Genomic DNA, 54837 nt, shown 5'->3' on the forward strand with positions numbered 1-54837 from the left:
TCCGGCAAAACCACGCTGCTGCGCCTGATCGCCGGGTTTGAACATCCGGACACCGGGAGCATCTCGCTGAACGGGACCCTTGTCGCTGGTGATGGCGCGTGGCTTCCGGCGCACAAGCGGGAGATCGGGTACGTGGCCCAGGACGGTGCCCTGTTCCCGCATCTGACGGTGGGCCAGAACATTGCCTTCGGCCTGAATGCGGCCAAGCTCGACGGCGGCCGCCGCGCCGTCAACGCCCGCGTGGCGGAGTTGCTGGAAATGGTGTCGCTGGATGCGTCCATGGCCAAGCGCCGCCCGCACCAGCTCTCCGGCGGCCAGCAGCAGCGGGTCGCCCTGGCCCGGGCGCTGGCGCGCGAACCGGAGCTGATGCTGCTGGACGAGCCTTTCTCTGCCCTGGACGCGGGCCTGCGCGTGGCCACCCGCCGGGCCGTGGCCAAGGTCCTGGCCGAGGCAGGGGTCACCACCATCCTGGTCACGCACGACCAGGCCGAGGCCCTGTCCTTCGCGGACCAGGTGGCCGTGATGCGCGGCGGCAAGCTGGCCCAGATCGGTAACCCCTTCGTGGTGTACACCCGCCCCGCGGACCGGGCCACCGCCGAATTCCTGGGTGATGCCGTCATCCTGGACGCCTGGCTGGAGGGCTCCCTGGCCACCTGCTCCCTGGGCGGCATCCCGGTCCGCCGGCCGCCGGCGCAGGGCCGGGTACAGCTGATGCTGCGGCCGGAACAGATCCGCATCGCCGAGGACGGACCCATCCGCGGCGTGGTGGTGGACACGGACTACTTCGGCCCCGAAACCACCGTGCGGCTGAAGCTGAACGTGCCGCAGGAAGTGGCCGAGCACGCTGACCACCGGTACCCCGGCGGCGGCGAGGTGATCACCATTCGGCACTGGAACGCCTCGATCGCCCGGCCCGGCATGGAACTGTGCCTGCGGGTGGTGGGCGAAGCCGTGGCGTTCCCGGTGGAGGACTGAGCACCAGCCGTCTCTCCTGACACAGAAAAATCATCCTGTGGAAACACTCCGGCAATGTCTCCCCGCCAAGCTGTCCTTACGGGGATACAACAGCAGGAGGCAGCCCATTATGGAGGCACAAGGAGTACGTACGGCCCAGCTTCGGATCGGGGATCAGATCGAGGCTTGGCACAGGGGCAGGCTCTTCCACAAAGGGCGCGTGACCGACGTCGTCCCGGCCCTTGAACTCTTCTGGATCCTGGACGCCCGGACCGGCACGCGCAAGCTGCTGGACCCCGAAGCCCTGGAGATCCGCCACGTGGAGGCCGGGGCGCCGGTGAAACCGGACGTCACCGCCAAGCCCCAGCCCCCGGCCAAGCCGCTCGCCACCGCCTGAAGCCCGGTGAGGGCTCAGGCGCGGTCCTGGTAGACGTCCGGGACGCCGTCGTGGTCCGAATCCACGTTCTCCAGCTCTTCGGCCAGGCGGTACTGCCGGTTGCGGGTGCGCAGCACGGCGGTTGCCAGCAGCGCGGCAATCAGCGACGCGGCCAGGATGCCAACCTTGGCATGGTCGTCATGCAGGCTGCCGTTGCCGAAGCTGAGTTCCGCCACCAGCAGGGACACGGTGAAGCCGATCCCCGCCAACAGCGCAACGCCAAACACGTCGATCCATTTGAAGGAGCTGTCCAGGGTGGCCCTGGTGGCTTTGGTCAGGATCCACGTGGTGGCCAGGATGCCGATCGGCTTGCCCAGGACCAGGCCCAGGATGATGCCCAGCGCCACGGGGTCCGTGAGGGCTGAGCCCAATCCAGCCCAGCCACCCACGGCCACGCCGGCCGAAAAGAACGCGAACACAGGCACTGCCACGCCCGCGGAGATGGGCCGGAACCGGTGCTCGAAGATCTCCGCCAGCCCGGGTCCGGCTTCGGGTCCGCCCGACGCCTGGGAGCGGATCACCGGAATGGCGAAGCCCAGCAGTACGCCCGCCACGGTGGCATGGATACCGGAAGCGTGCACCAGCGCCCACGTCACGGCGCCCAGGGGCAGCAGGACCAGCCAGGCAGCGGCGGCATGCAGGCCAAAGAACCGCCGGAACTTATGCGCCAGGAAGGCATAAACGGCCAGCGGAACCAGCGCCAGAAGCAGAGGCGCCACCTGGATGTCGCTGGAGTAGAAGAACGCGATGATGCTGATGGCAATCAGGTCATCCACCACTGCCAGAGTAAGCAGGAAGATCCGCAGGGCGCTGGGCAGGTGGGACCCTATGATCGCCAGGACGGCAACGGCAAAAGCAATATCCGTTGCGGTGGGAATGGCCCACCCCCGGAGCGTTTCCGGGCTGGCGAGATTGACGACGGCGTAGATCACCGCGGGGACCGCCACGCCTCCCACGGCTGCCGCTACCGGCACGATCGACTTGCTGATCTGGCGCAGGTCACCGGCCACGAATTCGCGTTTGAGTTCCAGGCCCACCAGGAAGAAGAAGATGGCCAGCAGCCCATCCGCCGCCCACGCCCCCAGGCTCAGTTCAAGGTGCCATGGTTCGTAGCCAACCTTGAAGTCGCGGAGGGCAAAGTAGCTGTCCGACGCCGGGGAGTTTGCCCATACCAGCGCGATGACGGCAGCGACCACCAGGAGGGCACCGCCGACGGTTTCCTTGCGGAGGATCTCGCCGATCCGCAGCGCCTCGGCGTAGCTGCCACGGGAAAAAACGGTGGAACCGAAGAATTTGTTCTGGCGTGGGGTGGGCGGTGTGGCGCTCATGCAGGCGTCCTTAAATCCGGGTTCGACAAATACATGCCGACCAGACTTCCCGGCGCACCTTCGGTCCATTCTACGGCGCCCCGCTGCCGCCCCCCCCCCAAACACTCTTCTCCGACGGATTTCGGGGTTTTGTGGGCCAGTTCACAAAAACACCCATCCGGCGCTTCGATGGCATCGAATCAGTAATGTCCCTCATCTGGGACAAAACGTCACTTGCATGAGGAGAATGCTTTCCGATGAACAAGACACTTCGTTTCCTCGCAGTTCCCACCCTCGCCCTGGGCGCCCTGGCCCTTTCGGGCGGTCCCGCCTCCGCAGCGGACCACACATACCAGTCCACTCTCACCCAAATCAATGGCAGCTCTGCCTCGGGCACCGTCACCGTGGACGTCACCGGCAATCAGGCACACGCCGTCCTGAAGGTCTCCGGCCTGGCCTCCACCTTCAACAACGCGCCCTACCCCCACGTCCAGCACATCCACGGCGGCGCCCAAGGCGTCTGCCCCGCACCGTCGGCAGACAAGGACGGCGACGGCGTTGTTTCCACCACCGAGGGTGCACCCAGCTACGGCGGAATTGTGACGACCCTGTCCACCAGCGGCGATACCAGCCCTGCGGCCGGGCTCGACCTCAAGGTTGCGGGCCAGGGTGCCAGCTACACCGTGGACCGAACTTTCGAACTCAACGCCGAGACCAAATCCGCCCTGGAGTCCGGCACCGCCGTCGTCGTTGTCCACGGGCTCGATCCGGCCACCCTCAGCCCGGCCGGGCAGGCCGCCAAATCGGACCTCGTTCCGAGCCTCCCACTCGCTGCCACCTCCCCCGCCCTTTGCGGGACGCTTAAAGCGGGGCAGATGAAGATGCCCGCCGGCGGCGTTGACACGGGCGTTGCGCAGCAGGCCGGTGGCACCGACAGCGGCGCCCTCGCCCTGGGCGGCGGCTTGGTCCTGGCAGCGGCAGCAGGTGGCGCCTACCTGGTCCGCCGCCGCGGTTCAGGTTCGGAAGCCTAAGTCCGGCTGGCTGGACCACGCCATGTCCTTCCTGAACTCCGGCAGCCGTGGAAGCCTTCGGGCCCCCGCGGCTGCCGGGCTTCTGCTCCTGCTCGCCCTCACCGGCTGCGGCTCCGCACCAGGAACGTCCGCCACCGGCCCATCGCCTTCGCTCTCCCCCGTACCGTCGGCATCCCCCGCACCTTCCGCGTCCATGCCTTCGCCCGCCGCGCCAATCTCCACCGCCCCCGTTCCTGCCGGCCCGCCCGCACCCACCGCACCTCCCGTCGTCGAACCCCCAGTCCTGCCCCGGTCCGAACCGGCGGCGCTTGATATCCCCTCGATTGGCCTGCGCACGGAACTGCTGAGCCTGGGCCTGCGGCCCAACGGCTCGCTGCAGGTCCCGGAAGACAAGGGCAACGGAGCCCCGGCTGGTTGGTACAACGGCTCGCCGACGCCCGGCGAGCGCGGCCCGGCCGTGGTGCTGGGGCATGTCAACGCGCTCGGCGGCCACAAAGGTGTCTTCGCCGACCTCCGTAAACTCGCGCCCGGAGCCGAGGTCAGTGTGGCGCGGACGGACGGCAGCACGGCCCTTTTCGTCGTCGAACGCGCTGCCGTCTACGGCAAAGACAATTTCCCCACCCTTGAGGTTTACGGCAACACTCCGGAGTCCGAACTGAGGCTGATCACCTGCGACGGTTATGACGCCGCCACCGGCCTCTTCGATGACAACTACGTCGTTTTCGCCAAGCTCAAAGCCTGATCGGACAGACAACAACGGCCGCCCCACTCGCGGCGGCCAGGACGGATCGTCATGAAGAACCGTGCTCCCCTGCTGGCAACCCTGGCGCTGTCGCTGCTGCTCACCGGCTGTGCTGCGGCGGGATCAGCCGGGCAGGCCCTTCCAGCGGCGCCCCCCGGCCCCGCCGGCTCAACGGCGGCGGCCCATGCCGGCCACCATGGCACCGATACAGCTGTTCCCGAAACCAGCCCCGGAGGCCCCAGCGCGGCCGCCAGGATGGTATGCGGGGACCAGCCGATGGAACGGCTGACCAGCATCCTGTCGCTCGACCGGAAACCGCACACGGTAAGCAGCTGGGCCAACGGCACCTTCACCTGCACCTACCATCTAACCGAAGGTGCACTGGTGATTACCGTGCAGGAGGCGCCCGACCAAGCGAGGGCGCGGGCTTATTTCGACGCCATGCAAGCCCTTGCCACAGACGCCTCCCCCATTGAGGGGCTGGCCAACCTGGGCTTTCCCGCCTATGAAACTGCAGCCGGTTCCGCCGTTTTCCAAAAGGACAACTTTGTGCTGCAGGTGAACGCATCGGCGCTTCCACCTGCGGTTGGACCGGATGCCATCACCCGCGGCGCCTTGGCATACCAGCTCTCCACAACCATCCTTGCCTGCTGGGTGGAGCACCACTAGCCCGCGCGGCGGTCCCCCGCGTGGTTCGCCCGGCCGTGCAGTTGGATGGCCCGCACGGCACGGTCCAGGTAGGTCCGTGCCTCCGCGGAGTTGGCCAACTGCACCAGTTCCGCCGCCACTACCACCAGCTTGACGTTCCGGTGGCTGCTGGTGCTCACCAGCATCTGGAACGCGTCATCGGAGCCAAGTCTCAGCTGGCCCATGAGGATGCCCCGGGCCTGGTCGATCACGGTCCGGGTTGCCGTTGCTCGCGCGACGGCGTCCCGGGCCGTTTGTTCGGTTTCGCGCTGCAGGGTGCGGCTGAGGTCTACCGTTACGCCTTCGAGCGCCAGCACTGCTCCGTCGGCGCTCAAGACCGCCTCGCCGGAGGTCACCACACGCCGCGTCTTCCCCCGGGCGTCCACAATCCGGTGATACATGCAGAAGAAGCCGCCTGTGGCGGAAACCTGCTGCACAATCTCCTCGCACCGCTCGCGGTCATCAGGATGCTTGTGGGCAAAGATCAGTTCCAGCGTGGGGACAACCTCGCCGCGCTGGTATCCGTGCAGCCGGAACATCCCGTCCGACCACTGGAAGGTTGGACCGGAGGGCTCAATGTCCACGCGGAAGGTACCGGCATCGCTTTCGCTGTCTCCGAGGGCACTCGAATACGTGTACAAATCGCTCAGCTCCGTCACAGGTCCACCTCCCGTGCAATGGCCAGCCCCCAGCGGTCCGGCTCTGTCCCCGCTCCTTCCAGTATGGTCGCGTTGCGCAACAGAAGGTAGTGCGGGAGGTCCCATGGAAGTCGCGCGTGAAATGCGCTAGAGTCCTTGACCTTTATACCCCCAGGGGGTATATTGGCGGTGTTGTCAGTGAAGTGGTATGTCCCGGCCGGCGCACCAGCACCAGCCTTTCACAGCCGTTCAACCCCAGCGCCCCTTGATTCCCTCAACGGATTGGAACTGACATGAACAGCGGGAACCGTCCCCAGCTCCCCCTCGCATCCTCCGGCTGCAGCTGCTGCGCCCCAACCCACTCGGTGGAGCCGGCCAGCATCCTCCCCGCGACCGCCCCGCAGGAGCCTCCGGCCGCCGTCGTAAATGCCGACGCGGACGCTTCCGCGCAGCGCAGCTTTGCAGTGGAAGGCATGACCTGCGGGCACTGCGTCCGGTCTGTCGAAACGGCTGTCTTCGCCGTTCCGGGCGTAACCTCCGCCTCGGTTGACCTGGTGCCGGGCGGCCGCTCCCGGCTTGCCGTGACCGGCCGGGCGTCCGAAGCCGACGTCCGCCAGGCCGTGGCTGCCGCCGGTTACGCCCTGGCCTGATACGGGCCGCGCCCCTGCGCTCCCAACATTTTTCCGCAGCCCCGGGTAAAGCCGGGCAGCGATTGCCTCCAAGGAGGAACCATGCAGGATCACCACGATATGCAGGACCAGCACGGCACGCAGGACCACCCCGCCGTGCACCACCAGGGAGGCGGGCATGACCACCCCCAGCCGCCCGGGGGGACGCTCACGGAGCCCCCTGCACACAGCGCCGGGCACACCGGACACCCGCAGCACGCCGGACACGGCCAGCACGACGACGACCACACCATCCACACGCACGGCCAGCACGCGGGGCACAGCACGGCCATGTTCAAGAACAGATTCTGGCTGACGCTGGCCCTGTCCATTCCCGTGGTCTACTTCAGCCCCATGATGGCCCACCTGCTGGGCTACATGCCGCCGGAGTTCCCCGGCTCCGCCTGGATCCCCCCGGTCCTGGGCACCGCGATTTTCCTCTACGGCGGCCAGCCGTTCCTCAAGGGCGGCCTGCAGGAGCTCAAAGACCGCACCCCCGGAATGATGCTGCTGATTGCCATGGCCATCACGGTGGCCTTCGCCGCCTCCTGGGTCACCAGCCTGGGCATCGGCGGCTTCGACCTGGACTTCTGGTGGGAGCTGGCCCTGCTGGTGGCCATCATGCTGCTGGGGCACTGGATCGAAATGCGTGCCCTCGGATCCGCGCAGGGCGCCCTTGATGCCCTCGCCGCGCTGCTGCCGGACGAAGCCGAGCGCATCACCGACAGCGGCACCGAGACCGTTCCCGTGTCCGAACTCAACGCCGGGGACCTGGTCCTGGTGCGTCCCGGAGCCCGCATGCCCGCTGACGGAAACGTGGTGGACGGCCAGGCCGAGTTCGACGAGTCCATGATCACCGGTGAATCCAAGACCGTGGCGCGTGGCGCAGGCGATCCCGTGGTGGCCGGAACCGTTGCCACGGACAGCAGCGTCCGCGTCCGGGTCACGGCCGTTGGCGACCAGACCGCCCTGGCCGGGATCCAGCGGCTGGTGGAGGAAGCACAGGCCTCATCATCACGCGCACAGGCCCTGGCGGACCGTGCCGCAGCCTTCCTCTTCTACTTTGCCGCCGGCGCCGGGGTCCTCACCTTCATCGCCTGGACGCTGATGGGAAGTGTCCCGGACGCCGTGACCCGGACCGTCACCGTACTGGTCATTGCCTGCCCGCACGCCCTTGGCCTGGCCATCCCTCTGGTGATCGCCATTTCCACCGAGCAGGCGGCGCGGGCCGGCGTCCTGATCAAGAACCGGATGGCGCTGGAACGGATGCGGACCATCGATGTGGTCCTGTTCGACAAGACCGGCACCCTGACCACCGGCGAGCCGGAGCTGAAGGACGTTGCCGTAGCTGAAGGAGCAGATCCGGACGCGGTGCTTGCCCTCGCCGCCGCCGTGGAGTCCGACAGTGAACACCCCGTGGCACGGGCCATCGTCCGCGCTGCGAAGGCACGGAACCTGGCGCTGGCTCCGGCCACCGGCTTCACCTCGCTGACGGGCCGCGGCGTCCGCGCCAACGTGGAAGGCCGTACGGTGCATGTGGGCGGGCCGGCGCTCCTGCGCGAGCTCGGCGTCGTGGAACCGGCCTCCCTGGCGGGGAGCACCAAAGCCTGGATGGACCGCGGGGCAGCGGTCCTGCACGTTGTCGACGACGGCAACGTCCTGGGCGCCGTCAGCATGGAGGATGCGGTGCGGCCGGAGTCCCGGCAGGCTGTTGCTGCCCTGCAGCGGCGCGGGGTCAAGGTGGCCATGGTTACCGGTGACGCGCACCAGGTGGCCAAGGCCGTGGCCGCGGATCTGGACATCGACGAGGTGTTCGCCGAGGTCCTGCCCGCGGACAAGGACAAGAAAGTGGCCGAGCTACAGGGCCGCGGCCTGAGGGTGGCCATGGTGGGCGACGGCGTCAACGACTCACCCGCGCTGGCCCGTGCCGAGGTGGGCATCGCCATCGGCGCCGGAACCGACGTGGCAGTGGAATCCGCCGGCGTGGTGCTGGCCGGAAACGATCCGCGGGCCGTGCTGTCCATGGTTGACCTATCCCGTGCCAGCTACCGGAAGATGTGGCAGAACCTGGTGTGGGCCACCGGCTACAACGTCCTGTCCGTGCCATTGGCTGCCGGTGTCCTGGCATTCGCCGGGGTGGTGCTGTCGCCCGCAGCAGGGGCGGTGCTGATGTCCGCGTCCACCGTGGTGGTGGCACTGAACGCCCAGCTCCTCCGGCGCCTGAAACTGAACCCGTCCGAGGTACGTTGAACATTCCAGGCACATTGAAAGGAGGGACGGCCATGACCACCCGCGCCGTGGCGTCCCTCCTTCGCTGTGCCTGGCTGCTGGCCGCTGCCCTGGCCGTCATCGCAGGGCTGCTGGGCATGCACGTGCTCACCTCCGGGCATGGCTCGCACGGGTCCGGCCTGCAGGTCATGATTTCCCACAGTCCGGCTTCTCCTGTGGCGTCCGCCCACCCATCGCACAGCGCCGGGCACTCCCCCAGCCACACCGCCGTCGCGCATTCCGCTGCTGCCGGCGGCCATGCCGGCGAGCGCCCCGGCTCCTCCACTCCGGACGCGCCAGCCCTTGCCTCGCCCGCCTGCGGCGATTCCTGCCCGGGCGCCCAGGAATCGGGCGCGCCCTGTGTCCCCTCTGCGCCCGGCAGCCCGGTCACCCTTTCCCCACCCCAGGCATCCCCCGCCGCGATTCCTGCACCTCGCGCCCCCGGTAGCACCGCGGGCGCCGGCTACGGCTACCTGCCGCCCAGCCCCACACCCTGCGACCTGTCGATCAGCCGGACGTAATCCGGACTGCGCCACATCCATCGCGGCCCAGTTCACCCACTCCCCTGAAAGACAACCATGAACACCACCATCAAGACCCTGTCCATTGCTGCTGCCCTGGCGGCCTCGCTCGGCCTGGCAGGCTGCGCCGGCAACGCCGGATCGGGCAACAGCATGCCCATGGACCACGGGAACTCCGGCCCCATGTCGAGCACGATGCCCAGCTCCGGGGCCATGTCCAGCGGGGGCACGACGCCCACCGCGGATGCCGACCACAACCAGGCCGACATCATGTTTGCCCAGATGATGATCCCGCACCACGCCCAGGCGGTGGAGATGAGCGGCATCATCCTGGACAAGCAGGGCGTCCCGGCGGAAGTGACTGCGCTTGCCAGCAAGATCAAGGCGGCGCAGGCCCCCGAGATCGAGCAGATGACCGGCTGGCTCCAGGGGTGGAACGCACCCACCATGATGAACGACCACACCGGCCATGGCATGACCGGCATGGTGGACGACGCAGGGATCGACAAGCTCAAGTCGGCCACCGGCACCGACGCTGCGCGGCTTTTCCTGGAGCAGATGATCGGCCATCACGAGGGCGCCATCGACATGGCCCAGCAGGAGATCAGCGCCGGCAAATCCCCTGAAGCCGTGAAGCTGGGCCACGAGATCGTGGACGCGCAGCAGACGGAGATCATGCAGATGAAGCAGCTGCTGGCCACGCTCTAGCGTGGGACAGCCCGCCGACCTGGCGGGAATGTGAACGACGCGGTGGCGGCACCCGGTGTGGGAGCCGCCGCCGCGGCGTCGCATGTTAAGTTGAAGGGCACGGGCCCCACCGGACCGCCGCCAGCTGGGAAAAGAGAAAATCTCCTTGGACACTTCCGCACCAGTACGAATCCTGACCGTCTGCACCGGCAACATCTGCCGGTCGCCCGTGGCCGAACGGCTGCTGCAGGCGGGGCTTGACCAAGTAGTGCCCGGCGGTTTCGAAGTCTCCAGCGCCGGGACCCGCGCCCTGGTGGGCCAGCCCATGCAGCCCATCTCGGCGGACATCGTGCGGACCTTCGGCGGGAATCCCGAAGGCTTCGCTGCCCGGCAGCTCACCCCCACAATCCTGCGCGGCGTGGACCTGGTGCTCACCATGACGTCCGGGCACCGCGGCGAGGTCCTGCAGCTGGACGCGTCCCTGCTCAAACGGACCTTCACCATCCGCGAGTTCGCCCGGATGCTGAATGTCCTGGACCAGCGGGCCGCCGAAAATGACACCCAGCCCGCCGGCCCCCAGGAAGCAGCGTCCGACGACGAGTCCCGGCTGGCTGCCAACGCCGCCTTTTGGCGCGGGCTGCCAGCCCGCGCCGCCGGGGTGCGGCACCTCTCGCTTCCCGCCGACCCCGCCGAAAATGACATCGTGGACCCCTACCGCCGCTCGCCCGAGGTCTACCGGGAGATGGAGGACCAGCTGGCTCCGGCGATCGTCTCCATCCTGCGCCACGCCCGCCTGAACGCGCCCGTGAGCCCGGACGCCGCCCAACTGTAGGTCCTGCCGCAGAGGCTCCACCCATCCGGCGTCTGGTCTCGGGCCTGCCGGCTGGTGTGGAACAGAGTGCGGTTTTTCTGTGGATTTCCCCGATGTAAGGCATTTTTTCCGGTGCTAATTTTCCGAAATGAGCACCCAGGCGAAGCTTCGCAGTACCGGCGCCGTCCGCGTTGTTGAGCGGTCCAAACGCCGTCGGCACCCGTTGCGGACCGCGCTGCTGGTGCTGCTCGCCGCAGCGATCCTGATAGCCGCCGCAGCCGGTACGTACCTTTTCAGCCTCGGCCGTGCGTACGATTCACAGGCGAAGGTCATTGACAATCCATTCCCGTCCGAGTCCAACCGCCCTCAGCCGCGTTCCGCTGCGCCGTCCGGCGTAACACCGGCCGAAGGCACCGGCACTGGTGCGGCGGCCGGGCCCGCAGCAGGGCCCGCAGCAGCCGCCCCTGCCCAGGCACCCGGCGGGCAGGCGCTGAACATCCTGGTGATGGGCAGCGACAGCCGCGGGGCAACGGTTGGCAAGGCTGAATCCGGCAGCAGCTCGGATCAGCGCGCTGACACCCTCATGCTGGTGCACATTCCCGCGGACCGATCCAAAATCTTCGCCATCTCCCTGATGCGCGACCTGTGGGTGGACATTCCGGGTCACGGGAGGGCAAAGATCAATTCAGCCCTCGCCTACGGGGGCGTCCCCCTCATGGTGCAGACGGTGGAGACCATGTTCAACGAGCGCGTGGACCACGTGGCCATGGTCGACTTTGAGGGCTTTGTTGGCCTCACGGATGCCCTCGGCGGGGTTGAGGTGGACATCCCCCGGTCCTTCGTTTCCGCGCACGACAAATTCTCCTACCAGCAGGGGCGTACCCTGCTGGACGGCAAGCACGCCCTGGAGTTCGTCCGCGAGCGCTACTCCTTCACCGATGGCGATTACCAGCGGGTGCGCAACCAGCAGGCTTTCGTGCGGGCGCTTTTCGCCAAGAACCTCAGCCCGGAAACCCTTCTGAACCCGGTGAAGGTGCATAACGTAGTCACTGCCATGTCGCCGTTCATCAGCGTGGACAGCGGACTTAACGCAGCGGCCCTGGCAAACCTGGCCTTGGAACTGCGCAACGTGCGTGCGGACGACATGGAAATGTTTACCCTTCCCACCCTGGGGATCGGAACCTCCGCGGACGGCCAGTCCATCGTCCTTCCGAACCAAACGGCAATCAAAGACATCGGCGATGCGCTGGCAGGTGACAGTTTGGACAACTATGTAGCCAATAACGGCTTGCCGGACGGACACTGATGCCACCAGTCACAATGAGGTGGAGGCGTCATGAGCATCCCAGGCGGTCCTGATCCGTCCGGTCCCGTCGGCCCCGGCAATTCCGGTCCGCCCACAGGCCCATCCGCGCCCCGGCCCGGATGGCTGGTTGCCCTGGGACGCCGCCGCTGGATCGTGGCACTGGTGGTGCTGGCCCTTGTGGCGGCAGCCGGCATCGCGGTCTTCAGCCTGAACCGCGCCGGCCAGGAGGCACAACCGGCAGCCACCCAAACCCAGCCGCCCAGCGAAACGCCCAGCCCAACGCCTACGCCCACTCCTTCCGAAACGCCGCCGCCGGCTCCCGCTCCCCCGCCCCCGCCTCCCCCGATCCCGGAACTGCCCGCAGTTCCGATGAACATCCTGGTGATCGGCAGCGACATCCGCGGCGGCACGCCGGCGCGGGACGCCGCCGCCCATACGGCAGCCACCGGCGAAGCCCAGGACCAGCGGGCGGACTCCCTGATGGTGGTTCACGTCCCGGCCGACCGCCGGAACCTTTACCTCATCTCCATCAACCGCGACAACTGGGTGGACATCCCCGGCTACGGGGCCGCCAAGATCAATGCAGCCCTGCAGTATGGCGGCATCGACATGGAAACTGCCACCGTGCAGCAACTGCTGGGAATCACCATCGACCACACGCTGATGCTGGACTTCGGCGGGTTCAAAATCCTGGTGGACGGCCTGGGCGGAATCGACGTCAATGTGCCCATCCCTTTCCAGTCCAGCGTTGAAACCCAACACGTCTTCCCCGCAGGCATGAACCACCTGGACGGGCAGGCGGCGCTGGAGTTTTCCCGCGAGCGCTACGCCTTCGCCGACGGCGACTTCCAGCGGGTCCGCGACCAGCAGATCATGCTCCGCGCAATCCTGGCGCGCCTCACGGCTGGAGGTGCCCTCAACGATGTGAATACGGTTCGGTCCCTGGTCGACTTCGCTTCCTGCTGCCTCACCGTGGATAAGGCCTTCGACCCCGTGCAGGCCGCCATTCTGGCTTACAGCCTGCGGAACCTGGACGTGAACGCCATCGGCACCATGACGCTTCCGACGGCGGGTTCAGGTTTCGTGGCCGGACAATCCGTACTGTTTCCAGACTATGGCGGCATCGCGGCCGTGGGCGCAGCACTCCGGGAGGGCCGGATCGGCGACTTCGCGAAGCCATAGGGCGCAACCCCCGCTGTTCAGCCGCGGCTCGCCGCCCGTTCACCGTGACGCCAGAGTCCGTGTACCGGCCGGGGCAACCCTGAGGACATGACCGAGTCTTCCCCGGCAGGGGTTTCCCGCCGCACCATCGTCAAGAGTTCTGTCCTCGCCGCCGCGCTGGCCTCCGTGCCCGCCGCCAACGCCACGGCCGCCACCCAGTCTCCCGCCGGCGTCGCCCTGGTGCGCAACCGGCTCACACTGCCCAGCGGCATCGCCACCGGCGATGTCACCTCCGATTCGGCCGTGCTGTGGTCGCGCGCCTCGGGAGCCGGCCGGATGACGGCGGTCCTGCGGGCAGTGGACGACGGCGGCCAGGTGCTGCGCGGGCGCGGCGCCTTTGAGCGGGTCCTCCGCGGGCCCCGCGCCACCCAGGCATCCGACTTCACTGCCAAAATCCACGCCGGCAACCTGCCGTCCAACACGCGTTTTGCGCTGGAGATCAGCTTCGACGACGACGCCGGCGCGGCCAGTGAGACGGTTCGCGGCAGCTTCCGCACGGCCCCCGACACCGGGACGGTCAACGGCAAGGGCCGCACCGGCGACACCACAAACGGCGGCGACGTCCCGGCGTCGTCCGCGCAAAGCTTTGTGTGGACCGGCGACACCGCGGGCCAGGGCTGGGGCATCAACGAGGAAATCGGGGGGATGCGTGGCTACCGGGCCATGCACCAGACCCGCCCGGACTTCTTCATCCACTCCGGCGACACCATCTACGCCGACGGCCCCATCGCCGAAACCGTTGTGGAAAAGGACGGGCAGGTGTGGCGGAACCTGGTCACGGAAGAGGTGTCCAAGGTTGCCGAAACGCTGACCGAATTCCGCGGCCGCCACCGCTACAACTCCATGGACGCCAACATGCGGGCCATGTTTGCCGACGTTCCGGTGATCGCCCAGTGGGATGACCACGAGACCCACAACAACTGGTATCCGGGCCAGATCATCGACGACTCCCGCTACACGGTGCGGGACGTCAACACCCTTGCCGCCCGCGGCCGGCAGGCCTGGCAGGAAAACATGCCCATCGCCGACAGCTCGGCCATCTGGCGCCCCGGAACGTTCGATGATGCCGGGCAGTACCAGCCGGCCCGGATCTACCGGAAGATCTCCCGGGGCCCGCAGCTGGACATCTTCTGCCTGGACATGCGCACCTACAAGTCCCCCAACACGGACGGCAAGGAACCCTACGCCACCAACATCCTTGGCCAGGAGCAGGTGGACTGGCTCATCCGCGAGGTGTCCAGGTCCAAGGCGACATGGAAGGTGATTGCCAACGACCTGCCGCTGGGCATTGTGGTGCCGGACGGCCCGGTCAACCAGGAGAGCCTGTCCAACCGGGACAACGGCGCTCCCCTGGGCCGTGAACTCGAAATCGCAGGAGTGCTCAGCGCCTTCAAGCGCAACGGCGTCAAGAACACCGTGTGGCTCACCGCCGATGTGCACTACTGCGCCGCCCACCACTACTCCCCCGAGCGTGCTGCCTTCACCGACTTCGAACCCTTCTGGGAGTTCGTGGCCGGGCCCATCGCCGCCGGCTCCTTCGGCCCCAACAGCATGGACGGCACCTTCGGCCCCGAGGTGGTGTTCGCAAAGACCGGACGCTTCGCCGGAGAATCGCCGCGCGACGGCGAAAACCAGTTCTTCGGCCACGTCCAGCTGGGCGAGGACAACAGCTTCACCGCCAGCCTCCGGAACGCCAACGGTGCCACGGTGTTCTCCAAGGTCCTGACGCCCGAACGGTAAGCCCTGCCCTCGACGCGCAGAACCACTGGCGACGCGCATATTCCCTGACGCGCCGATATTCGGGGCGCGTCGATGATTTTGCGCGTCGCTGAGGAAAATGGGCGTCGAGCCGTATGGTCCGCTGCCGCCGCCGTCGTTATTTGCGCCTGCCCCTGGGTACGCCGTTGGTAGTGTTCCTGCATTCGACACAGCATTTGGCAGGGTGAGGACGGGGTGATTTCTTGAAGGACACTTCAGCAAACGACGACGGCCTGACGGAGGCCGTCCAGCAGGCCGGGGCGGTGGAACTGCTGCTGATCCGCCATGGCGAGAGCGAAGGCAACGTTGCGGCCACGGAGGCCCGCGAGGCCGGCGTGGAGGTCATCAAGGTTCCCGCCCGGGATGCGGACGTGGACCTGTCCGGCACCGGCAGGGACCAGGCCAAGGCGCTGGGCATGGCACTGGGACGGATTGCGGAGGAGTTCCGCCCTGACACGGTGGTGTCCTCCCCGTATGCGCGTGCCCGCCAGACGGCTGAGATCGCGGTGGAAACCGCAGGCTGGCCAGTGCAGGTGCGCATAGACGAACGGCTCCGCGACCGCGAACTGGGCATCCTGGACCGGCTCACGCGGCTGGGCGTGGAAAACCGCTACCCCGAGGAATCCGAACGCCGTGACTGGCTGGGCAAACTCTACTACCGGCCACCGGGAGGGGAATCCTGGGCGGACGTTGCGCTGCGGCTGCGGTCCGTCCTGGCCGAGCTGAACAACCTTGGCCTTGGCCAGCGGGTCATGCTGGTGTGCCACGACGCGGTAATCATGCTGTTCCGGTATGTCCTGGAAGGGCTCAGCGAAAAGGAACTGCTGGACCTGGCAGCCAGGGAGGCCATCCTCAACGCGTCACTGACCAAGTTTGTCCGCCCCTCCGGGGTGGGGCCGTGGACGCTGGAGAGCTTCAACGTGGCCGACCATCTGGCCGAGCAGGGCGTCGAGGTCACCCAGCACGCGGGAGACACCAGTGTCCGCCCACGATAACGCACCCGGGCCCACGCTGGTGACGGCGACGCTCCTGCGGGGGTGGCCACTGCCGGCGCCGGGCGAAGATAAGTATTCACGCGGCTCCGTGTTGGTAGTGGGCGGGGCCAGGGCCACCCCGGGGGCAGCCCTTCTGGCCGGCACCGCAGCCTTGCGTGCCGGGGCCGGGAAAGTCACGCTGGCAGTGGCCGAGTCAGTGTCAGTGCAGCTGGGGGTGGCACTGCCTGAGTGCGGGTCCATCGGCCTTCCGGAGACTCCCGGCGGCTCCGTCAAACCGGAACTGGACCGCATTTCCTCCTACCTGGACCGGGCCGACGTCATCCTGGTAGGGCCCGGCCTGGACCATCCCGACCTCGCCCGCGAACTGCTGGAAGCGCTGCTCGGGCAGAATAAGGAATCCAACAGCGGCGCCCAAGGTGACGCCGGCCGGGGCTCCCAAGGCGACGCCGGCGCAAAGGAAGGTCCCGCCGTCGTCCTTGATGCCTACGCGTTGGGTGCCTTGGTGCCCCTGGAGGACCAACTCGGCCCCTGGCGCGGCCGGCTGATCCTCACCCCCAACCCGAAGGAAGCGGAGGTCCTGCTGGGGCGGGAGGTGAATGACCTCGAAAAGGACCTGGCCGAGATCTCCGCCAGGTTCGGCGCCGTGGTCAGCTGCCAGGGGCTGATCACCCAGCCGCCCGGCCTGAACCCGGACGAGCCGGAGCTGTGGAAAATCACCACGGGGTACGGCGGGCTGGGTACGTCCGGCAGCGGCGACGTCCTGGCGGGAGCCATTGCCGGGTTCCGTGCCCGCGGAACCACCGGCGCCCAAGCGGCCTGCTGGGGCACCCACCTGCACGCAGCCGCGGGGGACCGTTTGGCCGTCAGGCTGGGACCGCTCGGGTTCCTGGCCCGCGAACTGGCCGACGAACTGCCTGCCCTGATGCTGGAATTCAGCGTCTAACGCCCGGCGGCAGGACACCCGGGCACGCGGATGGCCCCCGGCTAAACCCGGGGGCCACCGTGTCGGGAGGTTGAGGCCTAAGCTGCCGATGCGCTGTCTGGCGCTGTGGCGTTGCACAGATGGCGATTCGCCCCAAAAAGGCAGTCAACAGATCTGGCCGCCTCCCGATCCTTTTCCGAACCTCTTCGGGTCCCTGCGCTTGGCGGGATCCCTGCGCCGGCTATGCGGAGATCTCCTGCTTTGCCCCCTTCGTTTGAATCTCAATCTTGCGCGGCTTGGCCTTTTCGGCCACCGGGATCCGCAACGTCAGGACGCCGGCGTCGTAGCTGGCCTTGACGTTGTCCGTGTCCAGCGTGTCGCCGAGGATCAGCTGCCGGCTGAAAACGCCGCGCGGCCGTTCACTGGCGATCAGTTCGGTGTCCTTGCCCACGGGATCGGGCCGTTCCGCCCGCACCGTCAGGACGTTCCGTTCCACGTCCAGGTCCACCGAATCCACAGCGACGCCGGGCAGATCGAAGGCCACGACGAATTCCTGGTCCTCACGCCATGCATCCATCGGCATCGCCGCCGGGCGTGCAGAGGTACCCAGGACCTGCTGGGCCAGCCTGTCCAGTTCGCGGAACGGATCGGTGCGCATCAACATGGCTTCCCTCCTCGTAAGAGATGGTCCAACATCGTTTCCACATCAGCCGATCTGTATTGGCTGATATAGATTTTTTAGCACCGCAGCAGCAGGTCTTCAAGGGGTTCCTGCATGGTTTTTGGGTGATTTTTCTGCCCGTCGGGGCCTGACTCCGCAGTCGACGGCACCAGGGAAAAGGGCCTTCCACCCAGCTGCTGCTGCGCGGAAGGCCCTTCATCGAGTCACTGTTTTAAGGTTTTCGGTCAGTCCCTGGTGGGGTCGGGACGAAGCGGCGCCGGACCTGGATCCGGGACCGGCAGCGGGCCGGGCGCCGGCGGTGCCGGGAACGGGTTGGGGGACGGCGGACCGGGCGGCCGCGGCTGGGTGGGATCCGGCGATGTGGGCTCGGGACCGGGTTCGGGCGGAAATGGCTCAGGTTCGTGCACTGGCGGGATGGTCATGGAAATTCCCCTCTCACGCTGATCGGATCAAACACTGGGCGAATCACACACCGGGCGATGTGCCTTGAACTGACCAGACTACGCCCGCAACCCCTTCTCAACTACCCCCGTTGCTCTATCAGATGTGGTCCCCAAAGGGCCCTTTTAGGAGCCATAACTGATAGAGCATCACGACGGCGGGAGGGCGCCTTAGTCCCGCACGGCACCGACCAGCCGCAGCCAGTCGCGGAGCTGGACCGGGTCCGCCTCGCCGCAGCGGAAGCCCACGTAGCCGTCGGGCCTGATGCCGGCCACTCCCGTGCCGGGGTGGCTGGTGAGGCGGTGGACATGCAGCAGCCGGGGCTGGCTGTCCATCGACGCAACGGCGGGGATGGCGTCCAACGCGACTGGGCCGGCGTCGCGCTCCAGCAAAAGGTGGAGTCCCGGCACCGCGGTCAGCTCATGCAGGCGGACGGAGCGTCCATCCACCGCAGCCGGAGCATCGGGCAGCCGTTTGCCGGGCCGCGGCCACCCGCGGGCCTTGGGCGTGCCCTCACGCGAGATGGCGCTGTTCCGGTAGTTCACGAACGGCTGGGCCAGCAGCCTGACTCCCCTGGCGATGAGCCACCGCCGGCGGAGGAGCAGCGGCATGACCGGAGCGAACGCCGGCAGGATGCTGCGGGCCAGGCGTGCCGCCGGATGCGGCGAGGCTTCGCCGAAGAAGATCAGGTGCGTCAGCGCCAGCACCCGCCGGGCCGCGGGCAGCCGCTCCTGCCCGTAGGTCTGCAGCAGTTCCGGAAGCGGCCTGCCGGCGGTCGAGGCGAACCCGAGTTTCCAGCCGAGGTTGAGGGCGTCCAGGATGCCGTTGTTCATGCCCTGGCCGCCCGCCGGGGAGTGGGCATGCGCCGCGTCGCCGGCCAGGAAGACCGGGCTGCTCCCGAAGGTGCTGGCAATCCGGTGCTGCAGCGGGACCCGGGCGGACCAGCCCACCTCCCGCACGCTGGCCTCCAGGCCCGAGTCCTTCACCAGCTGCGCCACCTCCTCCGGCGGTATGGGCGGACCCAGCTGGCCGAAGCGGGCGCCGGAATCCGGGACCGCCGGACGCGTGGCCAGCATCCGCCACGTAGCCCCCTCGCCCAGGGCAAAGAGGAAGGCCAGCCCGGCCTGCCCCACCGCAACGTGCAGCAGCCCGGGGTCCAGGCCACCATCGAGTTCGAGGTCGGCCAGGACCGCCTCCACGGGGTACGGGCCTCCGCGCCACTGCGCGCCGGTGATGCCGCGGACGGTGCTGGACTGCCCATCGCAGCCGGCCAAAAAGCGGGAGACGTGATGCCCCGGCCCGTGGGCTCCCTGGAGCTCGGCGCGGACCAGTCCGCTTGATAGCGCTTGCAACCCGCCGTTGTCCTGGTGCAGGCCACGGAACTCCACACCCCAGTCCACCATCACGCCTCTGTCCTGCAGCGCCTGCCACAGGACCTCCTCGACGTCGGCCTGCCGGACCAGCGTCAGGTGCGGGAAGGCGGTGTCCGGAAGATCTGCGTGCCCCAGCCGTGCTTCAACCACCCGCCGCCCCAGGTGGATCCGTGCCTCAGGCGCAGTGTCCGCCCGCTCCAGCAGGCCAGCGGTTACACCGAGCGGGCGGAGTCCCTCCAGTGCCCGGGCATGCAGCATGAGCGCCCGTGAGGGGCGGACCCGGTGATCCCGCCGGTCCACCACCCGCACGGTGGCGCCGTGGGCAAGGGCCTGGAGTGCGGTGGTGAGCCCGGCGGGACCTGCGCCGACCACTAGAACGTCCGTGTCCGCCGTCGTCCCTTGCTTGCCTGGCATGCCCACGGGCCGTCACTTTTTCACGCGGAGCCGCCACCAGGCGTGGTCGGTTCCGGCGGCCGCAATCCTGGCCGGGTCCGCCAGCACCTCCTCGCGGCGCAGCCCGGGAAGCACCTTGTAGCTGATCGATCCGGAGACGCTGACCAGTTCCAGGACCCGCCAAAGGGCCGACGCATAGTTCCTGGCGCGCTCGGCGCCGTCCCACTCGTACAGCCCGCGATAGGCGCCGAAGGTGTCGTGGGCGCACCAGAGTTTGGAGATAAAGCCCGGGAACCCTACGAAGAGCGGGGTGTTCAGGATGCTTTCCGCTTCGAAGAGGCGGTGCGCCCGGCCCCGCACCAGCCGCAGCGTGAACGCCACCACCAGCACGCAGGGCTCGGCGGGCAGGCGGTCGACGGCGGTCTCCCGGTAGACCCGCGAGGTGCTTCCGTCGGCGAAGCGCAGGACCCGGCCCACGTTGTCCTTGGGAAGGTGCACCTGCCGGCGCGCCAGCATGACGCAGGACGTTCTGACGCTGTGGGCCACCGCCAGCCAGGCCTTGGACCGGGGAGCCGGACCGGATTCGGGGGTCATGGCGTTCTCCTTTACCTGCGCTTTCCTGCCGCGCCCCTCCAGCCTGCCGGGATGTGGACGCAAAGCTCCAGAGTCTTTCGCCCCTTTAGGGCTGCGGCGTCTCCCCCGTCAGCGAACGGCCTGCCGACTTCTTGGGGGCGGTCTATATATTGAATCCATGACCTCCACTTCCCTGCAGGATTCCACCGGCACTGCGATCCCGGCGCCCCCGGTGGCCAAGAAGATCCCCACCGAACGCATCCACCACGGGGAGACGTTCGTGGACAACTACGAATGGCTGCGGGACAAGGAGTCGCCGGAGGTCGTGGAGCACCTGCGGGCCGAGAACGCCTACCAGGAAGCCGTCACTGCGCACCAGGAACCGCTCCGCGAAGCCATCTTCCAGGAGATCAAGGGCCGTACCCAGGAAACCGACCTCTCCGTCCCACACCGGAAGGACGGCTGGTGGTACTTCAGCCGCTCGGCCGAAGGCAAGGAGTACGGCATCCACTGCCGGGTGAAGGCACAGGACACCGGGGACAAGGTGGCCGACTGGACCCCGCCGGCCGTGGAACCCGGCATGGAGATCCCCGGCGAAGAGATCCTGCTGGACGGCAACGTGGAGGCCGAAGGCAAGCCGTTCTTCTCCGTAGGCGGAACCGCCGTCACCGTTGACGGCACCCTTTACGCCTATGCCGTGGACAACTCCGGTGATGAACGTTTCACGCTGCGGATCAAGGACCTGCGCACCGGTGAGCTCCTGCCGGACGTCATCGAAAACATCTTTTACGGTGTTGCCTTCTCCCCGGACGGCACCCGCCTGTTCTACACGGTGGTGGACGAGTCCTGGCGCCCCTATCAGGTGAAGTCCCACGTCCTGGGCACCCCTGTGGCCCAGGACGCGGTGGTGTACCAGGAGGACGACCCCGCCATGTGGCTGGGCTTCGAGCTTTCCGCTGACCGGCGCCACCTGGTGCTGGGCATCGGGTGCTCTGAGTACAGCGAAACCAGGCTGCTCCGGTTTGACGACCCCGCCGGAACAGTCAGCACCGTGATTTCCCGGGACGAGCGGATCCTGTACGAAGCCGAGCCCTTCCTGCTCGACGGCGAAGAAAAAATCCTGCTCACGCACAACCGCGGCGCCATCAACTCCATGGTCTCCCTGGCGGACCCGGCCGAGCTGGAAAGGCCGCTGGCTGACCAGACCTGGCAGACCGTCGTCGAACATTCCAACGACGTGCGCGTCAACGGCGCGGGCGTCACTTCCACGCACCTGATCGTTTCCATCCGCAAGGACACCATCGAGCGGGTCCAGGTGCTGGGGCTGGCCGGGCTTGGCACGCCCGCGCAGCAGGAGCCCGTGGAGCCGGCATTCGATGAGGAGCTCTACACCGCCGGCGTGGGCGGCTCCGACTATGAGGCACCTGTGATTCGGCTGGGCTACACCTCCTACTTCACGCCGTCCCGGATCTACGACTTCGTCCTGCCCACCCCGGAGCGACCCTCCGGCGAACTGCTGTTGCGCAAGGAAAGCCCCGTGCTGGGCGGCTACGACGGCAGCGACTACGTTAACACCCGTGAGTGGGCGACGGCGGCCGACGGCACGCGGATCCCGCTGTCGGTCCTGCGGCACAAGGCCGTCAAGCAGGATTCGACGGCGGCGGGCCTGGTGTACGGGTACGGCTCCTATGAGATGAGCATGGACCCGGGCTTCGGCATTGCCCGGCTGTCGCTGCTGGACCGCGGCGTGGTGTTCGTCATTGCGCACATCCGCGGCGGCGGCGAGCTGGGGCGGCACTGGTACGAGGACGGCAAGAAGCTCACCAAGAAGAACACCTTCACGGACTTCGTGGACGCCACGGACTGGTTGGCCGGCTCGGGCTGGGTGGATCCCTCCCGCATCGCCGCCCTGGGTGGTTCGGCTGGCGGACTCCTCATGGGGGCCGTGGCCAACATGGCGCCGGAAAAGTACGCGGCCATCGTGGCCCAGGTGCCGTTCGTGGATCCGCTCACCAGCATCCTTGACCCGGACCTGCCGCTGTCCGCCCTGGAGTGGGAGGAATGGGGCAACCCGATCACCGATCCCCAGGCCTACGCCTACATGAAGTCCTACTCCCCCTACGAGAACGTGCGGGAGGTGGCCTACCCCAAAATCGCCGCGGTGACGTCCTTCAACGATACCCGCGTCCTCTACGTGGAACCGGCCAAGTGGGTGCAGGAACTGCGGAACAGGACCACAGGGTCCGAGCCCATTGTCATGAAGATCGAGATGGACGGCGGCCACGGCGGCGCATCCGGCCGCTACGTGCAGTGGCGTGAACGGGCCTGGGACTACGCGTTCATCGCCGACGCCCTGGGCGCCACCGAACTGCTGCCAGGCGCCGGCCTGAAGTAGCCCATCGATTGCTCCGTTGTTGTCCTTTTGGGCCCGCTAAACGGCAGGTACGGAGCAATCGATGTTCACCCGCGCACCTGGCAAAGCTAACCATGCTTACTATTGGGGGGCACGTGTTTTCCGGCGGGATACCAGAGGAGCAGGCATGTCATTGAGCAAGGGAACGCACGTGGAGTGGAACACTTCACAGGGCAAGACGCACGGCAGGATCGTGGAGAAGAAAACCAGCGACTTCGAACTCGACGGCAACACCCACCGGGCCAGCGAGGACGAACCACAGTACGTGGTGGAATCGGACAAGACCGGCGCCCGTGCAGCGCACAAGGCGTCCGCGCTGACCGAGAAGAAGTAGCGCCGTGGCTGCCCAGCACGAGGTGGTGATCATCGGCGGCGGCAATGCCGGGATCTCCCTGGCGGCCCGGCTGCAGCGCTACGGCGTCAAGGACGTGGCGGTGGTCGAGCCCCGGGACCACCACCTCTTCCAGCCCCTGTTCTCGCATATCGCCGGCGGGCGGGCACAGGCCCAGGAGGCTGTCCGGAGCCAGGAGTCGGTGATCCCCCAGGGCGTCACCTGGATCCGGGATGCTGCCGTAGGCGTGGACGCGAACGCCAACACGGTCACCCTCGGATCAGGGACTTCGGTAGCTTATGGGCAACTGGTGGTGTGCCCGGGGCTCCAGTACGACTGGGACCGCGTGCCCGGCTTGCTCGACGCCGTCCATTCCCCGTACGGCGCCTCCCACTACGACTTCGAACTGGCCCCCAAGGCCTGGGCGCTGCTCAGCGCCCTGCGCTCCGGCACGGCGGTCTTCACCATGCCGGCCGGGCCGATCAAATGCGGGGGCGCCGCGCAGAAACCCATGTACCTCGCGTGTGACTACTGGCGCGGGCAGGGGGTGCTGGACAAAATCCGCGTGGTCATGGTGCAGCCGTACCCCACCGTGTTCGGGGTGCCGGAGGTGGACCGGGAACTGGACCGCAAGATCGCCGAGTACGGAATCGAGCTGCGGACCAACAGCGAACTGGTGGCCGTGAGCCCGGCCGGCCGCAGGGCCACCATCCGGAACAACGCCGCCAACACCACCGAGGACCTGACGTACGACGTCCTCAATGCCGTTCCGCCGCAGTCGGCCCCGGACTGGCTCAAGGCCACGGACCTGCCCGCCGCGGGGGACGCAGGCGGCTTCGTGGAGGTGGACCGGCAGACGCTCAGGCACCTCCGGTACCCCAACGTGTGGTCCCTGGGCGACGCCGCGGGCACCACCAACTCCAAGTCCGGCGGGTCCCTGCGCAAGCAGGTCAAGGTGGTGGCAAAGAACCTGGTGGCAGCCCGGAAAGGAAAGCCGCTGCGGGCCAAGTACAACGGCTACTCCGTGTGTCCGTTCACCGTGTCACGGGACACCGTGGTGTTCGCCGAATTCGACGACCGGTACCGGCCCATGCCCACCATCCCGCGGCTGCCCACGTGGAATGAAAGCAAGCTGTCCTGGGTGCTGGACCGCGACATCTTCCCGAAGATCTACTGGAACCTGATCCTCAAGGGACGGGCGTAACGCTAGCCGGCGGTGCCGATGCGCCACTCATCGGCAAGGATCGAGTAGATGAGCTCGGTGGCCCACTGGCCTTTGTAGTGCCACTTATCGATGTGCCGCGCTTCCAGCCGCATGCCCAGCCGGCCGCAGAGTGAAGCCGAGGCACTGTTGAGTTCGTCCAGCCGGGCTTCAATCCGGTGCATGCCCAGCTCCTCGAAACCCAGGCGCAGGACGGCCTGGGCGGCCTCCGTTCCATAACCCTTGCCGCGGGCACCCGGTGCCAGGGTCCAGCCCACTTCGCCCTGCCCGCGTCCCGGCAGCCATTTGAGCACCACTTCGCCCTGCAGCCCGGGCTCATCCGCCGCTTCGATGGCGAGAGCCGCCCAGTCCCCCTCCTTCTCGAAGGAAAAGTTGGCGTACCGGCCCACCCGCTCCATCGACTGGGTGTAGGTCTTGGCCGGTCCGGGAAGGTACCGGGCGGTCTCCGGCAGCGAGTGGTAGGCGTGGAAGGCTTCCAGGTCGCCGCCGTCGAACCGGCGCAGGACCAGCCGGTCAGTGCGGATGGGAAGGGAAATCTCCGGCATGCGTCTTAGCGGCTGGCGGAAACGACGGCGGCCGTCGCCTCGGCGATGGCGCGCTCCTCGTCAGTGGGAACCACCAGGACAGGAATCGCGGAGGACTGCGTGGATATCACGCGCGGCTCCTTTGACCGCTCGGCGTTCAGGCCGCCGTCGAGCTCTATGCCCAGAGCGCCCAGCCGGTCCGCCACCTGGGCCCGGAAGTGCTGTGAGTTTTCGCCAATCCCTGCGGTGAACACCAGCGCCTTGGCCCCGCCCACCGCCACGTGATAGCCGCCGATGTACTTGGCCAGCCGGTAGGAGGCCACGCTGAGCGCCATGGCTGCGCGCTCGTCGCCGGCCTCGGAGGCCTCCACCACGGAGCGCATGTCGTTGTGCCCGGCAAGGCCTTTCAGACCAGACTCGCGGTTCAGCATGGTGTCGAGGTCCTCGGGCGTCCAGCCGGCGCGGCCGAGGAACACCAGGATGGAGGGGTCAAGGTCGCCGGAGCGGGTGCCCATCACCAGGCCCTCGAGCGGGGTGAAGCCCATGGAGGTGTCCACGGAGCGTCCGCCGCGGATCGCGGTCACGGACGCGCCGTTCCCCAGGTGGGCGATCACGCCGTCGAACTCCTCCACGGGGAGGTCCAACAACGCTGCCGACCGGCGCGCAACGTACTGGTTGGAGGTGCCGTGGAAGCCGTAGCGGCGGATGCCATGGTTGGTGTAGAGCTCATCCGGGACCGCGTACCGCCAGGCATACTCGGGCAGGGTGCGGTGGAAGGCGGTGTCAAAGACTGCAACCTGAGGCATTTTGGGCCATTTCTTGGTGATGGCGCGGATGCCCAGGACGTTGGCGGGGTTGTGCAGCGGGGCCAGGGGGTTGAGCCGTTCGATGGCACGGGTGATTTCGTTGTCCACCAAGACGGGCTCGGCGAACCGCTCGCCGCCGTGGACCACCCGGTGTCCCACCGCCCCCAGTTCCAGGTCGCCCAGTTCCTGGTGGATGGCCGCGTCCACCTGCTCCAGTGCCTCCGCATGGTCCCGCGGGCCCACCAATTCGCCATCCCCGCCGCCGCCGTTGCCCACGCCGATCTTCTCGATCAGCCCCTCGGTGAGGACGGTCCCGGCGGCCACGTCCCGGACCTGGTACTTCAGTGACGACGAACCGGAATTGATGACGAGCACGAGCATGCGGGGCCTCCTCAGCCTGGCGTCTGCAGTTCAACCCCCACTATAGGTTGCGCGGCTAACGGTCGGTCAGCAGCAGCGTGTTGCCGTCAGGGTCCTGGGCTGTAAAGAAGAGGCAGACGTCCGGGGCGCCCGTGATGGCGCCAACGGCAACCCCGTTGTCTGCGAGCCGGGCGCGGGCTCCCTCCAGGTCCTCGACCAGGAAGTTGCAGGTTGCCCAGGCAAGGCCGGGCTGGGCGTTGATACCGCTGTCCGGCCCCATGAGGGTCACCGATGCCGTTCCCGCGGCGGAGAGGACGGCCGAGAAGTTGTTGGCTTGCCCCACCGTGAGTCCGAGCATGCGGCTGTACCAGTCGGCTGCGGTCTGGGTTCCGGACGGGGATGAAGGCGGTGGTTATGGCTGTACCGGGCATGCCTGCGATGCTAGCCCACCCCTCCGACAGAGGGCCCCACAATGACCCCGGGAGGGGACAGTCCGTGTCACCGCCGGCTTCAGGGGGCGCTTTTTTGGGGGCCAATCCCCCTCTAACGGGTCCATCAAGGTGAACGTGGAGGACTTGGCCCTGGGCGACAAATACGCAATTGGAATTCATACCACCCATTCGCAGCGCGACGGCAAGACCTTGGACCAGCGTGAAATCCTCGTCTTCCGTATCTCCGGCGGGAAAATCACGGAGGGCCTCGAATTCCCGGAGGACAGCGCGCAGCTGGCCGACTTTTGGTCCTGACCTGCCGCGCTAAAAGGGCTTTCGCTGCAGCGGCACGGGAAGCTTGCCAAAATTATTATCAGTATGCTTACTATGGACGCAGCCGATCGGAAACGGCTGCGAACGGAACAGCGAAAAGGTGCGCTCAGCGAACGGGGCGCACCTTTCCCGTACCCGCTTGTGGCGGCAGGTTTTCCAGGCACAGATACTCCGCCGTGGGTTCCTTGCGGATCAACGGAGCCTGTGCATAGAGTCGGCGAACAAGGCTGGACCACGCCGAGAGGACAATTCCATGACGAACGAGCCCAATTCGATCGACGAGAACGACCCCACCAACACGGGATCCAGCAGCACCGCCCCACTCAACGCGCAGCCGGATTCCGGCAGCAAGGACGATCCCACGGGGGTGGAGGGCGCCAACCCGGCCCTGGACGATACCGGCCACCTCAAGGCCGCCGAAACGGGAGAAGCGCCGGAGGCCCCGGAGAACCGGGAGGACCTGGACCTTACCCCGCAGGGCCTCTCCGATGAGCCTGCCAAACAGGAGGACCCGGAGAGCCTGGCCAAGCCGGACAACAGCTGACTGTTCCCCGACAAAAAGTACGACGCCGGCACTTTCCGAAGTGCCGGCGTCGTACTTTTCTGCGTGGTCCTTCAGGAGGCCGGTGCCTCTGCTGGAGCCTGGAGACTTTGGGCTTGCGCCGGGCTTTGGGCCTGCGCCTGGATGGCCGTAATGGCCACCGTGTTCACGATGTCCTCCACCGTGCAGCCGCGGGAGAGGTCGTTGACCGGCTTCCGCAGCCCCTGCAGGACCGGCCCAACTGCGACGGCACCGGAGCTCTGCTGCACGGCCTTGTAGGTGTTGTTGCCCGTGTTGAGGTCCGGGAAGATGAACACGGTGGCCTGCCCGGCCACCGAGGAACCGGGCATCTTGGATGCGGCGATCGAGGCGTCCACGGCTGCGTCGTACTGGATGGGACCTTCCACGGCCAGGTCCGGCCGGCGTTGGCGCACCAGTTCGGTGGCCTGCCGCACCTCGTCCACCGCCTCGCCGAAGCCCGAACCGCCGGTCGAGTAGGACAGCATCGCCACGCGGGGCTCCACCCCGAACTGCGCGGCGGTCTCCGCTGAAGCGAGCGCGATGTCCGCCAGCTGCTCCACGTTCGGATCGGGGTTCACAGCGCAGTCGCCGTAGACCAGCACCCGGTCCGGCATGAGCATCAGGAACACCGAGGACACGATCTTCACACCCTCCCGGGTCTTCACGAACTCGAGCGCCGGCCGGATGGTGTGCGCCGTGGTGTGGGCGGCGCCGGAGACCATGCCGTCCACCACGCCCAGCTGAACCATCATGGTGCCGAAGTAGCTTCCGTCCTGCATGATTTCCAGGGCCTTGGGCAGGTCCACGCCCTTGTGCGCCCGGAGCTCGGCGTACTTCTCGGCGAACTTCAGCCGCAGCTCGGACGTGGCCGGATCGATGACACTGATACCGGACAGGTCGATGCCGTTTGCCGCAGCAAGTTCCCGGACGGCGGATTCGGGGCCCAGCAGGGTCAGGTCGCAGACGTCGCGGCGGTGCAGGATCTCGGCCGCGCGCAGGATCCTGACGTCGGTTCCTTCCGGCAGGACCACGTGCCGGCGCTGCGCCCGGGCCCGCTCGACGAGGTCATGCAGGAACCGCAGCGGCGTCATCCGCTCCGCCCGCGGCAGGTGCAGGCGCTCCACCAGTTCGGCCTCATCAACCCGGCGGGACCACAGCCCCAGGGCGGAAGCCACCTTGCGCCGGTGCCCGGACCAGATCTCGCTGCGCACTTCGGACACCCGGCGGGCCGTCTGGTACGTGTCCTCGTCCGCCGCGAACACCGGGAACGGCGCCTGGGCCAGGAGCGGGTAGATGTTGGCGTCCGGGGCCAGGCCGCCGGTGAGGATGAGTGCAGACGGCACGGGAAACTCGGGCGAGAACGAGGACGCCAGGCAGGCCACCATCACGTCTGCGCGGTCCCCCGGCACGATCACCAGCGCGCCCTCATCCAGCACGTTCAGGAAGTTGCCCACGTTCATGGCGGCCACCTTGATGTCCTTGACGTCGCGCTCCATGTCCGGCGTACCCGCGATCTGCCGCACGCCCAGCGCCATGGCCACCTCGCCGGTGGTGGGCCTGGCAATTTCCTCCAGCTCCGGCAGGATGTAGACCGGCCGGCCGGAGGCACCCGGCTTCAGGGCGGCGGCGATGGCGTCCAGGTCATCAGCGTCCGCGCGGTTGACCATGATGGCCAGCAGCGCGCACTTCTCGGCGGCGAGTTCCTTGCGGGCAACTTCAACGGCGGCGGCCGTCTCACTGACGGTGCGGCCCTTGGCGCCTACCACCGCCACCACAGGGGTGGCGAGGTTGTTGGCCAGCCGGGCGTTCAAGTCGAATTCGACGGCGGCGTCCTGGCCCACCAGGTCGGTCCCCTCCACGATCACCACGTCGCAGTGGCGTGCGATCTCCGCGAAGATCTCCACGCACCGGGCGTCGATTTCTGCGCGGTTCCCCTCGGCCAGCAGCGTGCGGACCTCGTCGTAGGTCAGGCCGCCGCGGCACCGTTCATGCTCCAGCGCGAACCGGGATTTCATCAAAGCCACCATGGGGTCATTGGCCGCCGACGGCCCGTGGACTACCGGTTTGAAAAAGCCGATCCTGTCCGCGTGACGGTGCAGGGTGTCCGCCAGCCCGAGGGCGATCAGGGACTTGCCTGATCCAGGAGTTGTTGCGCTGACGTAGATGCCTTTGGCCATGGTCCGCCCTTTGCTGTCCTTGCTGGTGCCGGTACCCCCATCCTTGCACTTCCCTCCCCGCGAAATGGCACTTCTCGGCAGTGTTCAGCGCCGGGACTGCCGCCAAGTGCCACTTCGCGCGGAAAGGTGGTGGCCGCCGTCGTGCGTTCCCGCCCGGTTGCTACCACCCCCACCGTGCGGCGCGCCGCGGACGACGGCGTGTCCCCCGTTTGGCGGTTTGGGCCACCCATGTAAGTGGGCAGGAAGGCTCGCATCCCCTTGACACCGGACCCCCTCATGGGATTACCTAATGAACATTCGGTAAATAAAGCTGGAGGCAATGACGCATGGCTGAGACCACTCTTTCCGGGGCCACCCACCCCATTCTGGAAAATGACTATGCCTCCGAATGGATGGGCATCGAGGTCCTCGCCATCAGCGACGGCCACGCCACTATCCGGATGACGCTCCGGCAGGAAATGCTCAACGGCTTCGGCATGGCCCACGGCGGAATGATCTTCGCTTTCGGCGACACCGCCTTCGCCCTCGCGTGCAACCCCATCCACCCTGCACCGGGCGAGGAAGGCACCATTACCGTCGCCTCCGGCGTCGACATCAATTTCCTCAAGCCGGCATTCCGCGGCCAGGTGCTCACCGCCGTCGCGGACCGCCGCTCCAGCGCCGGACGCAGCGGGCTCTACGACATCCAGATCTTCGCCGCCGACGCCGCAACGCCGGCTTCCGAAACCCAGCCCAGTTCCCCGGGCGAGCTCATCGCCGAGTTCCGCGGACGCAGCCGCACCATTCCCAAGAAGTAGGAAAACCATGACCCTGCATGCCCCCGAAACCCCCGCCGCTGCCGTTTCCACCCCGGCGGAAGCAGCCAACCCGGCCGGCACGGACGCCGGCCCCACCACGGAAGGGCTGGACCGCGAGGAAACCATCTCCCGCGACGAACTCGAGGCCCTGCAGCTCCAGCGGCTGCAGCACACCGTGGCCTACGCCTACGACCGGGTCCCGCTCTACAAGCGCAAATTCGACGAAGCGGGCATCCACCCCAGCGACCTGCGCGAACTCGAGGACCTTGGCAACTTCCCTTTCACCACCAAGGAGGATCTGCGCCAGGAGTACCCGTTCGGGATGTTCGCTGTGCCGCAGAGCGAGGTGGCCCGCATCCACGCCAGCTCCGGCACCACGGGCCGGCCCACGGTGGTGGGCTACACCAAGCAGGACCTGGCCGACTGGGCCAAGCTGGTGGCCCGCAGCTTCCGCGCCTCCGGCATCCGCCCCGGCATGAAGGTCCACAACGCCTACGGCTACGGGCTGTTCACCGGCGGGCTGGGCGCGCACGCCGGCGCCGAGGCCCTTGGCTGCACCGTCATCCCCATGTCCGGCGGCCAGACCGAACGCCAGATCCAGCTGATCCAGGACTTCAAGCCGGACGCGATCCTGGCCACCCCCACCTACCTGCTCACCATCGCCGACGCCATGGCGCACATGGGCATCGACCCGGCTTCCACCTCGCTGAAGTTCGCCGTGCTGGGCGCCGAGCCGTGGACCCAGGAGATGCGGCACGAGCTTGAGGTGATGATGAACATCAAGGCCTGCGACATCTATGGCCTGTCCGAGGTCATGGGTCCGGGCGTGGCCGGCGAGGCCGTGGAGACCCAGGACGGCAGCCACATCTGGGAGGACCACTTCCGTCCGGAAATCATCGACCCCTTCAACCCGGCCCCTGGCAAGGAAAACGTCCTGCGCGACGGCGAGCACGGCGAACTGGTCTTCACGTCGCTGACCAAGGAAGCCCTGCCGATCATCCGCTACCGCACCAAGGACCTCACCCGGCTGCTGCCCGGCACCGCCCGCCCCGCACACCGCCGCATGGGCCGCATCACCGGCCGCAGCGACGACATGATTATCCTGCGCGGCGTTAACCTCTTCCCGTCCCAGATCGAGGAAATCGCCCTCCGCATCCCCGAGCTCAGCCCGCACTTCCAGCTGGAGCTCACCCGCCCCGAGGGCCAGCGGATGGACCAGCTGACCGTGCGCATCGAGCGCCGGGACGCAGTCACCATTGAGCAGAGCACGACGGCGGCACGCACCTTGAAGGAACAGATCAAGATCCACGTGGGTTCTTCGTGCACCGTGGACGTGGTGGAGCCTGGTTCGCTGGAGCGGTCCAACGGCAAGCTGCGCCGAATCTACGACCTGCGCCCGAAAGGCTAATGCCGTTCAGGGCCGCCGCACAGCTTCAGCGTTCGGCGCTGCCCGGCGTCCGCTGCCTGCCGGGACTCCGGCCGGCCGGCAGGGAAGCGGGTCTGCGGAGCAGCAGCACGGCTGCCAGCACGAACCAGACCGCCGGGACCAGATTGGCGATGATCACCGGGCCCCAGCCGGCAGTGTTATAGAACCCCGAGGGGTCCAGGGGGCCGCCGTACATAGAGGGGACCGCGGCGGCGCACAGCACCACGCCGACATAGGCGACCCATCGGGTCCAGGACGGCAGGACACCGGTGGCCACCGCCGCCCAGCCTGCCGCGCCCAGGAAGAGCCCGGTGATGGCGAAGGCAATGGAGCTGTTGTAGATCAGCAGGTAAGCCATGGTCAGCGCCCGGTTCACCGAGGGATCGGGAGCAGGCGCCAAGGCATCCAGAGCCAGGCCGCCCTCCATTCCATTGGCCACGAGGGTCACACCTACCCAGACTGCCATGGCGGCGACCACCAGGGACCCGGCCCAGCCGTAACGTGCATCCGCACGCCCGATGAGATGGCCCAACCCCGCTGCAAAGACCATCGCAGCCACGTAGAGGCAGAGATCGAGCAGGACCCGGGTGAAGATGATGTTGCGGATCCGGTACGCCTCAGCCGCACCCGCCGCTCCGTCGTACAAACTAACGGAGGGGTCCTGGGCGAAATACAGTGGGAACTGGCCTGCCCAGAACACCAGCATCCCGACGCCGGCCCATCCAGTGATCCGGCGAACAGCATTGTCTTCCACGGCTGGCATCCCTTCGATCTTCAGGAGGAGCGGCAGGTCTCCGGCTTCCTGGCAGCTTTCCCCTCAGGGTGGCCCGGTGGCCATCGGCATCCAAGTGCCGAAGGTCCCAGCGGCGGCCGGGCTGCGGCCGATTACCGAACGTTCATGAGAAAATAACGACTATGCCCAGCGCCAGCAGAACTGCCAGCACCGAAACCTCCAGCACGAACGGCACCGCCGCGAATGGCACTGCCAAGCGGGGCCGCCCCGGCTACGACCAGCAGTCGGTGCTCCGCATCGCCGTGGATGTTTTCAACCGGCACGGCTACGACGCCACCTCCATGGGCATCCTGGCGGAGAACCTGGGCATCTCCAAGTCCGCCATCTACCACCACGTGCCGTCCAAGGGCGACCTCCTCAAGCTCGCGCTCGACCACGCCCTGGGCGGGCTCGAAGCCATCCTGGAGCAACCCGAGGCCACCTCCGGTGCGGCGGATGCCCGGCTGGAGTTTGTGCTGCGCCAGACCGTGGCCGTCCTGGTGGACCGCCTGCCCTTCGTCACCCTGCTGCTGCGCCTGCGCGGCAACACCGAAATCGAACGGGACGCCCTGGAACGCCGCCGCGCTTTCGACCACAAGGTCGCGGGCCTGATCTCGGCGGCCCGCGACGAGGGGTCCCTCCGCGCGGACATCGACCCACGCACCGTTTCGCGGCTGCTGTTCGGCATGATCAACTCCATTGTGGAGTGGTACAAACCGGGCGGCGCACTATCGCCGGAACGGCTGGCCGACGACGTCATCACCATGGCGTTCGATGGCCTCCACGCGGACACATAGGGAACGCGCAAACTTCCCGACCCCAGATAATAAGGGTGCTTGGTATTTTCCCCGCTCCCCCGTTACGGTGGTAGAAAGCCACCATCCGCAGGGAGGTCCTGATGAGCAAGGCCAGCGCTCCAGAGCGTTCACGCCATCTCCACCCCGCGCGCGGCACTGCGCTGGCCGCCGGGGCTCTCACGGCCGCCCTGGCACTCAGCGGATGCACTGGCACGCCGGGCCCTCCCAATCCCAGCGGCACCTCCCCAAGCCAGGCATCGTCGTCGTCCGCTAGTGGCACGCCGGCACCCTCCAACCCGGTCGCCTCTGGTTCTGCAGCGCCGGCCACCGGCGCGGGCCCCGACTCCGGAGCTGCCGGGAACCTGCCGCAGCTCGTGGAAAACCTGTCACCCTCGGTCGTCACCATATTCACGCAGGGCGGCCTGGGCAGTGGCGTGGTGTACTCGGCGGACGGGCTGATTCTCACCAACGAGCACGTGGTCCGCGGCGCCACCACCGTTCAGGTGGGGTTCGCCGACGGGCAGCGGGTGGAAGGGACGGTCAAGGCAAGCGACGCCGTGACCGACCTCGCCCTGGTGCAGGCCAAGCGCACCGGCCTGCCCAAGCCCACCTACCAAAGCAACCTGCCCAAGGTGGGCGAGGGCGCGCTGGTCCTGGGATCCCCGCTCGGCTTTGAAAACACCGCCACCGCCGGGATCATCTCGGGGCTGCACCGCTCCATCCCCGGCTCCGCATCCAACAGCCTCTCGCTGGTGGACCTCATCCAGACGGACGCACCCATCAGCCCCGGCAACTCCGGCGGCGCCGTGATCAACATGCGCGGCGAGGTGATCGGCATCAGCGAGGCCTACATTCCGCCGTCGTCCGGCGCCGTGTCCCTTGGTTTCGCCATCCCCGCCGCCACCGCCGTGGACGTGGCCGAGGAACTGCTGAAAAACGGTACGGCCAAGCATGCGTATCTGGGCCTGACCCCGGGCGAGCTGACCCCGCAGATCGCTGACCAGCTGGGTATCCAGGCCGGATCCGGGGTGGTGGTGCTTGCTGCCGATGCCGACGGGCCCGCCGGACGCGCGGGAATCCGGCCGGGGGACGTCCTGCAGTCCATGGAGGGCGTGGAGCTCACCACGCCGGAAAAGCTCCTGGCGGAACTGCGCAAGCGCAACCCCGGCGACACCGTAGGCTTCAAGGTCAAGCGCGCCGACCAGACCTTGGACGTCAAGGTGGACCTTACCGACCGCCCAGCCAACACAACCACCCGATAGGAAGGAAAAACACATGAGCCACCCCAAGGAAGAACCCGACGCAGGCTTCATCATTCCGGATCCGTCAAAGATCCGCGAGGACATCCCCGGCGACGCCGGAGATGAAGCCAACGTGATCCGCTTCAGCGAGGAGCAGGCACTGATCGAGGAACAGTCGCACGGCGTCCGCCCGGACACCTACAGCGTCCCCTCCGGCGGCCCCACCATGGACGAGGCCCGCGGCAACATGGACCTCTCCGACCGCAGCGAGGACGGCCGGGGCACCGGCCCCGAGGACGACAGCAGCGACGACGGCCTGCACGGCGGCGCCGAAAGCTAGCCGCCGCGGTCCACAGACAAGCAGCAGGGGTACCCCGATCCGACCGGGGACCCCTGCTGCTGTTCTGCTGTCTGCCGGGCCTAGACCTGGTACTCCAGCTTGTCGCCCAGGTTTTGGTGGATGCACAGGATGTTGTGCTCGGTGTCCATGAACCACGCGCACTTTTCCCGTCCCGTAGTGCAGATGTGGTTTTCCGTCTTCAGGGTGGGCAGGTCGTAGTCCTGGAACCTGATGCCCCGGGCTTCCATGTCCCGGACAGCCTCCTCAATGTCGGGGACCTCGAAGCTCAGCGCCGTGTGTTCGGAGTGCTTGCCGTCGGACACCGACATCAACTCCAGCAACGGGCCGCCGTCGATACCCAGCAGTTCATTCCCATCGTCAGTGGTTCCGCGGTGCGGGAGGCCGAGCTTCTCCGTATAGAAGCTCCGGGCGCGGGCTGCGTCATCCACCGGCAGGATGGTTGTGGCTGAACTCATTGTCAGATGCATGGGGGCCACCTCCTTGTGGGCAGAATCTTACGCCCGGCAGCCTCAAAAGACCCTCCCCCGGCACCCCGATGCTCTATCACTTTGGGCCCCTAAAACCGGGGTTTAGGGACCAAAAGTGATAGAGCAAGGGAGAGTTACTTCTCGACGAGGGTGAGGACGTCGTAGGTGGCCACGATTTCGTCGTTCTGGTTGGTGAGGACGGCGTCCCAGGCCACCTCGCCGTATTCGTCGGTTTCACGCGGCGTGATCTTCTTGGCGGTGAGGGTCACCCGGATGGAGTCGCCTGCGGCAACGGGGGTGATGAAGCGCAGGTTTTCCAGGCCGTAGTTGGCCAGCACGGGACCCGGGGCGGGCTCCACGAACAGTCCGGCGCCCCAGCTGAGCAGCAGGTAGCCGTGCGCGACGATGCCGGGGAAGAACGGGTTGGCTTCCGCCGCTTCCTGGTTGGTGTGGGCGTAGAAGGTGTCGCCGGTGGAGTTGGCGAACGCAGTGATGTCCTCGAGGGTGACCTGCCGCAGGTCGGAGCGGACGGCGTCGCCGATCCGGAGGGTGGACAGATGCTTCCGGAACGGGTGCGTCCCCTCGGTCTCGAGGGTGAAGTTCCGGGCCGCGCCGGTGTGCCAGACGCCGGTGACGGCGGTGAGCATGTTGGGTGACCCCTGGATGGCGGTCCGCTGCATGTGGTGGAGCACCGACCGGATGCCGCCCAGTTCCTCGCCGCCGCCGGCGCGTCCCGGACCGCCATGGACCAGGTGCGGCACCGGCGAGCCGTGCCCCGTGGAGGTGCGGGCATCTTCGCGGTTCAGCATGAGGACGCGGCCGTGGTGGGCGGCGATGCCGGTGACCAGCTGGCGCGCCACCTCGGGATCGTTGGTGCAGACCGACGCCACCAGGGATCCTCCGCCGCGTGCCGCGAGGCGGACGGCGTCGGCCAGGTCCTTGTAGCCGATCACGGACGATACCGGACCAAAGGCCTCCAGCGAATGGATGGCTTCCGCTTCCGGATTGTCCCAGTTCAGGACCACGGGGGCCATGAAAGCGCCGCCGTCCACTACCCCGGTGGTTCCGTCGGCGGAGGTGACCGACGGCGAATCGAGGGTTCCGTACGCAAGCTCACCGCCGGCGTCGAGCATTGACTGCACGGCGGCGCGGACGTCCTCAAGCTGTTCCACCGAGGCCAGCGCACCCATAGTGACGCCCTCGCCGCGCGGGTCGCCCAGGACCACGCGTTCGGTGATGCGCTTGCCGATGGCGGCGGAGACCGCCGGCACCAGCTCCTGCGGCACGATGGCGCGGCGGATGGCGGTGCATTTCTGGCCGGCCTTGACAGTCATTTCGGTGACCACGGACTTGACGAAGGCATCGAACTCGGGAGTGCCCTCCACGGCGTCGGGCCCCAGGATCGCGGCGTTCAGGGAGTCGGTCTCCGAGGTGAACCGGACACCGCCCTCCACCACGTTCGGGTGCGCCTTGAGCGACTTCGCGGTGGAGGCGGAGCCGGTGAAGGCCACCAGGTCGCGGTAGTCCAGCACGTCCAGCAGGCCGCGGACCGAGCCGGAGACCAGCTGCAGCGAGCCCTTGGGCAGGATATTGGATTCCACGATGGCCTTGACCACCGCAGCAGCAACGTAGCCGGTGGGGGTGGCGGGCTTGACGATGGTGGGGACGCCGGCGATGAACGCGGGCGCGAACTTCTCCAGCATGCCCCAGACGGGGAAGTTGAAGGCGTTGATCTGCACCGCGACACCGGGAATCCGGGTGTAGATGTGCTCACCGGCGAAGGAGCCGTCCTTGGAGAGCACCTCCATTGGCCCGTCCACCACCACCTGGGAGTTGGGGAGCTCGCGCCGGCCCTTGGAGCCAAAGGTGAAGAGGACGCCGATGCCGCCGTCGATGTCCACCATGGAATCGATCTTGGTGGCGCCCGTCTGGAAGGAGAAGTTGTAAAAGTGCTCGCGGCGGGCATTCAAGTACTGGGCCAGTTCCTTGAGCTTGAGCGCCCGCTGGTGGAAGGTCAGCTTGCCCAGTTCATCCTGGCCGGTGGTGCGTCCGTACTCCACCACCCCTGCGAGGTCCAGGCCCTCCGTGCTGACCTTGGCCAGGATCTCCCCTGTGCTCGCATCCCGGACGGGGACGGCGGAAGCCGACGAGCCGGCGTCGGGCGTCCACCAGGCGTCCATGACGAAGCTGGGCACTGTCTCCACGGTGTCGACCGTGGCCTGGGGAGCTGTGGCTGTGGTGGTCATCGTTGACGGTCCTTCCAACAAGGGGGCAGGCAAACAGGACAGCCATTACTGACCGTCCGTTCGGTAATATATTCACCATACATGAAGTGCCGTGCTGCAGACTAGAAGGCCAGGACCGAATTGGCCGCCTCAAAGGAGAACTTATGAACGCCATGTCCCCTGCGGATACCGCCGGCAACCAGCCGTCCGGGCACGAACTATGGAAAATCACCCTCGGTGAACTGGACGAGAAGATGGGCGTGAAGATCCTGGAGGAGTCCGTGGAGCGCGTTGTCGCCACCATGCCTGTGGAGGGGAACAGGCAGTCGTTCGGACTCCTGCACGGCGGCGCTTCCCTGGCCGTGGGCGAGGCCGTGGGGTCCTGGGCCGCGGTGATCCATGCCAGCACCATGGGCAAGACCGCGGTGGGCGTGGACGTTTCCGCAACCCACCACCGCTCCGCGCGTGAGGGCCAGGTGACCATCACCGCCACCCCCATCCACTTGGGCGGCACACTCACCACGCACGAGGTGCTGATCACCAACGAGGCAGGCCAGCGGCTGTGCACCCTGCGCATCACCAACCTGCTGATGAAGCGCAAAAACTGACGAAAAAATTACCGGCACTGCATCCAAAGCCGCCGCTGCGCAGGTATTAAGCGCGTAAGTACAAACAGCCCGGCTACCGGGCATCCTGCAAGGAGTTTGACATGCGCAAAATGATCTACGCAGCGGGAGCCATCTCGCTCGCCGCTTCGCTGGCCCTCGCCGCTCCCGCCCAGGCCGGCGGATGGCACCACCATGACGATGACCCTGCCCTGCTCTCCGTCCTGCATGGCGTTCCCGGCTTGACCGTGGACGTGTGGGTGAACGGAAACCTCACCCTGGACGATTTCACCCCCGGCACCCTCGCCGGGCCCCTGGAACTGGCCGCCGGCGACTACCAAATCGCCATCACCGCTGCCGACGCCACCAGCGCCGACAACCCGGTGATCGGCCCGGTCAACGTGGAACTGGACGAGGGCGGCAACTACACGGCCGTCGCCCACCTCAGTGCCGACAGGACCCCCACAGCGTCGCTTTTCACGAACGACACCAAAGCCCCCCGCAACGACCAGAAGGGCAAGCTCACGGTCAGGCACGTGGCCGCAGCCCCCGCCGTCGACGTACTGGCCGGCGGAGCTCCAGTGATTGAAGGACTCAGCAACCCGGACGAAGCGAAACTGAAGCTGAAGGCCGGCACCATTTCGGCCAGCGTGGCCGCGGCAGGAACCACCGATCCCGTGATCGGGCCGGCGGACATCACGGTTGAGGGCGGAAAGAACACCATCGTCTACGCCTGGGGAAGCCTCGCAGACGGCACCCTGGACGTAGCCGTCCAGGTGGTTGACGGCAAGGACCGCGGGCACGGCCGGCACTGACCTGACGGACCGCAGCTAACGGACTGCACCTAATGGCAAGGGGCGGGGCCCTCGGACCCCGCCCCTTATCAACTAGTTGGTGGAGCGCCCCTTCCGGCGGCGGACCAACAGCATCAGCAGGATTCCGACGGCGAGCGCAGCCACAGCAGCGACCGCTGCGGCAATCAGCCCGTCGGCTCCGGTGTAGGCCAGGTTTCCCGGGTCGGCGGGACTGTTCCGGTTTCCGCCGGTGTTGACCAGGTCTGCGGGCGCACTTGGTGCGGGGGTACTTGTCGGCGGAAGCACGACGGCGGGGGTTTCCGTCGGCGCGGCAGGTGACGGGCTTGCGGGGGCCGGGCTGGCCGGCGGCGCCGTAGGAACCGGGTCAGTGGGCGTCGGCGGGGCGGGCTGTTCCGCTGCCGCAGCAAACTCAAAGCTGTTCGTGCCCGATTTGCTGAACCCGTTTACCGTCTCGGCCGTGAACCGGAGCATACCCGTGCCCTGCGGAGCCATGAAGCTCCAGTTGCCGGCCTCCACGGGCACCTCGAACGGGTCTTTGCCCTGGATGGTGATCCGAACCTTTGAACCTTCAGCAACGGCGGACGCCGGAGCTGCAGGAACCTGCCCGCGGATCGTCTGTCCCGGCTGGTACGTTCCGCCGAGCGCCGGCGCGGTGACGGCCGGCTTGTTGAGGAACAGTTCCAACTGGTAGCCCGGCAGCACCGCCAGGCTGTCCCGCAGGGTGGCGCCCACGGCAAAGTTCTGGATGACCTTGCCGTACTTGTCCGGCGTATCACCGGCTGAGTGGGTGCCCACGGCGTAGTTGCCGCTGACGTATGGGCCACCGGAGTCGCCGGGATTGGACTGTACGCCGTAGGACAGGAATCCGTGGAACGCGCGCAGGTCCGTGGGGTCCGTGATGGAGGAAGGCCCGGGCACGATGAAGATTCCCACCGCGTCCACAGTTCCGCAGGACCAAAACGAGCTCCGCCCCGACCGGCAGACGGGCATTCCCACCACCGGATCCTTGACCCCAATGATCTTCACATCCGGTCCAGGCTGGGAGGGATTCCCCCATGTGCTGGCAGCGGGCATCGGATCGATGTCCTGCCGCAGCGACTGGATGACTGATACGTCGGTCCCCACGTTGCCGGGATCGGTAACTGCCGTGTAATCCGGGCCGATGGGGGTGTTGGGGTCAACCACCCGCGAGTTGCCGGGGCCGCCGAACTGGCTGAAGCCGAATTTTCCCAGGAGACCAGCCGGAGTGCCCTGGAGTTCCAGGGTGGCCGTTTCCGCGGCGCCGTCCGAGGCACAGTGGCCAGCCGTAAGGACAGCGGGAAGACCCGCCGGATCGAAGACGGAAAAGCCGGTGGAGCAGACGTATCCGATGTCCGTCTGGTAGCCCACGCCGCCGGGCACGTCAGCCTCGGGCTTGATCGGCGCGCCGCCGTCGAGCTCCACGTTGGCGTAACGGGAGACGAACTGCTCAGGCGAAACTTTTCCCTTTGCCGGGCCTGCAGTCTCGGCACCGGCTCCTGAAGAAGCCGGCAGCGACTCCGGCGCATTGATTCCGCCGGTCCTGATGACGAACTTTCCGCCCACCGCCATTACTGCCTGCAGCCCCTGCGGGCCGACGTCGCGAACATACGCCTGGAACAGCTGCTCAGTGCTTACTGCCAGCTTTGAACGGGTACCGTCGGTGGCCGCCCGGGCGGCTACCGACGCTGAAGGAGACGGAGTGGCGGACGACGGCGGCACGACGGTGGGCGCCACGGCCGACGGGTGGGGCGCCGGGGCTTCAAGGGTCAAGCCGTTAACTGTGCCGGCAAGCCCAGCAACGGCAGCCTGCAGTTCAGGACCGGAGCCGGTCACGACGATGGATGGGCCCTCGAGGCGGACGCCCACGTAACCGGGAACCTGGCGCAGCTGGACCGCAGCTGCTGCCGCCCGGGCGCCAAGTTCACCTGCGGCTTCGAACTGTTGGGGAGTCAGCTTGAGGTCGCGCTGCACTGCTTCGGCGAGAGCCGCTTCGGAAAGTCCTGTGGAGGTGCTTGTGCCGGACGGGCCGGCTGTGGGCAACGGGCTGGCAGCAGGGGCCGGCGCGGCAGTGCTGCTCCCGGTCGGCGCTGCCTGCCCGGAGTCCGATCCGCTGGTGGCAAAGGCGGGACCGACTACCGACGCCGAGGAGGCCAGCATTCCGGTCACAGCGCCAAGGGCAAGCACGCGCCGCAGCACGTCGGCGTTCATCGGGCCACCCCCGCACCCGAGAGGGCCAGGACAGCATCAAGTTCGGTGGTGGTGAGCCCGTTGGTCAGAAGGTAACCGCGGGTGTCCAGGCCGCGGACAAACGCCACTACCGCAAGCCCCCGCTGTTCCAGAAGCGGCGCCAGCTCCGGCTCAGCCAGGTACCGCTCCCGGCTGTGGGGCGGGCCGTGGGTGCGGTATCGCTCGTTGATGCCGCGGACGGCCCTTCGGTAGCCTTCGGCAATCTCTTCGTCAGAATCACCCGCAAGGTCCTGGACCATGGCAGCGACCAGTCCGCTGCGATCGCGTCCCGCGGCGCAGTGCAGCAGGACGTTCCCCTTGGGCGCGGCCACGGCGATGGCACGGAACACACCCACCAGCTTTTCGGGGAAGAGCCAGGCGTTCTCTGCGTAGTGGGCTGGATCGTTCAGGTAGGGGCCGGCGACTGCGGTGAAGCGCGGGTCACCGGGCTCCTCCGTTGGCGCCTGCACCACCTCGATCCCGGCCCAGGCAGCGGCAGGCACTGCCGGGTCGTTGTCCCGGCGCCGCCCCTCATCAGCGTTACGGAGATCCACCACAGTGCGGACGCCGTCGTCGAACGCCTGTTTCCACCCTGTTTCCGTCAGCCATTCGCGCCGCCCCATGCGGTAAATGCCGCCGGAAACGTGCCACGCGTTGACAGCGCCATCCCAGTCCATGGACCTGCCCCTTGTGCTCATCCGGACAGCTAACCACACGCTGCTGGGAGCCGCATGTCACATAAGGGGACGAGGCGGTGCAGCGCGAGTGTCCAAAGGCCCGTGACAGGAGTGACAGGCGGGAGTACTGTGACGAAAACTTGGCCCAATGGAGGGCACTGAGCATTCGAGGGGAACACATGGGAACAGTTTCAGCACGACGGCGGCCGCGGGCTTTCGCTGCCGCCCTTGCCACGCTGGCGATCGCCGCAGGCTTTGCGGCCGCTCCGGCGCAGGCCGTGGACAAAGACAAGTACATTGCGCTGGGTGATTCGTATGCGGCGGGACAAGGTGCCGGGCCGTACCTGGACGCCTGCTATCGCAGCAACAGCGCCTACGCCGAACTTGCGAATGAAGCCAAATCAATCCAACTGGTGGTGAATGCTGCCTGCAGCGGCAAGACCACCTGGGACGTCGTGAACAGCCAGCTTCGCCAGCTCAACAAAAGCACGGAGCTCGTGACCATCACCGCGGGAGGCAACAACATCGGTTTCGGCGACATCATCACCGCCTGCGGCGCTGCCCTGGCCAACCCCGCCGCAGGACCCGCATGTGACGCGGCCACCGCCTCAGCCGCAGCGATGATCCAAAGCGGACAGCTCACCCGGGACGTCATCTCGATGATCCAGAGCGTGAGGGCCGCCGCACCCAATGCCAGGATCGTGGTGACGGGCTATCCCTACCTGTACGACCCCGTCACCCTCAATCCTGCCGATCCGCTGTCGCTGTTTATCCAGCAGGCAACCGTCCTGGCCGATGGCCTGGACGCCTCCATCGCGGCGGCCGCCAGTGCCACAGGGGTTCAGTACGTGGATGTCCGGGCAGCGTTCGCCGGCCACGGCGTCAACTCCGCGGACCCCTGGATCAATCTGGATCTGGCCAACCCCGCCAGCCCGGACAACTTCCACCCGAACGCCGCGGGCTACCAGGCCTACTTCACTGCGCTCACCGGTTCCGGCGCCTACTCCGTCCCCTAGCCGTGCCCCTGTCCGCGCCGGTCCAGTCGATACTCAAGCCCGGCGCGGACGGCGGGCCACTCGTGCTCCAGGATGGAGAACACCACGGTGTCCCGCAGGTTTCCGTCACTGGTCCGTGAATGGCTGCGCAGTACACCGTCCTGTTTGGCACCCAACCGGGCAATGGCCTCACGCGACTGGTGGTTCAACCAGTGCGTCCGGAACTCGACGGCCGGGCAGCCAATGGTTTCGAAGGCGTGCCGCAGCAGCAGGAGCTTGGAATCCGGGTTGGTCCCTGTCCCCTGCACGGACGCGGCGTTCCAGGTGGAGCCGATCTCCACGCGCGGCGTGGCAGCATCGATGTTCATGTAGGTGGTCATGCCGATAATGCGCCCCGGTCCGCCGGTTGCGGCATCGATCAGCCGGGTGGTGAAGGGCAGCATAGACCCCTGCTCCTGCAGGGCCAGCCGGCGCCGGATTTCCGCCGCCATTTTGCCGGGTTCGGGCACCGACGTGTACCAAAGCTTCCACAGCTCGCCGTCCCTGGCGGCCTCCACCAAGCCGTCGTGGTGCGCCTCCGCGAGCGGCTCGAGGATTACGTAGCGGCCGGTGAGGGTAAGGGGTTCAAGGAAAGTCACTGCACCAGCCTAGGCCCGGCGGAAGCGCGGGTTACGCTGGGGCAAGCACCACGACGTCGAGCGAGGGAGTCACCATGTCAGGCCAGAATCCGGATCCGGAAGAGGACAAGCTCACCGGCTTGGAGCCCGGAGGCGGAGTTCCGCCAGGGGAAACACCGCCGGGCGAAGCCTCCACCAGCATGACCCAGGGCCACGACGAGCACGGTACCCGCAAGGGCACGCAGTTCCTGTGGATCGGCATCATCGGCGTAGTTGTCGTGCTGTGCCTCCTGTACTTCATCGGCTACATCGTGGGGTTCTTCGACTGAATCCGTCAGCGTAGGCGGGGATTCCTAGCTGGGCCAGTCGAAGAAACCCTTGCCGGTCTTGCGCCCCAGCTCACCGCGGGCCACCTTGTCCCTGAGGATCTGCGGGGGCGCAAACCGGTCTCCAAGTGTGGACTGCAGGTATTCGGCGATGCCCAGGCGGACGTCAAGGCCCACGATGTCCGTGGTTTTCAGTGGCCCGGTGGGGTGCTTGTAGCCCAGGACCATGGCGTTGTCGATGTCCTCGGCCGAGGCGACCCCTTCCTCCACCATCCGCATGGCCTCCAGCGCGATGGCCACGCCCAGGCGTGAGGACGCGAACCCAGGGGCATCGTTGACGACGACGGCGGTCTTGCCAAGTGCCTCCACCCAGGTTTTTGACGCGGCAGCAAGTCGGGGAGACGTGCGCTCCCCCAGCACCACCTCGATGAGTGTGGATGCCGGAACGGGGTTGAAAAAGTGCAGGCCCAGGAAGTTCTCCGGCCGCTTCAGTTCGCGGGCCAGCCCGTTGACCGACAGGGAAGAGGTATTGGACGCGATGAACCCGTCCTCCGCCAGCCGCTCTTCAATGCCCCGCAGCGCCGTTACTTTGAGGTCCCAGTCTTCGGGGACCGCTTCCACCACCAACTCGCGGCCGCTGAAGTCGTCGTAGTCGGTACTCACAGTCAGCCGGGACCCAAGTTCGTCGAAGTTGGCGTCCACGGCGCCCCGCTCGATGCTCTTCAGGGCCGCCGACTCCACGCGTTCCCGCGCACCTTCGGCGGAGACCTCGTCGCGCTCCACCACCAGGACGTTCGCGCCCTTGATGAGGAAGGCGTGGGCAATCCCCGCGCCCATGCGGCCACCGCCCAGCACTCCCACGAAGCGGGGAAGGCAGGTGGGCAGGTTTGGGTTCGTTGTTGAATCGCTCACGGGTCCTACTTTCCGTCGGCAGGGTTGGCGGCGTTTGCCTTTTTCGCCGCGTTGCGGTCCAGGAACGCCTGCATGCGGTCGAACTTGGCCTGCGACTCGAAGAGGATGCCCTGGGCCAGTTGGTCAATGATTGGGTGGGCTTCCGCAGGCGCGTGGAAGACGGACTTGGTGATGCGGACGGCCAGGGGATCCTGGCGTCCGATCCTGTTGGCCAGGCTGTGGGCGGCATCCAGGAGGTCGGCGGGGTCGTGGATTTCGGTGATGAGGTTGATGGCCTTGGCTTCACCGGCACCGAGGACCAGCCCGGCCAGCAGGATCTGCTTGGCCAGCGGCTCACCCACCAGTTCCTTGAGCCGCCAGCTGGCACCGGCCGCGGCAAGGATGCCCAGCCCCGTTTCCGGGTTGCCGATCCTTACGTTGGGGGTGCCGATCCGGAAGTCCGCGGCATAGGCGAGCTCGGCGCCGCCACCCAGGCAGTAGCCGTCCAGCGCGGCGATGACCGGCATGGGCAACTTGGCGATCCGGACGAAGATAGTGGAGTTGATTCCCTGCAGGGCATCGTCCCGCCGCCGTTCGCGCAACTGCGCAATGTCGGCCCCGGAGGCGAACACTCCTTCCACGCCGGCGATGATCAGTACCTTGGGGTTCTGTTCCAGCGCGGCGCAGACTGTGTGGAGTTCGTCCACCATCTGCTGGTCGATCGCGTTCTTCACCTCGGGCCGGTTGAGCAGCACCACCACCCGGTCTTCCCGCTCCTCCACCAGGAGGGATGAGAACTTTTCTTCGGCGAGGTTCACCGCGACGGCCATTAGATCTTCTCCAGCAGCATTGCGGTGCCCTGGCCCACGCCGACGCACATGGTGGCGAGGCCAATCTTCGCGTCCTCCCGTTCCATCCGTCCCAGCAGGGTGATGGCGATTCGTGACCCGCTGGAACCAAGGGGGTGGCCCAGGGCGATGGCGCCGCCGTCACGGTTTACGATTTCCGGTTCCAGTCCCAAGCGGCGGATGCAGGCCAGGGACTGCGTGGCAAAGGCTTCATTAAGTTCGACGGCGCCCAGCTCGCCGACGCTCAGGCCGCTCCGCTTGAGCACCTTCTGGGTGGCGGGGACCGGGCCGATGCCCATGATCTCCGGTTCACAGCCTGCAGAGGCGCCGTCGATGATACGGGCACGCGGAGTCAGGCCCAAGCGCTCGATGGCCGCTTCGGAGGCGACGATGATGGCTGAGGCTCCGTCGTTGAGGGACGATGAGTTGCCAGCGGTGACCACCGATCCGCCATGTGCCACCGGCTTCAGCCCGGCAAGGACCTCAAGGCTGGTGCCGGGCCGGGGGCCCTCGTCGGTGTCCACCACGGTTTCGGATTTGCGGGTCTTGACCGTGACGGGAATGATCTCGTCCTTGAACCGGCCGGCTTCGATGGCATCCAGGGCCAGCTGGTGGGAGCGGAATGCGAACGCGTCGGCGTCTTCCCGGGAAATGTTGTCCACCCGCGCCACTTCCTCCGCGGTCTCCGGCATGGAGTAGGTCATCTTCCCGTCGCGGGACAGGCCGCCGTGCTGGAAGTGGGGGTTGGTGAAGCGCCAGCCGATGGAGGTGTCGAAGATCTGGCCCGGCTTGGCGAACGCGGCGGTGGGCTTTTCCTGCACCCAAGGTGCGCGGCTCATCGATTCCACGCCCCCGGCGATGACGATGTCCGCAGCTCCGGCCTTGATCATGTGGCTGGCCTGGATGATGGCGCTCAGGCCCGATGCGCACAGCCGGTTGACGGTGATCCCTGGAATGTGGAGCGGCAGCCCCGCCAGCAGGGTGGCCATCCGGGCCACGTTCCGGTTCTCCTCGCCGGCGCCGTTCGCGTTGCCGAGGATCACTTCCTCAATGCTCTCCGGATCCAGGCCGGCACGCTGCACCGCTTCCCGGACCACCAGGGCCGCAAGATCATCAGGCCGCACGGAGGACAAAGCCCCTCCATACCTGCCCACCGGCGTTCGGACCCCGCCAACAAGGAAAGCCTGCGGACCTGCGGTTGCAGCCATGGAAACACCCTTCACGCGATAAACAGCACTGTCATCGGCGGCCGGCGCAGCGGAACCCTCCACTTACCGACCGTTCGTTCTGTAAATGGTACACGGCAGGCCCCACGCGCGCATCCGGTTACAGCACCGCCACCCCCAGGTGCGCCGCAATGAGCGGCGCCAAAAGGTTCAGCTGATACTCGTCGATAACCATTCCGGACAGGCTGCCCAAGCCGCTGATCCCGCGGAATTCCGTACCCCTGATATCAAAATCCTTCAGCTTGGCTCCCGTCAGGTCCAGTGAGCCCACCGTGCAGCCCTCAAGCTTCACCCTTGTTGCCGCGGCACCCCCGAGGTCCAGTTCATTGATGATGCAGCCGCTGATCAGCACGTCAGTGAGCTTGGCGCCGCGGAGATTGAGGAAGTCCACCTTGCCGCCGTCGATCCGCACGGACTGCAAGCCGCTTTCATAGAGTTCGGCCGAGCCCAGCCGGGGATTCCGGAACTCAACCTCGCGCCAGGTAGTCCGGGCACCGCGGAAGACAGGCGCGTACGCCTCTGCCAGGATGCAGTCGCGGAATGAGGCACCGCGGAGTTGGGCATCGCTCAAGGACGCTGCATCAAACCGGCACTCGGCAAAAACGCTGTCCGCGAGGTCGAGGCCGTCCATGGCGGCACGGATGAACCGTGCATTCTCATGCCGGTCACCGCGGCGGAACGCGTGGCCCGGCAGGTCCTCGAGGTCATTCAACTCCACCGGGGAGAGCCGGGGCGGGACCACCCTGGCTGCCGCCTTGCCGCGCACTTTATCCATGAGCCCGAGCCTAGCGGTGGGGCCTGACAAAGGGCAGCAAACGCAGCGCGGGACTTGAAATAGTAAGCAAGCTTTGCTTATCGTGAAAGGGCACGGTTGATCGACGGAAACGAAAGGAGGCCGGAACCATGGGCCTCGGAGACAAGATCAGTAACGCGGCAGAGAACCTTGGCGGCAAGGCCAAGGAAGCTGCAGGCAACGCGACCGACAACGACCGCCTCAAGGCAGAAGGCCAGGCCGACCAGGTCAAGGCAGACGCCAAGAAGGTGGGCGAAAGCGTCAAGGACGAGTTCAAGCGCAGCTAGTCCCTGCTGATGCAGCCGCAGCGAACGGCGTGCTGCAGCAGCCCCAAACGGCGGCGGATCCCTTGGATCTGCCGCCGTTTCGCTGTCCACCCATCATCGATTGCTGTGTATTTGTCGTTTTGAGGGCTCATAACGACAAATACACAGCAATCGATGCGGGAAGTCAGCAATCGAAGGGGGAAGTCACCAGCCGCTGCGGGTCGGTGTGTGGCCCTGCCGCGAATCCTCAGGCATGGTCATTTCGGCCCGGAGTCCAAGCAGCCGGATGGGCTGCCCAGGCTCGATCTTCGCCGCGAGGTCAAGGGCCCGGGACAGCACGTCCGCGGGATCGGATGTCTGGGGGATCTTCCGCGCGTAGGTCCTGGTGGTGAACGGCGCATACCGAACTTTCAACGTCAGGCCGATCACCGGCCTTCCCTCGGCAGCAACATCCTCCAGCACGCGCGCGGCCAGCTCCCGGACGGCGTCGCGAATCCGCTCGGGGTCTGTCAGGTCGCGCTGGAAGGTGGTCTCTCGGCTGTGCCCCCGCGGCACCCAGGGCGTATCGTCAACCACCCGGGAGCCGTCCCCCCGTCCCAGCTGCGCGTACCAGGGACCCATTTTCGGACCAAACTCGGGGACCAGGTCACTGGGGTCCGCCGCTGCGAGCTCGGCAACAGTCTTGATCCCCAGGGTGGCGAGGCGCCGTGAGATCTTGGTACCCACGCCCCACAGCTCCACCGTCGGCCGGCTCCCCATGACGTCCAGCCAGTTCTCTTCCGTGAGCCGAAAGACCCCCGCGGGCTTGCCGAATGAAGTGGCAACCTTGGCGCGGAGCAGGGTGTCGCCGATCCCCACGCTGCAGTGCAGCAGGGTCTCCGCCAGGACGGCCTCCTGCAATTGCCTGGCAAAGGCTTCAGGATCGGTGGTCTCGACGCCAACGAAAGCCTCGTCCCAGCCGAGCACCTGGACTGTGGTTCCCGGCTGCGAGCGCAGCACCGCCATGACCTTCTCCGACGCCTCAAGGTAGGCCCCGTGGTCCACGGGCAGGATGACGGCATCCGGCACTTTCCGCGCGGCAATCCGCAGCGGCATTCCCGAGCCAACCCCAAAGGCCCTGGCCTCATAGGATGCCGTGGACACGACGGCGCGCTCGGTAGGGTCCCCGCGCCCGCCCACAATCAACGGCTTTCCCGCCAGCTCGGGCCGGCGGAGCACTTCAACGGCAGCGATGAACTGGTCCAGGTCCACATGCAGCACCCACGGTTCGCTCACAGGCCCCAGTCTGCCCGGTGGGACTCCCAGCGGCTAGCCTTGGGCCATGACGAACGTAGACCTGAGCGCCGAGAGCACGGCTGCCGGCGGATCGACCTTCCTGCACGGCTACCTTGCCGTGCCCGAAGGGCAGGGCCCCTTTCCCGGCGTCGTCATGATCCATGAAGTGTTCGGCCTGGATGACCAGACCCGCCGGCATGCGGACCGGCTGGCCCGGGCCGGCTACCTTACCCTGGCGCTGGATCTGTTCAGCGACGGCGGTCGCAGGCGTTGCCTGGTGGGAACCATGCGTGCCATGGCAGCCCGCACGGGCAGGCCTTTCATAGACATCGCCACCGCGCGCAGCTGGCTTGCGGAGTCGGAACTATGCAACGCCAAGACCGGGGTTATCGGTTTCTGCATGGGCGGCGGGTTTGCCCTGCCGACCGCCCGGGACGGGTTCGACGCCGCCTCCGTCAACTACGGACGGCTGCCCGGCAAGGAGCAGCAGGACCTGGTGGAGGCTTTGCGGGGCTCCTGTCCGATCGTGGCCAGCTACGGCGGTGCGGACAAGTCCCTGAAGGGCGCCGCGGCCCGGCTCGATTCAGCCCTCGACCAGTTGGGCATCGAGCACAGCGTGAAGGAATTCCCCGGGGCAGGCCACGCCTTCCTCAACGATGAAGAGTTGGGGCCGGTACTCCTCCGCCCGCTGATGCGGGTGATGGGCGTGGGCCCGGATCCGAAATCCTCCCCTGAGGCCTGGCAGCGCATCGAGGACTTTTTCGCACGGCACCTGAAAGGAAACGCCGACGGCGGGCCGCCCACTCAAGGGGGCGGCCCGCCGTCGAACGTTGTTCAGTAAGCCGGGAAGGTCAGCTGTAAAGCTCGCTTTTGGGCTGGTTGTTCTTGACCTTCTGCCAGCCCAGCCAGAGGAGCAGCGCGAAGAACGGAATGGTGCCCAGGGTCCACAGGCCCAGGTAGAACACCTCGCCGTCCTTGCTGGTCATGGTGTCAAAGCCGATCAGCACCGTGATGGCCAGCAGGCCGAGCAGGCCGGCCCAGCTGGTCCACGGCGAACCGGGCATCGGCAGGCTGGAAGTGATGCCCTTGCGGCGGCGCAGCACGATCTGGCTGGCGAAGATGGAGCCCCAGCAGAAGATCACGCCGATGGAGGCGGTGTTCAGGGCGAGGTCGAATGCGTGTGAACCGCCCAGCCAGATGTTCAACATGATGCCCACCAGGTAGAACGCCGCGATGGCCAGGATGGCTGCGTACGGGACGTGGCGCTTGGACATCCTGGTGAGCCACTGCGGGGCGTGCCCGTTGTTGGCCATGGTGCGGAACACCCGGCCGATTGAGTACAGGCCGGAGTTGCAGGAGGACAGCGCCGCCGTGATCACGACCATGTTCATCACGTCGCCCACCCAGCCCAGGCCCATCTGGCCGAAAACGGTGACGAACGGGGAGGTGCCGGCCTTGTACTGGTCGGACGGCAGCAGCATGGCCAGCAGGGTCACGGAGCCAACGTAGAACACCACGATGCGGAGGACGACGGCGCGGACGGCCTTGGGCACCTCGCGCTCCGGGTTCTGCATCTCGCCGGCGGTGATGCCCACCAGCTCGATGCCGTTGTAGGCGAAAATAACGGCGTTGAGGACCAGGACCATCACCAGGGCGCCCTTGGGGAACATGCCCCCTTCGGCGGCGAACAGGTTGGCCACCGACGCGTGCCCGTCACCCACCTGGGCGTTGGTGACCACCATGAAGGTGCCCACCACCAGGAAGATCAGGATGGCGCCCACCTTGAGGCAGGAGGCCCAGAATTCGAATTCACCGAAGGCCTTGACGCTGAGCAGGTTCACTGCCACGAGGAGCGCCAGCGCGGCGATGGCCGATGCTTCCACCGGAACGTTGGGGAAGAAGAACTGGAAGTACAGGCCGATGGCGATCAGTTCGGCGATGCCGGTCATGCCCCAGTTGATGAAGTACATCCAGCCGGAAAGGAAGGCGCCCTTCCTGCCGAACATTTCGCCTGAGTAGCTGACGAACGAGCCGGAGGTCTGGCGGTACATGATGAGCTCACCCAGGGCACGCATGAGGAGGTAGGCGATGACGCCGGCAATGGCGTAAGAGAAAATCAGGGCCGGGCCAGTGGAGGCCAGGCGGCCGCCGGCTCCCATGAAGAGGCCCACGCCGATGGCGCCGCCCATGGCGATCATGGTGACGTGGCGGCGGCCCAGGGTCTTGCTGTAGCCCTCGGCGCTGAGGGTGGGGTCGACGGCGGTGGATGGCGCCGTACTGTTCTTTAGGTCTGTGGGGGTACTTTGAGGCACAACTGTTCCTTGTGGGTTGGGGGTTGGCCGCATCCGGTCTTCGTATGATCGAGCTCACATAATTCGGTCTTCAGGCCTTACAGCCAGCGAATGTGAGGGCGAACCGTCGAACTGCCGAAGCTTCACGCGACCTGACCATCCTACAACCTGGTGCGGAGTGGTACGTGACGCGCACTACACGCCGGCCCCGGCGATAGGCTGGAAGCATGGCAACAGCCCACCGCTTACCGCCCGCCCCGCAGCCCCAGCTGTACCGTTTCTCCCCCATGGACGTGGCCACGCTGTGCCTCTACGTTGCCATCGCAGGGTTCTTCGCCGCTGCCGGCGATTTGGTGGCACCGCTGCTGCGCCAGATAGCCCCCTCCCCCGCCGCGGCCTCGTACGCAGTGAACCTGCTCTTTTATGCCTCGGTAGGCATACTGGCACTCCTGGCGGCCCGCAAGGTGGTGGTCCGCGACCTCAAGGTCCTGGCAACCCGGCCCTGGTTCACGCTGCTGATGGTGCCGGCGTCCGTCATCGCCATGATGATCCTCACGGCGATATTGGTGGCGGCGAACGGGCAGGTGCAAACCTCCCAGAACCAGGCCGGGCTGCAGGCACTGATGCAGCAGGTCCCCGCCTGGCTCATGGTCCCGCTGCTGGTGATAGTTGGTCCGTTCGTGGAGGAATACATCTTCCGGCACCTGCTGATCGGCAAGCTAAGCAGGAGGGTGAACATCTGGATCTGCTGCATCCTGTCCGTGGTGCTGTTCGCGGCCCTGCACATCGTGGGGCAGGAAGCGATCACCCTCACCGCACTGCTCCCGTACCTGGCCATGGGCGCCACGCTGGTGTTCGTCTACATGTGGACCGGGAAGAACGTCATGTTCTCCTACTTCGTCCATGCCGCCAAGAACCTGCTGGCCGTGATCCTGGTCTACGCCATCCCGCCGGAACTGTTCGACCAGATGCAGAACGTCCAGGCCTAGCGCCCCCCAGGGGATCTTCCGCAGGGCGGCAGCCGCCTTTACCGTGGACGCATGGGACTGAATATCCAAATAGTTGTCGATTCCGCAAGGCCGCACGAGCTCGCAGACTGGTGGGCGGAAACCCTGCAGTGGGCTGTGGAGCCCCAGGACGGGGCCTTCATCCGTTCCATGATCGAGCAGGGCTATGCCAGCGAGGACCAAACCATGACCCACCGGGGCAACATGGTGTGGAAGGACGGCGCTGCCATCCGACCGCCGGAAGAGATCGAGTCCAAGGCCCCCGAGCGGCGCATCCTGTTCCAGGCCGCACCAGAGGGAAAGACGGTCAAGAACCGGGTGCATTGGGACGTCCGGCTGGACGGCCGGGACAAGGACGAGGTCCGGAGCGAACTCGAAGCGCGGGGAGCCACTTTCCTCTGGTCGGCGCGGCAGGGCCCGCATTCCTGGCACACCATGGCGGACCCCGAGGGGAACGAGTTCTGCATCAGCTAAGCACGATTACTAGACTTGGACGGTGAGCAACCAGATCCCCGCCCCGGTGTCCGATGTCTTCGATCCCACGCGCTGGCGGGTGGTCTCCGGTTTCGAGGACTTCCAGGACATGACCTACCACCGGCAGGTGGAGCGGGATTCGGACGGCGGCTGGGTGCGTGACCTACCCACCGTCAGGATTGCGTTCAACCGGCCCGAGGTGCGGAACGCCTTCCGGCCGGGCACCGTGGATGAGCTCTACCGGGCCATGGACCACGCGCGGATGACCCCCGACGTCGCCACCGTCCTGCTCACCGGCAACGGCCCCTCCCCCAAGGACGGCGGCCATTCGTTCTGCTCCGGCGGGGACCAGCGGATCCGCGGCCGGGACGGCTATCGCTACGCAGATGGGGAGACGCAGGAAACCATCGACCCTGCCCGCGCTGGCCGCTTGCACATCCTGGAAGTCCAGCGGCTCATGCGCACCATGCCCAAGGTGGTCATCGCTGTCGTCAACGGCTGGGCCGCCGGTGGCGGGCACTCCCTGCACGTTGTCGCGGACCTCACCATCGCGTCGCGCCAGCACGGCAAGTTCAAGCAGACGGACGCCACCGTGGGAAGTTTCGACGCCGGCTACGGCTCCGCGTTGTTGGCCCGCCAGATCGGGCAAAAGGCAGCGCGGGAGATTTTCTTCCTGGCCCGCGAATATTCCGCTGATGACATGGTTCGCATGGGTGCGGTGAACGAGGCCGTGGACCACGAGCGGCTGGAGGAGGTGGCGCTCGAGTACGCGGCAGACATCGCCCGGCAGTCCCCGCAGGCCATCCGCATGCTGAAGTTCGCCTTCAACCTGGCGGACGACGGGCTGGCCGGCCAGCAGGTCTTCGCCGGTGAAGCCACCCGGCTGGCCTACATGACGGACGAGGCTGTGGAGGGCAAGGAAGCCTTCCTGCAAAAACGCGACCCCGACTGGTCACGCTTCCCGCACTACTTCTAAGGCAGGACGGCAATGAACAGCGAAGCTTCCCCCACTCCGGTATCGGCCGGTCCAATCAACATCGAACCCGCCCTGAAGGCCCTCGCGGCCGCCCTCCATGGCGAGGGCCCCGCCGTCGAACTCTCCGTAGGCCCCGACGGCAGCCTCATCGTTGGGCACGTTGAGACCCCCGGCTGCGACGACGCCGTGGCCGTGGTCCGCACCTCCGGTTCCACCGGCACGCCCAAGGCAACCCTGCTGACCGTGGAGTCCCTGGCAGCCTCCTCGATGGCCACGGCGTTGCGGCTCAAGGGCGAGGGCCAGTGGCTGCTGGCACTGCCGGTGCAGTTTGTTGCCGGGATCCAGGTGCTGGTCCGCTCCCTGTTTGCCGGCACCCGGCCCTGGGTCATGGACATGTCCGGCGGCTTCACCCCGGAGGCCTTCACTGCTGCGGCACTGGAACTCACGGACAACATCCGCTTTACTTCCCTGGTTCCCACCCAGCTGCAGCGGCTGCTGGACGATCCGTCGCCGGACACGCTCGCCGTGCTCCGCCGGTTCAACGCCATCCTGCTGGGCGGGGCACCTGCGCCGCCGGCCCTGCTGGCGGCGGCGCGCGACGCCGGCGTCCGCGTGGTTACCACCTACGGCTCCGCGGAGACCTCCGGCGGCTGCATCTACGACGGCTATCCCCTGGAAGGCGTCTCGGTGCGGGTGGATACGGACGGCCGGATCCTGCTGGGCGGTGACACCGTCGCCGCAGGCTACATCGAGGCGCCGGACGAGGAAACCGGGACATTCTTCGAGGAGGACGGGGTGCGCTGGTACCGCACCAGCGACCTGGGCTCCATTGACGACGACGGCCGGCTC

56 protein-coding genes (2 of these 56 running past the window's edge) are annotated in these 54837 nt (G+C 67.0%); 35 read left to right on the top strand and 21 right to left on the bottom strand.

Annotated elements, in window-relative coordinates; genetic code table 11:
- Together ACETK3_RS02655 and ACETK3_RS02660 are read left to right on the top strand one after the other, a co-directional pair.
- Nucleotides 1-975, top strand: the 3' portion of a protein-coding gene (locus ACETK3_RS02655) for an ABC transporter ATP-binding protein (protein ID WP_236799448.1). The gene continues 183 nt to the left of window position 1, outside the view; only the last 975 of its 1158 coding nucleotides appear in the window; its start codon lies off the left edge, out of view; its stop codon occupies nt 973-975.
- 199 nt (nt 976-1174) lie between these two features.
- Nucleotides 1175-1351: a hypothetical protein gene (locus ACETK3_RS02660; RefSeq protein ID WP_236820374.1), complete on the top strand. Its 177-nt coding sequence runs from the start codon at nt 1175-1177 to the stop codon at nt 1349-1351.
- A 14-nt stretch (nt 1352-1365) separates the two neighbouring features.
- Here ACETK3_RS02660 and nhaA read toward each other — a convergent pair whose 3' ends face one another.
- The gene (gene nhaA / locus ACETK3_RS02665) at nt 1366-2718 is read right to left on the bottom strand and encodes a Na+/H+ antiporter NhaA (RefSeq protein ID WP_237428834.1); all 1353 of its coding nucleotides are present in this window, start codon (nt 2716-2718) and stop codon (nt 1366-1368) included.
- A gap of 236 nt (nt 2719-2954) precedes the next feature.
- On the opposite strand from nhaA, the gene ACETK3_RS02670 reads away from it, so the two are divergent.
- The 3 genes from ACETK3_RS02670 to ACETK3_RS02680 are packed head-to-tail and all read left to right on the top strand — an operon-like array spanning nt 2955 to nt 5139.
- Entirely contained in the window at nt 2955-3728 is a 774-nt protein-coding gene (locus ACETK3_RS02670; RefSeq protein ID WP_236799451.1) for a CHRD domain-containing protein, read from the top strand.
- 22 nt (nt 3729-3750) lie between these two features.
- Nucleotides 3751-4470, top strand: coding sequence for a class F sortase (locus tag ACETK3_RS02675; RefSeq protein ID WP_272912522.1), 720 nt, complete (start codon nt 3751-3753; stop codon nt 4468-4470).
- Nucleotides 4471-4521: 51 nt separating this feature from the next.
- Complete coding sequence (locus ACETK3_RS02680; protein WP_237428835.1) at nt 4522-5139, top strand: hypothetical protein; 618 nt, start codon at nt 4522-4524, stop codon at nt 5137-5139.
- Here ACETK3_RS02680 and ACETK3_RS02685 read toward each other — a convergent pair.
- The gene (locus tag ACETK3_RS02685) at nt 5136-5816 is read right to left on the bottom strand and encodes a PAS and ANTAR domain-containing protein (RefSeq protein WP_237428836.1); all 681 of its coding nucleotides are present in this window, start codon (nt 5814-5816) and stop codon (nt 5136-5138) included. The genes ACETK3_RS02680 and ACETK3_RS02685 overlap by 4 nt on opposite strands.
- Before the next feature lie 272 nt (nt 5817-6088).
- On the opposite strand from ACETK3_RS02685, the gene ACETK3_RS02690 reads away from it, so the two are divergent.
- The 10 genes from ACETK3_RS02690 (at nt 6089) to ACETK3_RS02735 (ending at nt 16973) form a co-directional block, all read left to right on the top strand.
- Nucleotides 6089-6445, top strand: coding sequence for a heavy-metal-associated domain-containing protein (locus ACETK3_RS02690; protein WP_237428837.1), 357 nt, complete (start codon nt 6089-6091; stop codon nt 6443-6445).
- An 81-nt stretch (nt 6446-6526) separates the two neighbouring features.
- Nucleotides 6527-8713 (top strand): heavy metal translocating P-type ATPase, encoded by a 2187-nt coding sequence (locus ACETK3_RS02695; protein WP_237428838.1) that lies wholly within the window; start codon nt 6527-6529, stop codon nt 8711-8713.
- A gap of 32 nt (nt 8714-8745) precedes the next feature.
- The gene (locus ACETK3_RS02700) at nt 8746-9252 is read left to right on the top strand and encodes a hypothetical protein (RefSeq protein ID WP_237428839.1); all 507 of its coding nucleotides are present in this window, start codon (nt 8746-8748) and stop codon (nt 9250-9252) included.
- 57 nt (nt 9253-9309) lie between these two features.
- Entirely contained in the window at nt 9310-9960 is a 651-nt protein-coding gene (locus ACETK3_RS02705; RefSeq protein WP_237428840.1) for a DUF305 domain-containing protein, read from the top strand.
- A gap of 145 nt (nt 9961-10105) precedes the next feature.
- The gene (locus ACETK3_RS02710; protein WP_236799459.1) at nt 10106-10771 is read left to right on the top strand and encodes a low molecular weight phosphatase family protein; all 666 of its coding nucleotides are present in this window, start codon (nt 10106-10108) and stop codon (nt 10769-10771) included.
- Nucleotides 10772-10898: 127 nt separating this feature from the next.
- Nucleotides 10899-12056: an LCP family protein gene (locus ACETK3_RS02715; protein WP_236820382.1), complete on the top strand. Its 1158-nt coding sequence runs from the start codon at nt 10899-10901 to the stop codon at nt 12054-12056.
- 30 nt (nt 12057-12086) lie between these two features.
- Entirely contained in the window at nt 12087-13238 is a 1152-nt protein-coding gene (locus tag ACETK3_RS02720; RefSeq protein ID WP_237428841.1) for an LCP family protein, read from the top strand.
- A gap of 87 nt (nt 13239-13325) precedes the next feature.
- Nucleotides 13326-15017, top strand: coding sequence for an alkaline phosphatase (locus ACETK3_RS02725; RefSeq protein ID WP_237428842.1), 1692 nt, complete (start codon nt 13326-13328; stop codon nt 15015-15017).
- Nucleotides 15018-15238: 221 nt separating this feature from the next.
- Entirely contained in the window at nt 15239-16030 is a 792-nt protein-coding gene (locus tag ACETK3_RS02730; RefSeq protein WP_236799463.1) for a histidine phosphatase family protein, read from the top strand.
- A complete protein-coding gene (locus tag ACETK3_RS02735; protein WP_237428843.1) occupies nt 16014-16973 on the top strand; it encodes an NAD(P)H-hydrate dehydratase in 960 nt (319 codons plus the stop codon). Before ACETK3_RS02730 ends, ACETK3_RS02735 begins: the two co-directional genes overlap by 17 nt.
- A gap of 220 nt (nt 16974-17193) precedes the next feature.
- Here ACETK3_RS02735 and ACETK3_RS02740 read toward each other — a convergent pair whose 3' ends face one another.
- The 3 genes from ACETK3_RS02740 to ACETK3_RS02750 form a co-directional block, all read right to left on the bottom strand.
- A complete protein-coding gene (locus tag ACETK3_RS02740) occupies nt 17194-17616 on the bottom strand; it encodes an Hsp20/alpha crystallin family protein (RefSeq protein WP_236799465.1) in 423 nt (140 codons plus the stop codon).
- A gap of 629 nt (nt 17617-18245) precedes the next feature.
- The gene (locus ACETK3_RS02745; protein ID WP_237428844.1) at nt 18246-19862 is read right to left on the bottom strand and encodes an FAD-dependent monooxygenase; all 1617 of its coding nucleotides are present in this window, start codon (nt 19860-19862) and stop codon (nt 18246-18248) included.
- 12 nt (nt 19863-19874) lie between these two features.
- Nucleotides 19875-20435: a hypothetical protein gene (locus ACETK3_RS02750; protein ID WP_237428845.1), complete on the bottom strand. Its 561-nt coding sequence runs from the start codon at nt 20433-20435 to the stop codon at nt 19875-19877.
- A gap of 157 nt (nt 20436-20592) precedes the next feature.
- Between ACETK3_RS02750 and ACETK3_RS02755 the strand changes: the two genes are divergently transcribed.
- The 3 genes from ACETK3_RS02755 (at nt 20593) to ACETK3_RS02765 (ending at nt 24362) form a co-directional block, all read left to right on the top strand.
- Nucleotides 20593-22809, top strand: a complete 2217-nt coding sequence (locus ACETK3_RS02755; protein ID WP_237428846.1) for a S9 family peptidase — start codon at nt 20593-20595, stop codon at nt 22807-22809.
- Nucleotides 22810-22954: 145 nt separating this feature from the next.
- Nucleotides 22955-23161 carry a DUF2945 domain-containing protein gene (locus ACETK3_RS02760; protein ID WP_043452340.1) on the top strand — a complete coding sequence of 69 codons (207 nt, stop codon included), beginning with the start codon at nt 22955-22957 and terminating at the stop codon, nt 23159-23161.
- Between the two features lie 4 nt (nt 23162-23165).
- Complete coding sequence (locus ACETK3_RS02765) at nt 23166-24362, top strand: NAD(P)/FAD-dependent oxidoreductase (protein ID WP_236799471.1); 1197 nt, start codon at nt 23166-23168, stop codon at nt 24360-24362.
- A 2-nt stretch (nt 24363-24364) separates the two neighbouring features.
- Here the strand turns inward: ACETK3_RS02765 and ACETK3_RS02770 are convergent, their stop codons facing one another.
- From ACETK3_RS02770 to ACETK3_RS02780, 3 genes are read right to left on the bottom strand one after another with little or no spacing between them, the layout of a single operon-like run.
- Nucleotides 24365-24925: a GNAT family N-acetyltransferase gene (locus ACETK3_RS02770; RefSeq protein ID WP_237428847.1), complete on the bottom strand. Its 561-nt coding sequence runs from the start codon at nt 24923-24925 to the stop codon at nt 24365-24367.
- Between the two features lie 5 nt (nt 24926-24930).
- On the bottom strand, nt 24931-26091 hold the full coding sequence (locus ACETK3_RS02775; protein WP_237428848.1) for an acetate kinase: 1161 nt from the start codon (nt 26089-26091) through the stop codon (nt 24931-24933).
- A 55-nt stretch (nt 26092-26146) separates the two neighbouring features.
- The gene (locus ACETK3_RS02780) at nt 26147-26428 is read right to left on the bottom strand and encodes a VOC family protein (RefSeq protein WP_237428849.1); all 282 of its coding nucleotides are present in this window, start codon (nt 26426-26428) and stop codon (nt 26147-26149) included.
- A gap of 208 nt (nt 26429-26636) precedes the next feature.
- Here ACETK3_RS02780 and ACETK3_RS02785 point away from each other — a divergent pair, with 208 nt between their 5' ends.
- Nucleotides 26637-26816 carry a hypothetical protein gene (locus ACETK3_RS02785; RefSeq protein ID WP_373992471.1) on the top strand — a complete coding sequence of 60 codons (180 nt, stop codon included), beginning with the start codon at nt 26637-26639 and terminating at the stop codon, nt 26814-26816.
- A gap of 271 nt (nt 26817-27087) precedes the next feature.
- A complete protein-coding gene (locus ACETK3_RS02790; RefSeq protein WP_142132762.1) occupies nt 27088-27378 on the top strand; it encodes a hypothetical protein in 291 nt (96 codons plus the stop codon).
- 71 nt (nt 27379-27449) lie between these two features.
- On the opposite strand, the gene pta is transcribed toward ACETK3_RS02790, so the two are convergent.
- Complete coding sequence (gene pta / locus ACETK3_RS02795; protein ID WP_373992472.1) at nt 27450-29573, bottom strand: phosphate acetyltransferase; 2124 nt, start codon at nt 29571-29573, stop codon at nt 27450-27452.
- A 326-nt stretch (nt 29574-29899) separates the two neighbouring features.
- Between pta and ACETK3_RS02800 the strand changes: the two genes are divergently transcribed.
- Nucleotides 29900-30370 (top strand): hotdog fold thioesterase, encoded by a 471-nt coding sequence (locus ACETK3_RS02800; protein WP_237428852.1) that lies wholly within the window; start codon nt 29900-29902, stop codon nt 30368-30370.
- Between the two features lie 7 nt (nt 30371-30377).
- Nucleotides 30378-31778, top strand: a complete 1401-nt coding sequence (gene paaK, locus ACETK3_RS02805; protein WP_373992473.1) for a phenylacetate--CoA ligase PaaK — start codon at nt 30378-30380, stop codon at nt 31776-31778.
- A 25-nt stretch (nt 31779-31803) separates the two neighbouring features.
- On the opposite strand, the gene ACETK3_RS02810 is transcribed toward paaK, so the two are convergent.
- Nucleotides 31804-32559, bottom strand: coding sequence for a hypothetical protein (locus ACETK3_RS02810; RefSeq protein WP_306968151.1), 756 nt, complete (start codon nt 32557-32559; stop codon nt 31804-31806).
- A 152-nt stretch (nt 32560-32711) separates the two neighbouring features.
- Between ACETK3_RS02810 and ACETK3_RS02815 the strand changes: the two genes are divergently transcribed.
- The 3 genes from ACETK3_RS02815 (at nt 32712) to ACETK3_RS02825 (ending at nt 34946) form a co-directional block, all read left to right on the top strand.
- Nucleotides 32712-33365, top strand: coding sequence for a TetR/AcrR family transcriptional regulator (locus tag ACETK3_RS02815; protein ID WP_236799479.1), 654 nt, complete (start codon nt 32712-32714; stop codon nt 33363-33365).
- Nucleotides 33366-33466: 101 nt separating this feature from the next.
- Nucleotides 33467-34627 (top strand): S1C family serine protease, encoded by a 1161-nt coding sequence (locus tag ACETK3_RS02820; protein ID WP_373992474.1) that lies wholly within the window; start codon nt 33467-33469, stop codon nt 34625-34627.
- A gap of 13 nt (nt 34628-34640) precedes the next feature.
- A complete protein-coding gene (locus tag ACETK3_RS02825; protein ID WP_236799481.1) occupies nt 34641-34946 on the top strand; it encodes a hypothetical protein in 306 nt (101 codons plus the stop codon).
- 80 nt (nt 34947-35026) lie between these two features.
- Here the strand turns inward: ACETK3_RS02825 and ACETK3_RS02830 are convergent, their stop codons facing one another.
- Nucleotides 35027-35422 carry a VOC family protein gene (locus ACETK3_RS02830; RefSeq protein WP_373992475.1) on the bottom strand — a complete coding sequence of 132 codons (396 nt, stop codon included), beginning with the start codon at nt 35420-35422 and terminating at the stop codon, nt 35027-35029.
- Nucleotides 35423-35568: 146 nt separating this feature from the next.
- Complete coding sequence (gene paaZ / locus ACETK3_RS02835) at nt 35569-37680, bottom strand: phenylacetic acid degradation bifunctional protein PaaZ (RefSeq protein ID WP_373992476.1); 2112 nt, start codon at nt 37678-37680, stop codon at nt 35569-35571.
- A gap of 143 nt (nt 37681-37823) precedes the next feature.
- Here paaZ and ACETK3_RS02840 point away from each other — a divergent pair, with 143 nt between their 5' ends.
- Both ACETK3_RS02840 and ACETK3_RS02845 read left to right on the top strand, forming a co-directional pair.
- Nucleotides 37824-38267 carry a PaaI family thioesterase gene (locus ACETK3_RS02840; protein ID WP_237428859.1) on the top strand — a complete coding sequence of 148 codons (444 nt, stop codon included), beginning with the start codon at nt 37824-37826 and terminating at the stop codon, nt 38265-38267.
- A 101-nt stretch (nt 38268-38368) separates the two neighbouring features.
- Entirely contained in the window at nt 38369-39079 is a 711-nt protein-coding gene (locus ACETK3_RS02845) for a DUF4397 domain-containing protein (RefSeq protein WP_373992477.1), read from the top strand.
- Between the two features lie 72 nt (nt 39080-39151).
- Here ACETK3_RS02845 and ACETK3_RS02850 read toward each other — a convergent pair whose 3' ends face one another.
- The gene (locus ACETK3_RS02850; RefSeq protein WP_373992478.1) at nt 39152-41308 is read right to left on the bottom strand and encodes a S1 family peptidase; all 2157 of its coding nucleotides are present in this window, start codon (nt 41306-41308) and stop codon (nt 39152-39154) included.
- Nucleotides 41305-42003, bottom strand: coding sequence for a tyrosine-protein phosphatase (locus ACETK3_RS02855; RefSeq protein ID WP_373992479.1), 699 nt, complete (start codon nt 42001-42003; stop codon nt 41305-41307). Before ACETK3_RS02855 ends, ACETK3_RS02850 begins: the two co-directional genes overlap by 4 nt.
- A gap of 179 nt (nt 42004-42182) precedes the next feature.
- On the opposite strand from ACETK3_RS02855, the gene ACETK3_RS02860 reads away from it, so the two are divergent.
- Nucleotides 42183-43019 (top strand): SGNH/GDSL hydrolase family protein, encoded by an 837-nt coding sequence (locus ACETK3_RS02860; RefSeq protein ID WP_373992480.1) that lies wholly within the window; start codon nt 42183-42185, stop codon nt 43017-43019.
- Here the strand turns inward: ACETK3_RS02860 and ACETK3_RS02865 are convergent.
- Complete coding sequence (locus tag ACETK3_RS02865; RefSeq protein WP_373992481.1) at nt 43016-43636, bottom strand: GNAT family N-acetyltransferase; 621 nt, start codon at nt 43634-43636, stop codon at nt 43016-43018. The two genes, ACETK3_RS02860 and ACETK3_RS02865, sit on opposite strands and share 4 nt — an antisense overlap.
- A 74-nt stretch (nt 43637-43710) precedes the next feature.
- Between ACETK3_RS02865 and ACETK3_RS02870 the strand changes: the two genes are divergently transcribed.
- Nucleotides 43711-43944, top strand: coding sequence for a DUF6480 family protein (locus tag ACETK3_RS02870; protein WP_236799490.1), 234 nt, complete (start codon nt 43711-43713; stop codon nt 43942-43944).
- A gap of 24 nt (nt 43945-43968) precedes the next feature.
- Here the strand turns inward: ACETK3_RS02870 and ACETK3_RS02875 are convergent, their stop codons facing one another.
- From ACETK3_RS02875 to ACETK3_RS02890, 4 genes are all read right to left on the bottom strand, one after another.
- On the bottom strand, nt 43969-44853 hold the full coding sequence (locus ACETK3_RS02875; protein WP_373992482.1) for a 3-hydroxyacyl-CoA dehydrogenase family protein: 885 nt from the start codon (nt 44851-44853) through the stop codon (nt 43969-43971).
- 5 nt (nt 44854-44858) lie between these two features.
- On the bottom strand, nt 44859-45662 hold the full coding sequence (locus ACETK3_RS02880) for an enoyl-CoA hydratase/isomerase family protein (protein WP_373992483.1): 804 nt from the start codon (nt 45660-45662) through the stop codon (nt 44859-44861).
- On the bottom strand, nt 45662-46888 hold the full coding sequence (locus ACETK3_RS02885; protein ID WP_237428867.1) for a thiolase family protein: 1227 nt from the start codon (nt 46886-46888) through the stop codon (nt 45662-45664). Before ACETK3_RS02885 ends, ACETK3_RS02880 begins: the two co-directional genes overlap by 1 nt.
- 118 nt (nt 46889-47006) lie before the next feature.
- Nucleotides 47007-47681, bottom strand: coding sequence for a pentapeptide repeat-containing protein (locus tag ACETK3_RS02890; RefSeq protein WP_237428868.1), 675 nt, complete (start codon nt 47679-47681; stop codon nt 47007-47009).
- Nucleotides 47682-47809: 128 nt separating this feature from the next.
- Between ACETK3_RS02890 and ACETK3_RS02895 the strand changes: the two genes are divergently transcribed.
- Nucleotides 47810-47986 carry a CsbD family protein gene (locus ACETK3_RS02895; RefSeq protein WP_236799494.1) on the top strand — a complete coding sequence of 59 codons (177 nt, stop codon included), beginning with the start codon at nt 47810-47812 and terminating at the stop codon, nt 47984-47986.
- A gap of 183 nt (nt 47987-48169) precedes the next feature.
- Here the strand turns inward: ACETK3_RS02895 and ACETK3_RS02900 are convergent, their stop codons facing one another.
- A complete protein-coding gene (locus tag ACETK3_RS02900) occupies nt 48170-49225 on the bottom strand; it encodes a DNA polymerase IV (protein ID WP_237430540.1) in 1056 nt (351 codons plus the stop codon).
- A gap of 61 nt (nt 49226-49286) precedes the next feature.
- Here ACETK3_RS02900 and ACETK3_RS02905 point away from each other — a divergent pair, with 61 nt between their 5' ends.
- Nucleotides 49287-50081 carry a dienelactone hydrolase family protein gene (locus ACETK3_RS02905; RefSeq protein ID WP_237428869.1) on the top strand — a complete coding sequence of 265 codons (795 nt, stop codon included), beginning with the start codon at nt 49287-49289 and terminating at the stop codon, nt 50079-50081.
- Between the two features lie 10 nt (nt 50082-50091).
- Here the strand turns inward: ACETK3_RS02905 and ACETK3_RS02910 are convergent, their stop codons facing one another.
- Nucleotides 50092-51552 (bottom strand): amino acid permease, encoded by a 1461-nt coding sequence (locus ACETK3_RS02910; protein WP_236820403.1) that lies wholly within the window; start codon nt 51550-51552, stop codon nt 50092-50094.
- A 206-nt stretch (nt 51553-51758) separates the two neighbouring features.
- On the opposite strand from ACETK3_RS02910, the gene ACETK3_RS02915 reads away from it, so the two are divergent.
- The 4 genes in view from ACETK3_RS02915 to ACETK3_RS02930 are tightly spaced (at most 51 nt apart) and all read left to right on the top strand, a layout consistent with a single transcriptional unit that may run on beyond the window.
- Entirely contained in the window at nt 51759-52520 is a 762-nt protein-coding gene (locus ACETK3_RS02915; RefSeq protein ID WP_236799497.1) for a CPBP family intramembrane glutamic endopeptidase, read from the top strand.
- Nucleotides 52521-52571: 51 nt separating this feature from the next.
- Nucleotides 52572-53012, top strand: a complete 441-nt coding sequence (locus ACETK3_RS02920) for a VOC family protein (protein ID WP_237428871.1) — start codon at nt 52572-52574, stop codon at nt 53010-53012.
- 22 nt (nt 53013-53034) lie between these two features.
- Entirely contained in the window at nt 53035-53988 is a 954-nt protein-coding gene (locus ACETK3_RS02925; protein ID WP_236799499.1) for a 1,4-dihydroxy-2-naphthoyl-CoA synthase, read from the top strand.
- Between the two features lie 12 nt (nt 53989-54000).
- Nucleotides 54001-54837: the 5' portion of an AMP-binding protein gene (locus ACETK3_RS02930; protein WP_373992484.1), read on the top strand. The gene runs 366 nt beyond the window's last position; only the first 837 of its 1203 coding nucleotides appear in the window; it begins with the start codon at nt 54001-54003; its stop codon lies beyond the right edge, outside the window.

Origin of the sequence: Arthrobacter sp. E44, from assembly GCF_041877125.1 — a bacterium.
In the GTDB taxonomy this organism is placed as follows: domain Bacteria; phylum Actinomycetota; class Actinomycetes; order Actinomycetales; family Micrococcaceae; genus Arthrobacter.

Excerpts from the sequence above, each read along its gene's own strand:
- paaZ (WP_373992476.1), bottom strand. The coding sequence starts at position 37,680 with ATGACCACCACAGCCACAGCTCCCCAGGCCACGGTCGACACCGTGGAG.
- ACETK3_RS02670 (WP_236799451.1), top strand. The coding sequence starts at position 2,955 with ATGAACAAGACACTTCGTTTCCTCGCAGTTCCCACCCTCGCCCTGGGC.
- ACETK3_RS02705 (WP_237428840.1), top strand. The coding sequence starts at position 9,310 with ATGAACACCACCATCAAGACCCTGTCCATTGCTGCTGCCCTGGCGGCC.
- ACETK3_RS02720 (WP_237428841.1), top strand. The coding sequence starts at position 12,087 with ATGAGCATCCCAGGCGGTCCTGATCCGTCCGGTCCCGTCGGCCCCGGC.
- ACETK3_RS02790 (WP_142132762.1), top strand. The coding sequence starts at position 27,088 with ATGACGAACGAGCCCAATTCGATCGACGAGAACGACCCCACCAACACG.
- ACETK3_RS02680 (WP_237428835.1), top strand. The coding sequence starts at position 4,522 with ATGAAGAACCGTGCTCCCCTGCTGGCAACCCTGGCGCTGTCGCTGCTG.
- ACETK3_RS02885 (WP_237428867.1), bottom strand. The coding sequence starts at position 46,888 with ATGGCTGCAACCGCAGGTCCGCAGGCTTTCCTTGTTGGCGGGGTCCGA.
- ACETK3_RS02760 (WP_043452340.1), top strand. The coding sequence starts at position 22,955 with ATGTCATTGAGCAAGGGAACGCACGTGGAGTGGAACACTTCACAGGGC.
- ACETK3_RS02715 (WP_236820382.1), top strand. The coding sequence starts at position 10,899 with ATGAGCACCCAGGCGAAGCTTCGCAGTACCGGCGCCGTCCGCGTTGTT.
- ACETK3_RS02810 (WP_306968151.1), bottom strand. The coding sequence starts at position 32,559 with ATGCCAGCCGTGGAAGACAATGCTGTTCGCCGGATCACTGGATGGGCC.
- ACETK3_RS02775 (WP_237428848.1), bottom strand. The coding sequence starts at position 26,091 with ATGCTCGTGCTCGTCATCAATTCCGGTTCGTCGTCACTGAAGTACCAG.
- ACETK3_RS02880 (WP_373992483.1), bottom strand. The coding sequence starts at position 45,662 with ATGGCCGTCGCGGTGAACCTCGCCGAAGAAAAGTTCTCATCCCTCCTG.
- ACETK3_RS02825 (WP_236799481.1), top strand. The coding sequence starts at position 34,641 with ATGAGCCACCCCAAGGAAGAACCCGACGCAGGCTTCATCATTCCGGAT.
- ACETK3_RS02845 (WP_373992477.1), top strand. The coding sequence starts at position 38,369 with ATGCGCAAAATGATCTACGCAGCGGGAGCCATCTCGCTCGCCGCTTCG.
- ACETK3_RS02850 (WP_373992478.1), bottom strand. The coding sequence starts at position 41,308 with ATGAACGCCGACGTGCTGCGGCGCGTGCTTGCCCTTGGCGCTGTGACC.
- ACETK3_RS02800 (WP_237428852.1), top strand. The coding sequence starts at position 29,900 with ATGGCTGAGACCACTCTTTCCGGGGCCACCCACCCCATTCTGGAAAAT.
- ACETK3_RS02695 (WP_237428838.1), top strand. The coding sequence starts at position 6,527 with ATGCAGGATCACCACGATATGCAGGACCAGCACGGCACGCAGGACCAC.
- ACETK3_RS02780 (WP_237428849.1), bottom strand. The coding sequence starts at position 26,428 with ATGCTCGGACTCACGGTGGGGCAAGCCAACAACTTCTCGGCCGTCCTC.
- ACETK3_RS02905 (WP_237428869.1), top strand. The coding sequence starts at position 49,287 with ATGACGAACGTAGACCTGAGCGCCGAGAGCACGGCTGCCGGCGGATCG.
- pta (WP_373992472.1), bottom strand. The coding sequence starts at position 29,573 with ATGGCCAAAGGCATCTACGTCAGCGCAACAACTCCTGGATCAGGCAAG.
- ACETK3_RS02915 (WP_236799497.1), top strand. The coding sequence starts at position 51,759 with ATGGCAACAGCCCACCGCTTACCGCCCGCCCCGCAGCCCCAGCTGTAC.
- ACETK3_RS02890 (WP_237428868.1), bottom strand. The coding sequence starts at position 47,681 with ATGGATAAAGTGCGCGGCAAGGCGGCAGCCAGGGTGGTCCCGCCCCGG.
- ACETK3_RS02700 (WP_237428839.1), top strand. The coding sequence starts at position 8,746 with ATGACCACCCGCGCCGTGGCGTCCCTCCTTCGCTGTGCCTGGCTGCTG.
- ACETK3_RS02895 (WP_236799494.1), top strand. The coding sequence starts at position 47,810 with ATGGGCCTCGGAGACAAGATCAGTAACGCGGCAGAGAACCTTGGCGGC.
- ACETK3_RS02675 (WP_272912522.1), top strand. The coding sequence starts at position 3,751 with ATGTCCTTCCTGAACTCCGGCAGCCGTGGAAGCCTTCGGGCCCCCGCG.
- ACETK3_RS02855 (WP_373992479.1), bottom strand. The coding sequence starts at position 42,003 with ATGGACTGGGATGGCGCTGTCAACGCGTGGCACGTTTCCGGCGGCATT.
- ACETK3_RS02920 (WP_237428871.1), top strand. The coding sequence starts at position 52,572 with ATGGGACTGAATATCCAAATAGTTGTCGATTCCGCAAGGCCGCACGAG.
- ACETK3_RS02755 (WP_237428846.1), top strand. The coding sequence starts at position 20,593 with ATGACCTCCACTTCCCTGCAGGATTCCACCGGCACTGCGATCCCGGCG.
- ACETK3_RS02870 (WP_236799490.1), top strand. The coding sequence starts at position 43,711 with ATGTCAGGCCAGAATCCGGATCCGGAAGAGGACAAGCTCACCGGCTTG.
- ACETK3_RS02690 (WP_237428837.1), top strand. The coding sequence starts at position 6,089 with ATGAACAGCGGGAACCGTCCCCAGCTCCCCCTCGCATCCTCCGGCTGC.
- nhaA (WP_237428834.1), bottom strand. The coding sequence starts at position 2,718 with ATGAGCGCCACACCGCCCACCCCACGCCAGAACAAATTCTTCGGTTCC.
- ACETK3_RS02830 (WP_373992475.1), bottom strand. The coding sequence starts at position 35,422 with ATGAGTTCAGCCACAACCATCCTGCCGGTGGATGACGCAGCCCGCGCC.
- ACETK3_RS02745 (WP_237428844.1), bottom strand. The coding sequence starts at position 19,862 with ATGCCAGGCAAGCAAGGGACGACGGCGGACACGGACGTTCTAGTGGTC.
- ACETK3_RS02770 (WP_237428847.1), bottom strand. The coding sequence starts at position 24,925 with ATGCCGGAGATTTCCCTTCCCATCCGCACTGACCGGCTGGTCCTGCGC.
- ACETK3_RS02750 (WP_237428845.1), bottom strand. The coding sequence starts at position 20,435 with ATGACCCCCGAATCCGGTCCGGCTCCCCGGTCCAAGGCCTGGCTGGCG.
- ACETK3_RS02840 (WP_237428859.1), top strand. The coding sequence starts at position 37,824 with ATGAACGCCATGTCCCCTGCGGATACCGCCGGCAACCAGCCGTCCGGG.
- paaK (WP_373992473.1), top strand. The coding sequence starts at position 30,378 with ATGACCCTGCATGCCCCCGAAACCCCCGCCGCTGCCGTTTCCACCCCG.
- ACETK3_RS02860 (WP_373992480.1), top strand. The coding sequence starts at position 42,183 with ATGGGAACAGTTTCAGCACGACGGCGGCCGCGGGCTTTCGCTGCCGCC.
- ACETK3_RS02815 (WP_236799479.1), top strand. The coding sequence starts at position 32,712 with ATGCCCAGCGCCAGCAGAACTGCCAGCACCGAAACCTCCAGCACGAAC.
- ACETK3_RS02820 (WP_373992474.1), top strand. The coding sequence starts at position 33,467 with ATGAGCAAGGCCAGCGCTCCAGAGCGTTCACGCCATCTCCACCCCGCG.
- ACETK3_RS02725 (WP_237428842.1), top strand. The coding sequence starts at position 13,326 with ATGACCGAGTCTTCCCCGGCAGGGGTTTCCCGCCGCACCATCGTCAAG.
- ACETK3_RS02740 (WP_236799465.1), bottom strand. The coding sequence starts at position 17,616 with ATGTTGATGCGCACCGATCCGTTCCGCGAACTGGACAGGCTGGCCCAG.